This window comes from Nocardia sp. NPDC051911, from assembly GCF_040681035.1.
Lineage (GTDB): Bacteria > Actinomycetota > Actinomycetes > Mycobacteriales > Mycobacteriaceae > Nocardia > Nocardia sichangensis.
Window position 1 is genome coordinate 1 of record NZ_JBFAXY010000041.1, and the last position, 56,673, is coordinate 56,673.

The 56,673-nt window shown below is 68.0% G+C and carries 55 protein-coding genes and 1 pseudogene; 36 read left to right on the forward strand and 20 right to left on the reverse strand.

From position 1 onward, the window contains the following. Nucleotides 1-462: 462 nt before the first annotated feature. Together AB0L97_RS34025 and AB0L97_RS34030 are read right to left on the reverse strand one after the other, a co-directional pair. The gene (locus AB0L97_RS34025) at nt 463-864 is read right to left on the reverse strand and encodes a nuclear transport factor 2 family protein (protein WP_364437868.1); all 402 of its coding nucleotides are present in this window, start codon (nt 862-864) and stop codon (nt 463-465) included. Nucleotides 865-931: 67 nt separating this feature from the next. After that, nucleotides 932-1,900 carry a YafY family protein gene (locus AB0L97_RS34030; protein WP_364437871.1) on the reverse strand — a complete coding sequence of 323 codons (969 nt, stop codon included), beginning with the start codon at nt 1,898-1,900 and terminating at the stop codon, nt 932-934. 63 nt (nt 1,901-1,963) lie between these two features. On the opposite strand from AB0L97_RS34030, the gene AB0L97_RS34035 reads away from it, so the two are divergent. The 6 genes from AB0L97_RS34035 to AB0L97_RS34060 all read left to right on the forward strand — a co-directional run bounded on the left by AB0L97_RS34035 (nt 1,964) and on the right by AB0L97_RS34060 (nt 9,701). Continuing rightward, nucleotides 1,964-4,252, forward strand: a complete 2,289-nt coding sequence (locus tag AB0L97_RS34035; protein ID WP_364437874.1) for an excinuclease ABC subunit UvrA — start codon at nt 1,964-1,966, stop codon at nt 4,250-4,252. A gap of 38 nt (nt 4,253-4,290) precedes the next feature. Then, the gene (locus AB0L97_RS34040; RefSeq protein WP_364437877.1) at nt 4,291-5,169 is read left to right on the forward strand and encodes a family 43 glycosylhydrolase; all 879 of its coding nucleotides are present in this window, start codon (nt 4,291-4,293) and stop codon (nt 5,167-5,169) included. Nucleotides 5,170-5,288: 119 nt separating this feature from the next. Continuing rightward, on the forward strand, nt 5,289-6,701 hold the full coding sequence (locus AB0L97_RS34045; protein WP_356969569.1) for an L-fucose/L-arabinose isomerase family protein: 1,413 nt from the start codon (nt 5,289-5,291) through the stop codon (nt 6,699-6,701). Nucleotides 6,702-6,703: 2 nt separating this feature from the next. Continuing rightward, nucleotides 6,704-8,185: an FGGY-family carbohydrate kinase gene (locus tag AB0L97_RS34050; protein ID WP_356969647.1), complete on the forward strand. Its 1,482-nt coding sequence runs from the start codon at nt 6,704-6,706 to the stop codon at nt 8,183-8,185. Nucleotides 8,186-8,241: 56 nt separating this feature from the next. Then, on the forward strand, nt 8,242-8,694 hold the full coding sequence (locus AB0L97_RS34055) for a thioredoxin domain-containing protein (RefSeq protein WP_356969571.1): 453 nt from the start codon (nt 8,242-8,244) through the stop codon (nt 8,692-8,694). Further along, entirely contained in the window at nt 8,679-9,701 is a 1,023-nt protein-coding gene (locus AB0L97_RS34060; protein ID WP_364437882.1) for a glycoside hydrolase family 172 protein, read from the forward strand. Before AB0L97_RS34055 ends, AB0L97_RS34060 begins: the two co-directional genes overlap by 16 nt. Here the strand turns inward: AB0L97_RS34060 and AB0L97_RS34065 are convergent. Continuing rightward, nucleotides 9,692-10,183 (reverse strand): hypothetical protein, encoded by a 492-nt coding sequence (locus AB0L97_RS34065; RefSeq protein WP_364437885.1) that lies wholly within the window; start codon nt 10,181-10,183, stop codon nt 9,692-9,694. The two genes, AB0L97_RS34060 and AB0L97_RS34065, sit on opposite strands and share 10 nt — an antisense overlap. Before the next feature lie 235 nt (nt 10,184-10,418). Here AB0L97_RS34065 and xylB point away from each other — a divergent pair, with 235 nt between their 5' ends. Together xylB and AB0L97_RS34075 are read left to right on the forward strand one after the other, a co-directional pair. Beyond that, complete coding sequence (gene xylB, locus AB0L97_RS34070; protein WP_364437888.1) at nt 10,419-11,828, forward strand: xylulokinase; 1,410 nt, start codon at nt 10,419-10,421, stop codon at nt 11,826-11,828. 142 nt (nt 11,829-11,970) lie between these two features. Beyond that, nucleotides 11,971-12,600, forward strand: a complete 630-nt coding sequence (locus AB0L97_RS34075) for a maleylpyruvate isomerase family mycothiol-dependent enzyme (RefSeq protein ID WP_355078945.1) — start codon at nt 11,971-11,973, stop codon at nt 12,598-12,600. 15 nt (nt 12,601-12,615) lie between these two features. Here the strand turns inward: AB0L97_RS34075 and AB0L97_RS34080 are convergent, their stop codons facing one another. Next, a complete protein-coding gene (locus AB0L97_RS34080) occupies nt 12,616-13,401 on the reverse strand; it encodes a helix-turn-helix transcriptional regulator (protein WP_364437892.1) in 786 nt (261 codons plus the stop codon). A gap of 88 nt (nt 13,402-13,489) precedes the next feature. Here AB0L97_RS34080 and AB0L97_RS34085 point away from each other — a divergent pair, with 88 nt between their 5' ends. After that, on the forward strand, nt 13,490-13,873 hold the full coding sequence (locus tag AB0L97_RS34085) for a nuclear transport factor 2 family protein (protein ID WP_364437895.1): 384 nt from the start codon (nt 13,490-13,492) through the stop codon (nt 13,871-13,873). Nucleotides 13,874-14,067: 194 nt separating this feature from the next. On the opposite strand, the gene AB0L97_RS34090 is transcribed toward AB0L97_RS34085, so the two are convergent. Continuing rightward, nucleotides 14,068-15,738: a 2-isopropylmalate synthase gene (locus tag AB0L97_RS34090; protein WP_364438008.1), complete on the reverse strand. Its 1,671-nt coding sequence runs from the start codon at nt 15,736-15,738 to the stop codon at nt 14,068-14,070. A gap of 256 nt (nt 15,739-15,994) precedes the next feature. On the opposite strand from AB0L97_RS34090, the gene AB0L97_RS34095 reads away from it, so the two are divergent. From AB0L97_RS34095 to AB0L97_RS34115, 5 genes are all read left to right on the forward strand, one after another. After that, nucleotides 15,995-16,666, forward strand: a complete 672-nt coding sequence (locus tag AB0L97_RS34095; RefSeq protein ID WP_364437898.1) for an FCD domain-containing protein — start codon at nt 15,995-15,997, stop codon at nt 16,664-16,666. Beyond that, entirely contained in the window at nt 16,663-17,469 is an 807-nt protein-coding gene (locus AB0L97_RS34100) for an ATP-binding cassette domain-containing protein (RefSeq protein ID WP_364437901.1), read from the forward strand. The genes AB0L97_RS34095 and AB0L97_RS34100 overlap by 4 nt, the downstream gene beginning before the upstream one ends. Before the next feature lie 111 nt (nt 17,470-17,580). Then, nucleotides 17,581-17,931 carry a YciI family protein gene (locus AB0L97_RS34105; RefSeq protein WP_364437904.1) on the forward strand — a complete coding sequence of 117 codons (351 nt, stop codon included), beginning with the start codon at nt 17,581-17,583 and terminating at the stop codon, nt 17,929-17,931. A gap of 13 nt (nt 17,932-17,944) precedes the next feature. Continuing rightward, nucleotides 17,945-19,222, forward strand: a complete 1,278-nt coding sequence (locus AB0L97_RS34110) for an RNA polymerase sigma factor (RefSeq protein WP_364437907.1) — start codon at nt 17,945-17,947, stop codon at nt 19,220-19,222. Between the two features lie 94 nt (nt 19,223-19,316). After that, nucleotides 19,317-19,814, forward strand: a complete 498-nt coding sequence (locus tag AB0L97_RS34115; protein WP_364437910.1) for a hypothetical protein — start codon at nt 19,317-19,319, stop codon at nt 19,812-19,814. 95 nt (nt 19,815-19,909) lie between these two features. Here AB0L97_RS34115 and AB0L97_RS34120 read toward each other — a convergent pair whose 3' ends face one another. Both AB0L97_RS34120 and AB0L97_RS34125 read right to left on the reverse strand, forming a co-directional pair. Further along, nucleotides 19,910-20,431 (reverse strand): hypothetical protein, encoded by a 522-nt coding sequence (locus AB0L97_RS34120; protein ID WP_364437913.1) that lies wholly within the window; start codon nt 20,429-20,431, stop codon nt 19,910-19,912. Next, nucleotides 20,428-20,721, reverse strand: coding sequence for a hypothetical protein (locus AB0L97_RS34125; RefSeq protein ID WP_355078929.1), 294 nt, complete (start codon nt 20,719-20,721; stop codon nt 20,428-20,430). The genes AB0L97_RS34120 and AB0L97_RS34125 overlap by 4 nt, the downstream gene beginning before the upstream one ends. Before the next feature lie 93 nt (nt 20,722-20,814). Here AB0L97_RS34125 and AB0L97_RS34130 point away from each other — a divergent pair, with 93 nt between their 5' ends. Beyond that, nucleotides 20,815-21,408: a TetR family transcriptional regulator gene (locus tag AB0L97_RS34130; RefSeq protein ID WP_355078927.1), complete on the forward strand. Its 594-nt coding sequence runs from the start codon at nt 20,815-20,817 to the stop codon at nt 21,406-21,408. Nucleotides 21,409-21,420: 12 nt separating this feature from the next. Here AB0L97_RS34130 and AB0L97_RS34135 read toward each other — a convergent pair whose 3' ends face one another. Continuing rightward, on the reverse strand, nt 21,421-22,071 hold the full coding sequence (locus AB0L97_RS34135) for an HAD family phosphatase (RefSeq protein WP_356969599.1): 651 nt from the start codon (nt 22,069-22,071) through the stop codon (nt 21,421-21,423). 198 nt (nt 22,072-22,269) lie between these two features. Between AB0L97_RS34135 and AB0L97_RS34140 the strand changes: the two genes are divergently transcribed. Continuing rightward, nucleotides 22,270-22,947, forward strand: coding sequence for a PaaI family thioesterase (locus AB0L97_RS34140; RefSeq protein WP_364437918.1), 678 nt, complete (start codon nt 22,270-22,272; stop codon nt 22,945-22,947). A 490-nt stretch (nt 22,948-23,437) separates the two neighbouring features. Here AB0L97_RS34140 and AB0L97_RS34145 read toward each other — a convergent pair whose 3' ends face one another. From AB0L97_RS34145 to AB0L97_RS34155, 3 genes are read right to left on the reverse strand one after another with little or no spacing between them, the layout of a single operon-like run. After that, complete coding sequence (locus AB0L97_RS34145) at nt 23,438-24,601, reverse strand: sulfotransferase (protein WP_364437921.1); 1,164 nt, start codon at nt 24,599-24,601, stop codon at nt 23,438-23,440. A 9-nt stretch (nt 24,602-24,610) separates the two neighbouring features. After that, the gene (locus AB0L97_RS34150; RefSeq protein WP_364437923.1) at nt 24,611-25,387 is read right to left on the reverse strand and encodes an SDR family oxidoreductase; all 777 of its coding nucleotides are present in this window, start codon (nt 25,385-25,387) and stop codon (nt 24,611-24,613) included. Next, a complete protein-coding gene (locus AB0L97_RS34155; RefSeq protein WP_364437925.1) occupies nt 25,387-26,550 on the reverse strand; it encodes a hypothetical protein in 1,164 nt (387 codons plus the stop codon). Before AB0L97_RS34155 ends, AB0L97_RS34150 begins: the two co-directional genes overlap by 1 nt. Nucleotides 26,551-26,634: 84 nt before the next feature. Between AB0L97_RS34155 and AB0L97_RS34160 the strand changes: the two genes are divergently transcribed. The 3 genes from AB0L97_RS34160 to cysC are packed head-to-tail and all read left to right on the forward strand — an operon-like array spanning nt 26,635 to nt 30,311. Beyond that, a complete protein-coding gene (locus AB0L97_RS34160; RefSeq protein ID WP_364437928.1) occupies nt 26,635-27,534 on the forward strand; it encodes a helix-turn-helix domain-containing protein in 900 nt (299 codons plus the stop codon). Between the two features lie 9 nt (nt 27,535-27,543). Beyond that, complete coding sequence (gene cysD / locus AB0L97_RS34165) at nt 27,544-28,476, forward strand: sulfate adenylyltransferase subunit CysD (RefSeq protein ID WP_364437931.1); 933 nt, start codon at nt 27,544-27,546, stop codon at nt 28,474-28,476. Further along, complete coding sequence (cysC, locus tag AB0L97_RS34170) at nt 28,476-30,311, forward strand: adenylyl-sulfate kinase (protein WP_364437934.1); 1,836 nt, start codon at nt 28,476-28,478, stop codon at nt 30,309-30,311. The genes cysD and cysC overlap by 1 nt, the downstream gene beginning before the upstream one ends. Nucleotides 30,312-30,407: 96 nt before the next feature. Here cysC and AB0L97_RS34175 read toward each other — a convergent pair whose 3' ends face one another. Continuing rightward, nucleotides 30,408-30,749, reverse strand: coding sequence for a hypothetical protein (locus AB0L97_RS34175; RefSeq protein ID WP_364437937.1), 342 nt, complete (start codon nt 30,747-30,749; stop codon nt 30,408-30,410). A 143-nt stretch (nt 30,750-30,892) separates the two neighbouring features. Here AB0L97_RS34175 and AB0L97_RS34180 point away from each other — a divergent pair, with 143 nt between their 5' ends. The 4 genes from AB0L97_RS34180 (at nt 30,893) to AB0L97_RS34195 (ending at nt 34,713) form a co-directional block, all read left to right on the forward strand. Further along, nucleotides 30,893-31,633 carry an ATP-binding cassette domain-containing protein gene (locus AB0L97_RS34180; RefSeq protein WP_364437940.1) on the forward strand — a complete coding sequence of 247 codons (741 nt, stop codon included), beginning with the start codon at nt 30,893-30,895 and terminating at the stop codon, nt 31,631-31,633. Then, on the forward strand, nt 31,630-32,961 hold the full coding sequence (locus AB0L97_RS34185; protein WP_364437943.1) for a hypothetical protein: 1,332 nt from the start codon (nt 31,630-31,632) through the stop codon (nt 32,959-32,961). The genes AB0L97_RS34180 and AB0L97_RS34185 overlap by 4 nt, the downstream gene beginning before the upstream one ends. After that, entirely contained in the window at nt 32,961-33,584 is a 624-nt protein-coding gene (locus tag AB0L97_RS34190) for a hypothetical protein (protein WP_364437946.1), read from the forward strand. Before AB0L97_RS34185 ends, AB0L97_RS34190 begins: the two co-directional genes overlap by 1 nt. A gap of 694 nt (nt 33,585-34,278) precedes the next feature. Then, nucleotides 34,279-34,713, forward strand: coding sequence for a hypothetical protein (locus AB0L97_RS34195; protein WP_364437949.1), 435 nt, complete (start codon nt 34,279-34,281; stop codon nt 34,711-34,713). 489 nt (nt 34,714-35,202) lie between these two features. Here AB0L97_RS34195 and AB0L97_RS34200 read toward each other — a convergent pair whose 3' ends face one another. The 3 genes and pseudogenes from AB0L97_RS34200 to AB0L97_RS34210 form a co-directional block, all read right to left on the reverse strand. Beyond that, nucleotides 35,203-35,643 carry a hypothetical protein gene (locus AB0L97_RS34200; protein ID WP_364437952.1) on the reverse strand — a complete coding sequence of 147 codons (441 nt, stop codon included), beginning with the start codon at nt 35,641-35,643 and terminating at the stop codon, nt 35,203-35,205. Nucleotides 35,644-35,719: 76 nt separating this feature from the next. Then, nucleotides 35,720-35,911, reverse strand: a pseudogene (locus AB0L97_RS34205) (short-chain dehydrogenase); the annotation flags it as partial. Nucleotides 35,912-35,972: 61 nt separating this feature from the next. Beyond that, entirely contained in the window at nt 35,973-36,191 is a 219-nt protein-coding gene (locus tag AB0L97_RS34210; protein WP_364437955.1) for a hypothetical protein, read from the reverse strand. Nucleotides 36,192-36,547: 356 nt separating this feature from the next. On the opposite strand from AB0L97_RS34210, the gene AB0L97_RS34215 reads away from it, so the two are divergent. Next, a complete protein-coding gene (locus AB0L97_RS34215; RefSeq protein WP_364437958.1) occupies nt 36,548-36,721 on the forward strand; it encodes a hypothetical protein in 174 nt (57 codons plus the stop codon). 216 nt (nt 36,722-36,937) lie between these two features. Here AB0L97_RS34215 and AB0L97_RS34220 read toward each other — a convergent pair whose 3' ends face one another. Further along, nucleotides 36,938-37,702 carry a metalloregulator ArsR/SmtB family transcription factor gene (locus tag AB0L97_RS34220; protein ID WP_364437961.1) on the reverse strand — a complete coding sequence of 255 codons (765 nt, stop codon included), beginning with the start codon at nt 37,700-37,702 and terminating at the stop codon, nt 36,938-36,940. 63 nt (nt 37,703-37,765) lie between these two features. On the opposite strand from AB0L97_RS34220, the gene AB0L97_RS34225 reads away from it, so the two are divergent. Beyond that, nucleotides 37,766-38,239, forward strand: a complete 474-nt coding sequence (locus AB0L97_RS34225; RefSeq protein WP_355158435.1) for an SRPBCC domain-containing protein — start codon at nt 37,766-37,768, stop codon at nt 38,237-38,239. A 384-nt stretch (nt 38,240-38,623) separates the two neighbouring features. Here AB0L97_RS34225 and AB0L97_RS34230 read toward each other — a convergent pair whose 3' ends face one another. Together AB0L97_RS34230 and AB0L97_RS34235 are read right to left on the reverse strand one after the other, a co-directional pair. Further along, entirely contained in the window at nt 38,624-38,992 is a 369-nt protein-coding gene (locus AB0L97_RS34230; protein WP_364437965.1) for a hypothetical protein, read from the reverse strand. Beyond that, on the reverse strand, nt 38,992-39,333 hold the full coding sequence (locus AB0L97_RS34235; RefSeq protein ID WP_364437968.1) for a hypothetical protein: 342 nt from the start codon (nt 39,331-39,333) through the stop codon (nt 38,992-38,994). Before AB0L97_RS34235 ends, AB0L97_RS34230 begins: the two co-directional genes overlap by 1 nt. Nucleotides 39,334-39,689: 356 nt before the next feature. Between AB0L97_RS34235 and AB0L97_RS34240 the strand changes: the two genes are divergently transcribed. Beyond that, the gene (locus tag AB0L97_RS34240; protein WP_364437971.1) at nt 39,690-40,946 is read left to right on the forward strand and encodes a hypothetical protein; all 1,257 of its coding nucleotides are present in this window, start codon (nt 39,690-39,692) and stop codon (nt 40,944-40,946) included. Here AB0L97_RS34240 and AB0L97_RS34245 read toward each other — a convergent pair. Both AB0L97_RS34245 and AB0L97_RS34250 read right to left on the reverse strand, forming a co-directional pair. Then, nucleotides 40,930-41,427 (reverse strand): NUDIX hydrolase, encoded by a 498-nt coding sequence (locus AB0L97_RS34245; protein WP_364437974.1) that lies wholly within the window; start codon nt 41,425-41,427, stop codon nt 40,930-40,932. The two genes, AB0L97_RS34240 and AB0L97_RS34245, sit on opposite strands and share 17 nt — an antisense overlap. A 144-nt stretch (nt 41,428-41,571) precedes the next feature. Beyond that, nucleotides 41,572-42,717, reverse strand: a complete 1,146-nt coding sequence (locus AB0L97_RS34250; protein ID WP_364437977.1) for an epoxide hydrolase family protein — start codon at nt 42,715-42,717, stop codon at nt 41,572-41,574. A 265-nt stretch (nt 42,718-42,982) separates the two neighbouring features. Between AB0L97_RS34250 and AB0L97_RS34255 the strand changes: the two genes are divergently transcribed. The 10 genes from AB0L97_RS34255 to AB0L97_RS34300 all read left to right on the forward strand — a co-directional run bounded on the left by AB0L97_RS34255 (nt 42,983) and on the right by AB0L97_RS34300 (nt 56,570). Continuing rightward, complete coding sequence (locus AB0L97_RS34255; RefSeq protein WP_364437980.1) at nt 42,983-45,979, forward strand: AAA family ATPase; 2,997 nt, start codon at nt 42,983-42,985, stop codon at nt 45,977-45,979. A gap of 185 nt (nt 45,980-46,164) precedes the next feature. Next, nucleotides 46,165-47,958 carry an acyl-CoA dehydrogenase gene (locus AB0L97_RS34260; RefSeq protein ID WP_364437983.1) on the forward strand — a complete coding sequence of 598 codons (1,794 nt, stop codon included), beginning with the start codon at nt 46,165-46,167 and terminating at the stop codon, nt 47,956-47,958. Between the two features lie 46 nt (nt 47,959-48,004). Then, nucleotides 48,005-48,616: a QsdR family transcriptional regulator gene (locus AB0L97_RS34265; RefSeq protein ID WP_356969632.1), complete on the forward strand. Its 612-nt coding sequence runs from the start codon at nt 48,005-48,007 to the stop codon at nt 48,614-48,616. Then, nucleotides 48,613-49,608, forward strand: a complete 996-nt coding sequence (locus tag AB0L97_RS34270) for a pyridoxal-phosphate dependent enzyme (protein WP_364437987.1) — start codon at nt 48,613-48,615, stop codon at nt 49,606-49,608. Before AB0L97_RS34265 ends, AB0L97_RS34270 begins: the two co-directional genes overlap by 4 nt. A 206-nt stretch (nt 49,609-49,814) precedes the next feature. Further along, nucleotides 49,815-50,600 (forward strand): GntR family transcriptional regulator, encoded by a 786-nt coding sequence (locus tag AB0L97_RS34275; RefSeq protein WP_355078884.1) that lies wholly within the window; start codon nt 49,815-49,817, stop codon nt 50,598-50,600. Continuing rightward, a complete protein-coding gene (locus tag AB0L97_RS34280) occupies nt 50,601-50,828 on the forward strand; it encodes a ferredoxin family protein (protein WP_039797742.1) in 228 nt (75 codons plus the stop codon). A gap of 12 nt (nt 50,829-50,840) precedes the next feature. Continuing rightward, nucleotides 50,841-52,268 carry an ABC transporter substrate-binding protein gene (locus AB0L97_RS34285; protein ID WP_364437992.1) on the forward strand — a complete coding sequence of 476 codons (1,428 nt, stop codon included), beginning with the start codon at nt 50,841-50,843 and terminating at the stop codon, nt 52,266-52,268. Next, a complete protein-coding gene (locus AB0L97_RS34290; RefSeq protein WP_356969639.1) occupies nt 52,265-53,125 on the forward strand; it encodes an ABC transporter permease in 861 nt (286 codons plus the stop codon). The genes AB0L97_RS34285 and AB0L97_RS34290 overlap by 4 nt, the downstream gene beginning before the upstream one ends. Further along, a complete protein-coding gene (locus AB0L97_RS34295; protein ID WP_355078881.1) occupies nt 53,122-53,862 on the forward strand; it encodes an ABC transporter ATP-binding protein in 741 nt (246 codons plus the stop codon). The genes AB0L97_RS34290 and AB0L97_RS34295 overlap by 4 nt, the downstream gene beginning before the upstream one ends. Further along, a complete protein-coding gene (locus AB0L97_RS34300; RefSeq protein WP_364437997.1) occupies nt 53,859-56,570 on the forward strand; it encodes a fumarate reductase/succinate dehydrogenase flavoprotein subunit in 2,712 nt (903 codons plus the stop codon). Before AB0L97_RS34295 ends, AB0L97_RS34300 begins: the two co-directional genes overlap by 4 nt. The last annotated feature ends 103 nt before the right edge of the window (nt 56,571-56,673 follow it).

Sequence of the window (56,673 nt, forward strand, 5' to 3'; positions counted from 1 at the left end):
CCACACGGGGGGTGAAAAGGCCGGAACCAAAAAATATTTGGCACTGACATTCATCGACACACTATTGAGTTCTCAAAGAACACACGCACACACATTCAATCCGAATTACTTCGGACCTTCAGTGAGGCAACTTTTCCAGCTTAGCTCATTCGCTCACCCGATCAAAATCGGGCTCCCGATCGAGCCAGTGTGATCGCCAGGCGCTCCTCGTCCTACCTCGTTTCCCGGTCCTTCCGCTCAGCGTTTCCGCTCAGCTTCTCGGCTCCGGGTCGGTGTCCGTGTCGCTCTGACTTGGAATAAGTTACGCGGCGGATAACGCTTCGTCAAATCGCCTGCCCAGCGCGCTTTTTCGCAGGTCAGCGGCGTGCGCGCGGCGAAACTCCGGCGCGAATGACACAAGTGTGATTCAGACCACGACAAGATCGATTGGCAGCGCTTCTACGACAATGCGCCCGTCGGCGATCAGCCACCCAGCGGAGCGCGGCGCGGAATGACTTTGCGATACGTGATCCGCCAGCCGACGGGTTCTCGCACCACCACGTCCTCATACGTAACGCTTCCGCAGCGACCATCGGCGGCGATCCCGATTCCCTTCGACAACACCTGTGCGCGGTCGGCCTCACTTTCGGTGACGATCACATTCGTGACGTGATGGCCGACCGGATTCGCGTCGCCGAGCGCGAGGGCCGCGTCACGCACAGCGGCGATGCCGCGCAATTCGCCGTATCCCATGGCGGTCAGGTCGTAGACGACCTCCGCGCTGAACAGCTCGTCCATGCGATCCAGTTCGCCCGCATCGATGATGTGGCCGTGCCGGGCGATGAGGTCGGTGATATCGAGGCGGTCTTCCACTGAGAGCGTCATGCGCAGCACCGTAGTGCCGCTTCCCGCATCGGGCAGCCGAGTATCCGCACGCCGCGGCGGCCTTCGCTCAGCCAGGCTCGTCCGCCGCACGAAGCAGTTTGGCGCCGAGCCGGGCGAGCAGGTCTTTCATCTCGACGGGTTCGACGACCTCGAAGTCCAGGTCGAGGTGCGCGATGCGGAGGGCGGTCCACTCCAGCGAATCCGCGGAGGTGCGCAAGAGACAGGTCCGCTCGTCCAGCGGTTCGACTTCCTCCGCGCGAACGCGGAACGTCTCGGCCAGCACGGCGGCGCGGGCATGCACCCGCAGCACCACGGGACGAACCGGTCTGGAGCGCGCCAACTGGCTGGTCACGAAACTCGCCGCGTCGGCGGTGGGCAGCGCGCGAGGTGCGCAGCGTATTCCGATCGGCCGCGGTGACGTCACACGGTCCACGCGGAAAGTGCGCCAATCGGCGCGGTCGACATCCCAGGCGACCAGGTACCAGCGCCGACCCGCCGAGACCAGACTGTGCGGTTCGGCGAGGCGGCTGCTTTCCGTATCGGTCTTGTCGCGGTATCGGAAGCGGATCCGCTCGCTGTCGCGCGCGGCGGCGGCCAGGACGACCAACACCTCGGGATCGATCATCGGACCCGCGGCGGGCCCGCCGAGCGAGACGGTGGTGGCGTCTATCGCGTCGACTCGGCGGCGCAAGCGCGACGGCAGGACCTGCTGCAGCTTCACCAAGGCGCGAGCAGCCGATTCCTCGATACCCGCGACCGCGCCCTGCGCCGCGCCGCGCAGTCCGAGCGTGATCGCGACCGCTTCCTCGTCGTCGAGCAGCAGCGGCGGCAGTGCCGCGCCCGCTTCCAGGCGGTAGCCGCCGATCGCGCCGAGGCTCGCGACCACCGGATACTCCAGCTCGCGCAGACGCTCCACGTCCCGGCGCACCGTCCGCACCGTGACGCCGAGCCGCGCGGCCAGTTCGGGACCGCTCCATTCGCGGCGGGTCTGCAACAGCGACAGCAGCTGGAGCAGTCGCTCGGCGGTCCGGGTCACGTACTCGAGTATGGCCGCGAAGGAGGACAGAAACCGACCTCATCGCTGCCTAGCGTGAGGTCCGTGCATGCAGATCGAGACACCATCAGGATCGTCGGGGCTCGCGAGAACAATCTGCGCGATGTCTCGCTGACGATTCCCAAAGGCAAGATCGTGGTCTTCACCGGCGTCTCCGGTTCGGGCAAGTCGTCGATCGTCTTCGGGACCGTGGCGGTCGAATCGCAGCGGCAGCTCAACGAGACCTTCACCTGGTTCATCCGCAATCGGCTGCCCAAATACGAGCGTCCGGAGGCGGACGCGATCGACAACCTGGCGCCCGCCGTCGTCGTCGATCAGAAGCCGATCGGCGGCAATTCCCGTTCCACGGTCGGGACCATGACCGACATCCACTCCGTCATCCGCGTCCTGTTCTCCCGGCACAGCGCGCCGAGCGCGGGCGAGGCCACGCGCTATTCGTTCAACGATCCGCTGGGCATGTGTCCCGCGTGTGGCGGTCTCGGCAACGTGGTGCGGCCGGATCTGGGCAAGCTCATCGACCGCGGCAAATCGCTCAACGAGGGCGCCATCACCTTCGGGCCCTTCGCGGTCGGAACGTTCCAATGGCAGCTCTACGCCGAGTCGGGGCTCTTCGATCCGGACAAGCCGCTGCGGGACTTCACTACCGAGGAATGGCGATTGTTCCTGCATGGCAAAGGTTTCCGGGTGCCGCGCAAGAATCGGAACGGTTCGGCGGGAAACAACGCGTACGAAGGCCTGTTGGAGCGGTTCGACCGCCTCTACATCAAGCGTGATCTCACCGCGTTGTCGGACAAGAATCGCGAAGCCGCCCGCGCGGTGGTCACCGAGGAGGTCTGCCCGGACTGCGGGGGCGCACGGCTCAACGCCGCCGCGCTGGCGAGCCGGATCGATGGCCTCGGCATCGCCGACTACGGAAGGCTGGAGATCACCGACCTCATCGAGGTGCTCGACCGCCTGGACGATCCGGTGGCTCGGCCGATCGCCCAGGCCGCCGTCGCCCGGTTGCGCCGGATCGAGGAGGTCGGGCTCGGCTACCTGTCGCTCGATCGGGAAACCGCCACTTTGTCCGGCGGCGAGGCGCAGCGCCTGAAGGTCGTCCGGCATCTCGGCTCCAGCCTCACCGGCATGACCTATATCTTCGACGAGCCCAGCGTCGGCATGCATCCCCGGGATGTGGGCCGGCTGAACACTCTGCTGAGCCGGCTGCGGGACAAAGGGAACACGGTGCTGGTGGTGGAGCACTCCCCCGATGTCATCGCCGTCGCCGACCATGTGGTCGACATGGGGCCGGGCGCCGGTTCCCGCGGCGGGCAGGTGGTGTTCCAGGGCACCGTCGATCGCTTGCGGCGTGCGGAGACGCCGACCGGTGCGGGCCTGCGCCGGGTGCGGCGGGTGAAGGAGGACGTCCGCGAGCCGGCGGGATGGCTCACCGTCGCCGATGCCGACGCCTACAACCTGAAGAACCTCACCGTACGGTTTCCGACGGGTGTGCTCACTGCGGTGACCGGCGTGGCGGGCTCCGGGAAGAGCACGCTGGTGTCCGGCGCGTTCGTCGCGGCGCATCCGCAGGTCATCGCGGTGGACCAGGCCGCGATCGCCGCCTCCCGGCGCTCCAGCCCCGCCACCTATCTCGGCATCATGGATCCGCTGCGTCAGCTGTTCGCCAAGCGGCACGGTGTCCGACCGGGCTTGTTCAGCTTCAATTCCGACGGCGCCTGCGGCGAATGCGACGGCGCCGGAGTGATCTTCACCGATCTGGCGTACATGGATCCGGTCACCACGATCTGCCAGGCCTGCCACGGACGCCGATACCGTCCGGAGGCGCTCGCTTACGAGATTCGCGGGGCGTCCATCGCCGACGTGCTGGAGATGCCCGCGGCGGAAGCGCTGGACTTCTGGGCCGCGGACGGGGACCGGCGGATCGGCACGCCGTTGCGGTCGCTGCTCGACGTCGGTCTCGGGTATCTCACCCTCGGCCGGTCGTTGTCCTCGCTGTCCGGTGGCGAACGCCAGCGCGTCAAGCTGGCCGATCACCTCCAGCGTCGCGCCGAAGCCGCTGTCTACGTGCTGGACGAGCCGACCACGGGGCTGCACATGGCCGATGTCGACGCGCTGGTCGGGCTGCTGGACCGGCTGGTCGACGCGGGCAACACGGTGATCGTCATCGAGCACGACCTGGACGTCGTCGCTCGGGCCGACTGGGTGATCGACCTCGGACCCGACGGCGGAAAGCACGGGGGCGAACTCGTTTTCGCCGGGACACCGGCGGACTTGCTGGCGGACGACCGGTCGCTGACCGCGGAATACCTGCGGCGCAGTGTCGTTGCCCGATGATTCCGCCACCGGGGACGTGATCGCGGCATCATGAATCCATGGCGACACGGGAGGTGGTCCGGGCGGGAGCTTTCGCGCGGATCTACGATCCGAGCGCCGGGGAGTCGGAGGCCTGGTACATCAACGATCACACATTCGTTCGCGACGCTGCCGGAAGGTGGCACCTTTTCGGGATCACCCACCTCGAGCCGGCGGATCCGTTCGACGAGATCGAGTTCGCTCACGCCACCGCCGACCGGCTGCACGGTGCGTGGACCAAGCATGCCTCCGCGTTGCGGGTGGACCGGGACTACGGGGAGACGCATCTGTGGGCGCCTTATGTGCTCGGCGCTCACGGCCGGTACTACATGTTCTACGCCGCGGGCGGCGCCGACCGCACCGCCGCGGCGATGAATCTGGCGACCTCGCCCGACCTCTTCCACTGGACCAGATCGGCGGAGGGCCCGCTGTTCCGCGACGGCTACGACGCTCGCGATCCCATGGTGGTGCGCGTCGGCGAACAATGGGTGATGTACTACTGCGCGACCAGCGCCCCGGCGGGTGGTCACCATGTCGTCGCCTACCGCACCAGCGCCGACCTCCTGCACTGGGGCGATCGGCACATCGCGTACACGGACCCGGCCAAAGGCACCGAGGCGGGCAACACCGAATCGCCTTACGTCCTCCGGTACGGGGGATGGTGGTACTTGTTCATCGGTCCGCGCCCGCATTACGTCGGCACCGACGTCTTCCGCAGTGACAATCCTTTCCATTTCCGCATCGGCGACAAGGTCGGACACATCGCGGCGCACGCCGCCGAGGTGGTCGACGAGGACGGCCGCTGGTGGATCACCAGTGCGGGGTGGGGACAGGGCGGGGTACATCTGGCGCCGCTCGGCTTCCCGCAGTCGCGGGTCGTCAAAACGGTTCCGCGCTAAGCGGTCCGAAGCACCGGGCCGAGCGCTATTTCGGCGAAACGCGTCTCCGAGCGCGGTCGCGGCTGGTATCTCTTGAGCGAGTCGAACTCTCCGATCACCCACCTACGGGAGGGACCGGCATGGCCCGTATCGGCATCATCAGCATCTCCGATGGCCGCGACTATGTGCATGCGGGCATCGCCGATTTCATCGCCTCCACCGAGGACCGGCTGGTGGCCGCGCTCGCGGACGCGGGCCACGATGTGGTCCGTGGCGCGGCGCCGATCAGCGACAACGCGTCGGCCGGTGCGGTGGCGCGCGCGGTCGCCGCGGCGGGCGTCGATCTCACCGTCCTGCATTACGCGGTCTGGGCGTTCCCGCATTTCACCATGCTGGCGGCGGGCGCGATTCCGGGGCCGCTGCTGTTGCTGTCGAATATCGACCCGGTCCAGCCGGGAATGGTGGGCATGCTCGCCGCCGGAGGTGCGCTGGATCAGATCGGACGTCGGCACAGCAGGCTGTGGGGCGATCCGTCCGATCCCGAACTCATCGACGCGATCGGCGTGCGCGCGCGGGCCGCGGCAGCCGTGGCGAGCCTGCGCGGTTCGACGTTCGGGCGCTTCGGTGGGCGGCCGATGGGCATGAACACCGCGGTCGCCAACACCGATCAGTGGCAGCGCCTGTTCGGCATCGACGTCGAGGAAATCGATCAGTGGGAGATCGTGCGGCGCGCGGAACTGGCCGACGCGGGCGAGGCGAAGGCCGCGCGCGAGTGGCTGGAGCGCAACACCGCGGGCGTGTACTACGACGGCGCCAAGCTCACCCCGCAACTGCTGGAACGTCAGATCCGCTCGTATCTGGCGGTGCGCGAGCTGATCGACGAGTGGCGCCTGGATTTCTCGGGGATCAAGGGGCAGCCCGAACTCACCCAGTATTTCGCCACCATGGACGTCACCGAGGCCTTCCTCAACGATCCCTACGACTGGAACGGACCGAAGGAGCCGCACGTCTGCGCGACCGAGGCGGACATGGACGGCGCGCTGACCATGCAGCTGCTCAAAGGGATCGCGGGCACCCCGGTGCTGTTCGCCGACGTCCGGCACTATCACGCCGATCGGGACATCTGGGATCTCTGCAATTCCGGCCAGCACGCCACCTGGTTCGCCGCCCGTAGCGACGATCCGGCGGAGAACCTGGCGAAGGTGCACCTGTACCCGGAGGTGTTCTTCTTTCCCGCGGGCGGCGCCTCGGTGCATCATCTGGCCGCACCGGGCCGGATGACTCTCGCCCGGCTCACCCGGCTCGACGGCGACTACCGCATGCAGCTGATGCTCGGCGAATTCGAGGAATACGACGAGCAGACCAACGAAGCCCTGATGAAGCAGTCTACCCGGGAATGGCCGCACGCGTTCGCCCGGCTGGACGCGCGCGCCGAGGATTTCCTGAACCGCTTCGGCGCCAACCACATTCACGCGGTGCCCGGCGACCACCGAGAAGCCGTGCGCGCGACGTGCGAATTGCTCGACGTCACGGTGGACGAGTTCACGCGGTGACGATGTTTCTCGGTATCGACATCGGGACCTCGAGTTCGAAGGGCGTGCTCACCGACGCGCGCGGCACGGTCATCGCCAGGGCCGAGCGGGCGCATGAGGTATCCATGCCGCACCCCGGCTGGGTCGAGCACGACGCGGAGAAGGTGTGGTGGGCGGATTTTCTCGCACTCGCCCGTGAGCTGGTGGCGGCGGCCGGCGGCGCCGCGCTCGAGGGACTCGCGGTGTCCGGCATCGGCCCGTGCCTGTTGCCCGCCGACGCGAAGGGCAGGCCGTTGCGACCGGCCATCCTCTACGGCGTCGACACCAGGGCGAGCGTCGAGATAGCGGAATTGAACGACGAATTCGGCGCGCGGGCCGTGCTCGACCGCGCCGGATCGCCGCTGACCAGCCAGGCTGTCGGCCCGAAAGCCCGGTGGCTGGCCCGGCACGAGCCGGATGTCGCCGCACGCACCGCGATGCTGCTGATGGCGAGTTCTTTCCTGGTGCACCGGCTCACCGGCCGGTACGTGCTGGACCACCAATCGGCCAGTCAGTGCGTGCCCCTCTACGACCTGCGCGAACGTGCCTGGGCGAGCGACTGGGCCGAGCGGATCGTGCCGGGCTGGCGGCTGCCGGAGCTGGCCTGGCCCACCGAGATCGTGGGCCGGGTGAGCGCGGACGCGGCGGCCGCGACCGGACTTCCGTCGGGGCTGCCCGTCACCACCGGGACCATCGATGCCTGGGCCGAGGCGGCCAGCGTCGGCGTCCGCGCTCCGGGCGACGCGATGATCATGTACGGCACCACCATGTTCCTGGTGCAGGTGCTCACCGACCCGCGCCCACATCCCGGCCTCTGGGGCACCTGCGGCACCTGGCCGGGCACGTATACCCTCGCCGCGGGCATGGCCACCTCCGGCGCGGTCACCGACTGGCTGCGCAAGCTCGTGGGTGGCGAGTTCACCGACTTGGTCGCCGCGGCAGCGGAGGTGCCCGCGGGGAGCAGGGGGTTGCTCGCGCTGCCCTATTTCGCCGGGGAACGCACGCCCTTGTTCGATCCGGACGCGCGCGGCATCGTCGCGGGATTGACCCTCGGGCACGGACGGACCGAGCTCTACCGCGCGGTTCTGGAAGGCATCGCCTACGGAGTGCGCCACAACCTCGAGGCCATGACCGAAGCAGGCGGGCAGGCGGGACGTCTGGTCGCGGTGGGCGGCGGCACCAGAGGCGGGCTGTGGACCCGAATCGTCTCCGATGTCACCGGGCTGCCGCAGCAATTGCCCGCCGACACCGTCGGGGCGAGTCTCGGCGACGCCCTGCTCGCGGCCGAGGCCGCCGGGATCGACACCTCCGGGTGGAATCCCGTCGTCGACACCGTGCGACCGCAGCCCGAAAGTGTCGCGATCTACGACGAGTACTACCGGCACTACCGCGATCTGTACGATCGGACGACGAATATCGCGCATTTCCTCGCGGCCGAACAGCACCGCGCCGGGGCGGCTTCCTGATCGCGAATATCCGTGCGACGATGCACAGTTGCTCCGCGGAACGATACGAGGATGTCATGCCCACGATCACCTTGACCCAGGACAATTTCGACTCCGTCGTCACGTCGCATCCGATCGTGCTGGTGGACTGGTGGGCCGGTTGGTGTGGGCCGTGCCAGTATTTCGCTCCGGTGTACGAAGCGTCGTCGCAGCGGCATCCGCAGATCGTGCACGGCAAGGTCGACACCGAAGCCGAGGTCGCGTTGACCGCTGCCGCCCAGGTGACGCAGTACCCGACGGTGATGGCGTTCCGGGACGGCCTGCTCGTCTACTCCGCCGCGGGCGCCCTCGCCTCGGACGCGCTGGAAGACCTTGTGCAGCAGATCCTCTGGCTGGACATGGACCAGTTCCGCCGGGAACTCGCCCAGCAGACCGACACCCGGCAGTTGGCCGCGACCGGCGGGGCCGCCACGGCGCACCGGGCCGGGCTCGCGCCGACCGCACCCCGTTACGGGTGGCCGGGACTGTGACCGCGCCGGGCGGTGAACTGTGGCGGCTGGACGGCACGCGAACGCGGTCGGTCAGCGCCGAGAATCCGACGGGGGCGCCCGGCGCGGGCGCGCGGGCGACCGACGGCACCGGAGCGCACGCGGCACGGCTGCTCGGGGCGGGATGGAAGATTTCCCCCTCGATCGCGCTCGCCCACGGCGAAACCGCCACGCTGGCCGACGTATCCGGTCCCGGCGTTTTCCGGCACTTCTGGTTGACCACCGAGCGTTCCGTCCTTCGCGGGCTGACGCTGCGGATAACCTGGGACGACGCGGCACGGCCCGCGATCTCCTCGCCCCTCGGCGACTTCTTCTGCAACGGATGGGGCGAGACCGCCCTGCTGAGTTCGGAGATGGTGGTCGTCGCGCCCGCTGGGGGATTGAACAGCTACTGGCCCATGCCGTTTCGGCACCGCGCTCGCATCACGCTCGAAAACCACTGCGGACGCGAGGTTCCGGTGTACTACCAGGCGACTTACACCGAAGAGGACGTACCGGACGAAGCGGGGTATCTGCACACCCGGTGGACGCGGACCACCGGCCTGGGGAACCCTGCCGTCCACACCGTGCTCGACACGGTGCCGGGGCCGGGCCGCTACGTCGGCACCTACCTCGCCATCCGCCCGGGCGCGCCGGGATGGTGGGGCGAGGGCGAGGTCAAGTTCTTCCTCGACGGGGACACCGAGCATCCGACCATTTGCGGGACGGGCACCGAAGACTATTTCGGCGGCGCCTGGAATTTCGATCTCGACGGGACATACCGGACATATTCCACGCCTTATCTCGGGCTGCATCAAGTGCTGCCGCCGGAGGAAATCTATCGAGCGGATCAGCGCTTCGGCATGTATCGCTGGCATGTGCGCGATCCGATCTGTTTCGACCGCGAACTGCGCGTCACCGTCCAAGCCCTCGGATGGCAGGACGCCGAGACCTATCTCCCGCTGGAGGACGCCGACGTGGCGACCACCGCCTGGTGGTATCAGGCTTGAGCGGAGTCGTCCGCATCCGGTGGGAGCTCCGACGCCAGCAGTTCGTCGGCGCGCGCCAGCGCCGCGTCCATGCCCGCGGTGAGATCGTCCATCACGGTCAGGCCGTCCAGCAGTCCGGTGAGTTCGTCCTGCACGGCGCGCAGCTCGGCGATCGCCGGGTCGACGGGGAACCACGCGACCGAGTCGCGCCACCACGGATCGTCGCAGAGCCATGCCCACAGCACAGCACGCACCAGCACCGGGTCGGAGGTGTACATCTGGAACGACTCGGTCGCCGACCCGGCCCGGTGCTCCAACTCGTAGACGCCGTCGGGCAGCAGCCTGGCCCGGATCTCGTGCAGGTCGGCACGGCTGAGTTCGAGCACGGCGTCTTCCGGCCCGGCCGGTTCGCCGAGCAGGTCGCCGAGCGCTTCCTCGGTCAGCTCCGGCAGCTGCGTCCCGTCTCCCGTGCGGATGCGCACGTCGGTGGGGTCGATGCTCATCGCGACAGTCTGCCCGATACGGCGGCGGAATACCCGAAAGGCTCCGGTGCCGGGCGGCGAGGGGCAAGGTGGTCGGTATGGGTGTGCTCCAGACGATCGGACGATTCGCCGGATCGCGCGACGGGCTCGTCCTCGAAATGCGACCGGTTTCCGCCGAGGTGTCGATCCGCCCGCGTCCGCTGTGCGACGGGGGCGGTGTCGGCGACGCGAGCGGGCTTCGATCGGGGCAGGCGCCATGACGACCGTGGCGGGAGTCGACAGTTCCACCCAGGCGTGCAAGGTCGTGGTCTGCGACGCCGACAGCGGTGAGGTTCTCGCTCAGGGGCGGGCCACGCACCCCGAGGGGACCGAGGTCGCCCCGGCCGCGTGGTGGGACGCGCTACAGACGGCGAGTGCGGGATTGCTCGACGACGTCGACGCGGTAGCCGTCGCGGGGCAGCAACAGGGCTTGGTCCCATTGGACGCGGCGGGTGTCCCGGTGCGGGACGCGCTGCTGTGGAACGACGTCCGCTCCGCCGACGCGGCGAAGGAACTGATCGCCGACCTGGGCGGCCCGCGGGCGTGGGCCGATGCGGTCGGCAACGTACCGGTGGCAGGCCTGACCGTCGCCAAACTGCGCTGGCTGGCCGACCACGAGCCGGAACTCGCCGACAACACCGCCCACGTCGTGCTGCCACACGACTACTTGACCTGGCGGCTACGGGGCGGCGGACCGGGACACATGCTCGAGCCGACCACCGATCGGGGCGATGCTTCCGGCACCGGCTATTGGTCACCAGCCGACGGAGACTATCGCGAAGATCTGCTCGCCATGGCTTTTCGTGGGCGCCACCCGGGCCTGCCCCGGGTCCTCGGCCCGGACCAGTCCGCCGGGCACACACCTTCGGGCGCACTGGTCGCCGCCGGAACGGGAGACAACGCCGGGGCCGCGCTCGGCTTGGGCATCACTGATGGCGATGTGGTGGTCTCCCTCGGCACCAGCGGAACGGCATACGCTCGCACCGACCGTCCGGCCGCCGACGAGACCGGCGCGGTGTCCGGTTTCGCGGACGCCACCGGCGCGTTCCTGCCGCTGGTCTGCACGCTCAACGCCGCCCGCATCCTCACTTCGACCGCCGATCTGCTCGGCGTGGATCTGCCGACGCTGGAATCGCTGGCCGCGCAGGAGCCGCCGGGCGCGGACGGCGTGGTCATGCTGCCCTACCTCGCCGGTGAACGCACGCCCAACCTGCCGCACGCCGCGGGCAGCCTGCACGGGTTGCGGCCGGAGGCGATGCGCGCAGGCACAGTGGCCCGCGCCGCCTTCGAGGCTCTGCTGTGTCATCTCGCCGACGCGCTCGACCACCTCACCGAGATCGGCGGGGTCTCGCCGCGGCGCGTGCTGCTCATCGGCGGCGCGGCGCGCTCCCGGCTGGTGGCGGCCATCGCCGCGCAGGTCTTCGGCGTCACGGTGACGGTGCCGGAACCGGCCGAGTACGTGGCACTCGGCGCTGCCAGGCAAGCGGCATGGGCGCTCAGCGGCACGTCCCGGCCGCCGTCCTGGCCCGCATGCTCGGTCGCGGAGATTCCGCCACCGGCCGACACCGCGACCGGACGGGACATCCGGGCCGCGTATCGGAGGACCCGCCAGGCGCTGTACGGCTGACCACTGTCTTCACCGCAGTCCCTGCGTGCGCAGCGAATCCGGAAGCGCCCTGTTTCCGCTCTGCGGGTAGCCGATTTTCGTCGCCGGGTGGCGCCTCGACGGCCGGAGGGGTTGGATCACCTCGTCGAAGAGAGGTGGACGAATGACCGATACCCAGGTGCGAAGGGCGGTGACGGCGGAACGAGCCGAACTCGCCGAACTCCTGGCCGGACTGGACGCCGAGGGCTGGGACTCGCCGACCCTCTGCGCGGGCTGGCGGGTACGCGAAGTGGTCGCGCACATCACCATGCCGTATCGCCTGTCGAGCGCGCGCCTGGCGGTGGGGATGGTCGCGGCGTTCGGGAACTTCAACCGCTTGGCCGACCGCACCGCCCGGATGGACGCCGCCACGCTGAGCACCTCGGATCTGCTGAAATCACTGTGGGACAACGTCGATCACCCCTGGCGCCCGCCGGGCGGCGGGCTCTCCAACGCGTTGAGCCACGATGTGATCCACGGGCTGGACATCACCGTTGCCCTGGGCCTGGACCGCTTGGTGCCCGAGGACCGGATGCGCTTGGTGCTGGACACGATCGACCCCAGGACCGTCAAGCTGTTCGGCGCCGAACTCGGCGGCATCGAACTGCGCGCCGACGACCTGGACTTCAGCTACGGGTCCGGGACGGTGCTGTCGGGGCGCGCCCAGGACCTGCTGCTCGTCCTCTGCGGCCGCAAGCTGCCCGCCGGGCACCTCACCGGCGAGCCCGCGGAGCGATTCACCGCACGCGACTGACCCGACGCCCGTCGCTCACCGGCCGGTTTCGGCGCACGCACGCAGGTAGGCAGCCGTTTCGTCGTCGGCGGGGAAGTACGCTTCGACCGCGACCTCGTCGAGCGTGATGTCGAATGCCGCGCCGAAGGTCGTGATCGCGCTGAAGAACGCGAGTTCCGTGTCGCGGTGGCGCAGTCGGATCGGCAGCAGGATGTCCGCGATGTCACTGTCCGCGCCGCCCGGCGAGCCGTAGGAGCGCAGTTCCTCGTGCAGCGCGGCCAGTTCGGGATCTCCGGTCGCCATCACCTGGCGCGCCAGGCGGGGCAGCAGGAAAGCGCGGACCTGCTCGAGGTTGCGCAGCCGGGAGGCGAAGCCCGCCGGGTGCAGGCCGAGCCGCATCATGTTGATCGGCGGTTCGAGCAGTCGCGGATCCACACCGTCGAAGAACACGCCCACACAATCGTTGGCCTGCACCAGATTCCAGCGCCGGTCCACCGCCAGCGCCGGATACGGTTCGTGCAGCCGCAGTACCCGCTGCACCGCGTCGCGGGCGCGCCGCAGCGCGGGGTCGTTCCAGTCACTGCGCCGGAACTCGGGAGCGTGTCCGGCGGCGATCAGCGCGCGATTGCGTTCGCGAAGCGGAATGTCGAGCTGTTCGGCCAGGTGCAGCACCATGGCTCGGCTGGGCGTCGTGCGGCCGGTCTCGACGAAACTGACATGCCGGGCGGACACGTCGGCCTGGATGGCCAGGTCCAGCTGGCTCAGCTTCCGCCGGTGCCGCCACTCTCGCAGCAGCTCGCCGACCGGTCGATCACCGTTCATCGGCCCAGTATCACGACGCCCGGGTCACGCCCGCCATTACATGGCGGGTAATCGACACCCCGGTTCGCGCGCTGCCAGTCTCGTCGGCATGACGAACGACAGCGCGGCAGCGCGCAACAGGGAACTGCTCCTGAACGGCTTCACGGAGTTCGCGGCGGGCAACGTCGACGTGCTGGGCACTCTGCTGCACGACGACTTCCTCGAGCACAGCCCCGGAAATCCCTCCGGGAAGGACGCTTTCATCGAGTTCATCGCCCAGGCACCGGTGGCCGGGTCGAAGCTGGAGCTGGCGCGGGTGATCGCCGACGACGAATACGTGGTCATGCACTACCGCATGATCCCGCCGGGCGACGAAGAGCCCGACCTGGCTGTGGTCGACATCTGGCGGGTGGCCGACGGAAAGATCGTGGAGCACTGGGATGTCGTGCAATCGGTGCCCGAGCCCGCGCAGATACCGCACGGCATGTTCTGACCGGGAAAATTCGGTTCTCCGGCGACCGTTTCGCCGGAGCCTGACCGTCACCTGCCGTGCAGCGCCCGCATCCGATCGGGTACCGGGGCTCGAGTACCCGATCGGATCGTCGGTGGTACGCGCGTGATACGCGCACCAGCCGCGACCTGCCATCGCGCCACGAGTCGGTCAGCGCGAGAGCGGGTGCCAGATGGTCACCGCCGGGCCGAGCGTCCGGCAGCGCGCAGGATCGCGGCGAATGCCGCCGCCTGCGCGGAATCGGCTCGGCCGCAGGACCAACCGAGGTGTTCGCCGCTGCGGTATTCCAGGTAAGCGATGGCGCCCTCGTCTCGGTCCGTCGCCTGCTGGGTCAGGCCGAGCACCTCGATGCGATACCCCGCCTCGGCCAGTGCCTCGGTGAGCGCCGCGACCGGGCCGCCGCCGCGCCGCGTACGGTGGGTGACGCCGTCGACGATCAGCGTGATCTCGGTGTCCGCTTCGGCGCCGGCGCCGCTGGTGCGCCAGTCCTTCACGGCCAGCCCCGACGGGTCGTCGCAGTAGATCGCCTCGAACAGGTCACGCAGTTCGGCGGCGCCGATCTCGACGCCGGTGTCGTCGGCGAGCGCTTGCACGTGCCCGGCGAAATCGATCTGCAGGCGTCGTGGCAGGTCCATGCCGTATTCGGTGTGCAGCAGGTAGGCGATGCCACCCTTGCCGGATTGGGAATTGACCCGGATCACCGCGTCGTAGCTGCGGCCGAGGTCGGCGGGATCGATGGGCAGATACGGCACGTGCCAGTCGGCCGCGCGCTCGGGAATGCCCGTCGTGGCGGCCCGGGTGCGATGCTCGGCCATGCCCTTCTTGATCGCGTCCTGATGAGTCCCGGAGAACGCGGTGTGCACCAGATCGCCCACATACGGGTGTCTTTCGTGGATCGGCATACGCGTGCAATATTCGACGGTTCGCCGGATCTCGTCGATGTCGGAGAAGTCGATCATCGGATCGACGCCCTGCGCGTGCAGATTCAGCGCCAGCGTGGCGATGTCGACGTTGCCGGTACGCTCACCGTTGCCGAAGACGCAGCCCTCGACGCGTTGCGCGCCCGCGAGTACCGCCAGTTCGGCACACGCGACGCCGGTGCCGCGATCGTTGTGCGGGTGCACCGACAGGATGACGCTGTCGCGGCGAGCCAGATTGCGGTGCATGTATTCGATCTGGTCGGCGTAGACGTTCGGGGTGGCGACTTCGACGGTGGCGGGCAGGTTCAGGATGACCGGCCGCCGCGGTGTGGCGTCCCACAATGTCGTCATCCGGTCGCAGATCTCGAGGACGTAGTCGGGCTCGGTCAGGTTGAACACCTCGGGCGAGAACTCGAACCGCACGTTCGGCAGGTCCCCGGCGCAGTCCAGCACTGCGCGCCCGCCGTCGAGGATCAGCTCGCGCAGCGCCGTGCGGTCCTTGCCGAGCACGATGTCCCGCCACGCGGGAGCCGTCGCGGTGTACATGTGGATCACGACGTCGTTGGGGATGCCGCGGACCGATGCGACGGTGCGCTCGATGAGATCGCGCCGCGCCGGGGTGAAGACGGCGATCGTCACGTCCTCGGGCGCGAGATTCTCCTCGGCGATGAGGCGAACGAAGTCGAAGTCGGTCTGGGACGCCGACGGGTAGCCGACCTCGATCTCCTTGTAGCCCAAGGCGACCAGGAGCTCGAAGAAGCGTCGTTTGCGCGCCGGGTCCATCGGCTCGGCGAGTGCCTGATTGCCGTCGCGCAGATCGACCGGCACCCACAGAGGCGCCTGCGTGAGCCGGGCGTCGGGCCATTTTCGTTGCGTGAGCGGTACTTCCACGCGTCGGTGGATGTCACGATAGCGGTGCGACGGCATTTGCGAGCGCCGCTGGCGATTCCACGCCGGAGCCTGATCGGGCACCTGCCCCGCAGGCGTGTGGATGGTGGGGAATGCGGTGGTCATGGGTCTGCTTCCTGGCCATTGCGGCCGTCACGACAAGGGTGACCGGCCACGACGAAGCCCCACGGCGGGCGGCCGGTCGTTCAGGCCCCGCCGTGGCGGCTAAGCAGAAGCATGGTGCGCATGATGGCTAGACTGTACACGACTCCTCAGACAAGTAGAGAGGTAGTGAATGATCTACCAGGTACGGCGCCATCCACTGGCCGCGCAGGCGGCCGAAGTGCTGCTCGTCCGCATCCAGGCGGGCGAATGGCCGCTGGGTCACCGCCTGCCCGGTGAGACCACCCTGGCCGCACAGCTCGGCGTCGGACGCTCGACGCTGCGGGAGGCGATCCGCGAGCTGGCCGGTAAAGGCGTCCTGGACAGCAGGCAGGGCGCGGGCGTTTTCGTGACCGCGCTCGAGGCGACCGAGGAATGGGACGCCGTGTTGCGCCGCGCCACCATCGCCTCGGTGATCGAGGCGCGCATCGCCATCGAGGCCGAGGCCGCCGCACTGGCCGCCCAGCGGCGCACCCCCGCCGACCTGCGCATGATCCGCCGGGCCCTGGCCGCGCGCGAAGCACACGGCGAGCCGGTGGCCGAGCACGTAGACGCCGATATGGCGTTCCACCGGGCGGTCATCGTGGCCGCCCACAACGACGTACTGACCCAGTTGTTCGACACCTTCCTGCCCCGGTTGCGGCTGGCGATGATCGACATGTTGAAGATCCGCCCGGTGCCGTCGGAGCCCGTGGATCACGCCGCGCATCAGCGGCTGGCCGACGCCATCGCCGCCCGCGACCCGGCCGCCGCGGCGGAGTACAGCCGCGCCCACCTGACCACTCTGAAAGAGGCTTTCACGTGACCGAACCGGTGCTGGAACTGACCGACGTGACCTTCCGCCGCGAGGGCAAGAAGATCATCGGCGGGATTTCGCTGACCGTGCGCGCCGGCGAACGCTGGGCGCTGCTCGGTCCGAACGGCGCGGGAAAGAGCACCCTGCTCGGCTTCTGCGGCGCGGTCACCTTCCCCACGTCGGGTTCGGTCCGTGTGCTCGGCGCTGAACTCGGCCGCGTCGAATTGCAGCAGCTGCGCCGCGGCATCGGCCAGGTGAACCCACGCCACCCGTTGCGGTCTCCGCTGACCATCCGCGAGGTCGTGTTGACCGGCCTGACCGCGACGATCGACACCCCCATGCGCTGGACACCGACAGCCGACCAGCTCGACCGAGCCGACGCGATGATCGACACCGTGGGCCTGACCGGGAAGGCGACGGAGATCTGGCCCACGCTGAGCCAGGGCGAGCGCGGCCGCACGCTCATCGCCCGAGCGCTGATCGCCGAGCCACGGCTACTGCTGTTCGACGAACCGTCCACCGGCCTGGACGTCGCCGCGCGCGAGCAGTTGCTGGACACTCTCGACACCCTGGACCGTACCCACCCCGACGTCGCCTCCATCCTGGTCACCCACCACTTGGAAGAGCTGCCCAGCACGACGACCCACGCGTTGCTCATCGCGGACGGTCACTCCGTCGCGGCGGGCCCCGCGCTGGAGACGATCACCACCGAGAACGTCACCGCCGCCTTCGCACACCCGGTGGAGGTCCGCCATGACGACGGCCGTTGGACCGCGCGAGCGGCCCGCAAAACCATCGCGTGGCCGCGGTAGGCGCTTCGGCCGGAGAAATTTCCGCCGACATGTCGATTCGGGCGGGGGTCGTTCGATGCAGTGATGTGAGGATCGACCGATCCTGACGCCACATCGACCGAGGATGCCGAGATGCGATACATGATGCTCATCCGCCTTGACCCCGACACTTCCCCGGAGCCGGACGACGCGCTGGTCGAACAGGTGGGCAAGGTGATCGAGGAGATGACCAAGGCGGGCGTGCTGCTGGACACCAACGGTCTGCACTCGATCACCGAAGCCACCAGGGTCACCCAGTCCGGCGGCAAGCAGACCGTGCTGGACGGACCGTTCACCGAATCCAAGGAGATCGTCGGCGGATACTGCATTCTGCAGGTCAAGTCGAAGGAAGAGGCGGTGGAATGGACTTCTCGTTTCCTCGCCGTACACGGACCCGAATGGGACATCGAGGGCGAGGTCCGGCAGATCGCCGAACCCGCCTGAGCGGGCACGGCGGATGAGCGGGCAGCCGTCCGCGGATTCGGCGCGACGCGCCGCCGAAGCCGTGACCCGGATGGAGTGGCCCCGGTTGGTCGCCGGGCTCACCCGGATGGTCGGCGATATCGGCGCCGCCGAGGAACTGGCGCAGGACGCGTTGGTCGCGGCGTTGGAGCAGTGGCCGCGCGACGGCGTGCCGCCGAACCCGGGCGGCTGGCTCATGCTCACCGCCAAGCACCGGGCGATCGATCGGGTGCGGCGCAACCGCACCTTCGCCCGCAAGCTGGAGCTGCTCGGTCGCGATCTCGTGACCGAGCAGCCGCCGCCCGATACGAACGACGACCTGGTCGAGGACGACCTGCTGCGAATGATGTTCACCGCCTGTCACCCGGTGCTCACCGAACCGGCCCGGGTCGCGCTCACCCTGCGGCTGCTCGGCGGACTGACCACCGAGGAGATCGCCCGGGCGTTCGTCGTGCCGGAATCGACCGTGGCGCAACGGATCGTGCGCGCGAAACGCACCATCGCCGACAAGCGGGTCCCCTACACGGTGCCACGCGGTGCCCAGCTGGCCGATCGGTTGGCCTCGGTGCTGGCCGTGGTCTACCTGATCTTCAACGAGGGCTACGCGGCGACGGCGGGCGAGGACTGGGTCCGCGAGGAGCTGTGCCAGGACGCGCTGCGCCTGGCCCGCATGCTCGGCGAATTGCTGCCCGCCGAGCCGGAGACGCACGGCCTGGTCGCGCTGCTGGAGCTACAGGCTTCCCGGCTGCCCGCGCGCACCGGAACCGGCGAAGAGGTGGTGCTGCTCGACGACCAGGACCGCGCACGGTGGGATCGCCTGCTGATCCGGCGCGGGCTGGCCGCCCTCGGGCGGGCGAACAGCACGGCACGTGAGCGCGCCTTGCCGCCGGGACGGTACGCGCTGCAAGCCGCGATCGCCGCGGTGCACGCGATGGCGGCGACGCCGGAAGAGACCGATTGGCGGCGCATCGCCGGACTGTACGCCGTTCTGGCGCAACGCTTTCCCTCCCCCGTCGTGGAGCTGAATCGCGCAGTCGCGGTGAGCAAGGTGCACGGCCCCGCAGCGGGGCTGGAGCTGGTGGACGCGCTCGTCGCCGCGGGCGCCCTCACCGACTACCACCTGCGCTACGCCGTGCGCGGCGACCTGCTCGCCCAGCTGGGCCGGTATGCGCAGGCCCGCGCCGAATTCACGCGCGCGGCGGAACTGACGGGCAATACTTCCGAGCAGGCCCTCCTGCTCGACCGGGCGGTCGCCTGCGCGCAGGCCGATTGACCGCACCACGGTGGTAACGCCGCTGTAATCGCCACACCGCAAACGCGTGTGAGCATGCAACGAAATCGATTACCACCGAAGGGAATACGACTACGTGTGGCAGCTCTATCGAGCAGTACTCCGCACCGGCGACCACCGCCTGCTCGGCTACGTGGACGCGGGCCCGCGGCTCATGGAACACGCCAGGATCGGCCACCACCTCGTCCAAGGGATCGAGCGACTGCTCACCGAACCCGCTCGGGTCACCTGGGCGGGCCGGGATGCGCAACGACCACGACTAGGCGAAAACCTTTATCGCACAGCAGGTTCGGTCGCCGCACTGCGGCCGCCGGAACACGGCGCGGTCGGCCGCTATCTCCTCAATCACGACCTGCGGATCTTCGTGGACAAAGCGACCGTACTGGAGAACGAGGCCCGTCACCGCATCCACCCACTCCCCTTGCTCACCGCCGAACCCACACCGGATCCCGGCCGCACGGTGGGCGACCGCACTCTCCTCGGCTCTTGGGCACACGCCCTGATCTCGGTCCGCGACACCGTGCCGAAAGGCTATGAACAACGCAAGTTCGATTTGGTCGAACGCCTTTCGTAAACCTCACCCTTCGCTCGTGCGGATGACCTCCGGTCTCCCCCACCGCCCGGATCGCTCTACCGTCGCCGGTCGGGCACCTCGCGGCCGATGCGGCGCTACCGTTCCGGTGGTCCCGGAGAATCCGCGGGGGCCGCGCGGTATTCGGCTTCGGCGAGTTTCTTCAGCGTCAGCAGTTGCTTACGCATCATGAGCAGGTCGCCGAGGGCCAATGTCACCGCGACGAGTCTGGGCGCGCCGCAGCGTATCCGGACCAGGAGGCGGGTTCCCGTGCCTTCTGGTCGCACCGCATAGGTGACGCACACCTTGCCCGAGACCAGCGTGATGTGCCTGCCCAAGGCGAAGGAGACCAGCTCGAATTGGGACATGAACCGTTGCCCCACCGCCAGTTCGGTGAGCATCGGGTCGCGCCGGCTCGGGCTGCGTTTGCCGAAGTTGTCCAGCAGGTCGTAGCTGTAGGGCGCGACGCGCAACTGGCACAGCCAGGCGTAGACGAGAGTGGGCGGCGCGTCGACGCTGATCGCTCGATCGGCCTGGAGACCGCCCGGTTGCCGGTCGTCGCACGGCAAGGGAGCCTCGCGTTCGGCTTCGGTGGCGCCCCACACCGTCCCCGGGATCATGCCGCCGCCGCGATCCTGCGCAGCATCTGACGCACCGCCAATCGGTGACCCCCCGTCCCCACGACCAGCGCACGATAGATCCGGCCGTGCAGACCGGGAAAGTCGCCGTAACTACGCGCGCGGACGCGAGTCCGGCCAGGGCCTTCCTCGTCCAATTCGAAGATCAGCGCGTATTTCGAGAACCAGTGCTGGCCGCGCAGCGCCAAACGGTGCGGTTCCGCGACGGAATCGACGACGAACCCGGTGGGCGGCGACGGCTTGTGCGGGTCGCGGCAGACGACTCTCAGCATCGCTTGCCACGCCCGGTCGCGATTCGCGTCGACCGATCTGGCATGCTCATCAATATAGGACAATCGCTCCATATAGAAGGAACGTACTAGTACATGGCGCCGCCCCGCAAGCACGACAGCGACGTGATCCTCGACGCAGCACGCGCGCTGGTCCTCGCCGAAGGGCCCCGCGCGGCCAGCGTGTCGGCCATCGCCGAGGCCAGTGGCGCTCCGGTCGGCACCCTGTATCACCGCTTCGGCAACCGCAACGGTGTGCTCACCGCGGCGTGGCTGCGCGCGCTGCGCCGTTTCCAGGACGGCACCCTCGCCGCCGCCGACCAGCCGGATCCGGTGGAGGCGGGCGTCGGGATGGTGCGCGCCGCCTTGCGGTTCGGCCGCGAACTCCCCCAGGACGCCAAGCTCCTGCTGGAGCTGCGTCCCAGCGATCTGCTCGACGGCGAGCCGGACGCCGAGTTCCGCGCGACCCTGGCCGAGATGAACGCGCCGCTGATCGAGCATCTGCGCCGCATCGCGCTCGCCTTGTTCGGGAGGGACGAGGAGCGAGAGATCGATGCGGTCAGCCGCGCGATCGTCGACCTGCCCTATGCGGCGCTGCGCCGCCACGCCCACGCCGCGCAGCTGCCCGCCTGGCTGGAAGAGGACCTGGCTGCCGCCGCCCGCACCCTGCTGACTTCTTATCGGCCCTGACCTGGCGACGGCTCAGCCGGTGATCAGCCCGGGAGTGAGTTCGTCGAGGCCGGAGATGACCTTGGCGGCCAGGCCGAGCGCATCGGAAGCGGGCGGGTACTCCGGGCGCGGCGCCGCGATCACCCGCATCCCGGCCGCGTGGGCAGAGCGTAGGCCGTTGCTCGAGTCCTCGACGGCCGCACAGTCACTCGGCCGCTGACGCAGGAACGTCGCGACCGTCAGGTAGACGTCAGGCGCCGGTTTGCCGCGATCGACCTCCTCGGTGGAGAAGGTGACGGAGAAGTACTCGATCAGACCCGTCCGGCCCAGCACCGTGTCGATGAGCGCGCGCGGCGACGAACTGGCCAGCCCCAGCGGCCAGTGCTCACAGATCCGCTGCACGGCCTCGACCGCACCCGGCAGCACCGGCACGCCCTCGGCGTAGCGCTCGGACATCCGCTCTATCACCTCCCGCGCGACGGTCTCCGGGGGCTCGCCGACCCCGAGTTCGCCGCTCAGATAGGTCGACCATTCCCCGGTGCTCATCCCCATCAGCCGCTGCTGGGTGTCGGGCAGCCATCGCCCACCCTTCTCCGCGACGTAGCCACGCCGCACCAGTTCCCAGACCGGCTCGGAGTCGATCAATACGCCGTCCATGTCGAACACGACCGCGGTGATACCCATGCGCACAGAGCCTTTCGCCAGCCGAAGCGGTCAGGGATCCAGCGCGGCCGCGACGCGTATCCGGCCGCCGGAACCAGGCCGATACCACCCGGGAAAGGCGATATGCGGTCGCGCACCAGCCTAGGCGGTGACGGCTCGTGACGACGGACACAGCACCCGCGCGGCGAGCATTCACCGGGCAACCGATAACTTGTTCTCATGAACGAACCGCAGGACGGCGACTCGCTGCCGAGTCAGGAGCACCACGAGGGCGGGTTCCGGCCGATGACCCAGCTGATCGCCGCCCACGAGGCAGCCAAGGACGACATCTCCCGCGGCGGGCCGCACTACGGCCAGTTCATCGAGCAGGTGCGCGGCCTGATGGACCGCGTCCGGCTGGCCTCGCCCTCCGACGAGCTGGCGGTGGAGGCGATCGGCATTCTCAAGGAGCTGAACGACAAGCTCGACGCCGCACGGGTGGACGAGTGGTCGACGCCCAACTGGACCCGCTTCGACCTGCCCGCCCGCGGCAACATCACCCTGCCGCCGTTCTTCATCGACCATGTCGACCCGCAGAACGGCGTCGACGCGCGCCTCACCTTCCGCACCTTCCACCTCGGCGGCAACAGCGCCGCCCACGGCGGTCAGATCGCCATCGCCTTCGACGACCTGCTCGGCATGGCGGCCGCGGTGCGCTCCGGCGCGGTGACCAGAACGGCGTCGCTCACCGTCGACTACCGCTCCATCACGCCGCTGAACACCGAACTCAAGGTGCGCGCGTGGGCCGAACGGCAGGAGGGGCGCAAGGTCTATGTGCGGGCCACCCTGCACGACGGCGACCGGCTGTGCGCGGAGGCGAACGGCTTGTTCATCGTGCTCGAGCCCGGACAGCCCTGAAGCTCGGCGCCTGCGCGGCGAGGATCGGCCGGTTCGAGCCTCGGCCCCGCACCTGCCGGAGTCCGCTGAGCGGCGTCGACTTCTCGCACGGACGGTGAACGGCCCGGCCACCGCATGCCGGGGACGAGCGCCGCTTTCCTGTCCTCTCCGCTCTCGCGCCGCATTCATAGCGCCCGCGCTCGTCGCCCCCCGGGACACGCTGTCGCGTCGACGGATCGCGAGTCCGCCGACGCGCAATGGTCGCCCTCGATAAGCGATTCACCTGCCGACGAGCCGGACCCCGAGCACCCGCGCGCATGGCGCACTGTGCACGACTGCACGGAATGCCCTGTCGGTCAGATCGATTCGCGTCGACCCCGAAGGCGCAGGCAGGCGAGCCACCCGCGAATCCGGCGCGACCACACCTGCACACGATGCAGACTCGCGTGAAATGCCTTCGCCGCGTTCCGGCGCTCGCCGGTCGGACCTGCCACCGGCGAGCGCCGACCGCTCACCGCCCCGGGAAGTGCGCTTCCCGGTACGCGCCGAACCGCGCGTCCACCTGCTCGGCGGTCAGCCCGAAATCGGCGAGGGTGTAGCGGTGCGCCGGGCGTGCCGCCCCAGACGTGCTCTCCGCGTGCAACGCGGTCATCGCCGCCTCGGCCTCGGCGGTCAGTGGCAGCCCGAAGTGCCGGTAGATCGACGTCACCGTGCCGATCGGGTCGGCGACGAACTCGTCGTAGTCGACATCGCAGAACTGCGCCGCGTCGTGGCGTTTGCGGTCGGCGAGGAACCGCTCCGCGCCGCGCGCCCACAGATCCAGCTGCGTCGCGCCGACCACCGGGCCGCGGAACTTTTCCGACCAGCCCGCCGACGCCTGCTCGTTCAAACTGCACACCGACGCGATGATGGTGCGTGGATCGCGGTGCATCTGGATGACCAGCGCGTCCGGATAGACCTCGAAGATCGCGTCCAGCGCGAACAGGTGACTCGGGTTCTTCAGCACCCATCGCTTGCCCGCGTCCGGCAGTCCGATCAGTTGCAGGTTGCGCCGGTGCCTGCGATAGGCGGATGTCCAATCCCGCTCGCGCAACCACTCGGAGTAGGTGGGCAGGTAGGCCAGGCACTCGTAGGACACCGACATGGCCGACTGCCGCAGCAACTGCCAGCACTCCTCGACCTGGTCGGCCGAGATGTGGTGCACTCCCATGAACTCCGGATGTTCGACGTGGTGCTTGTCGTAGGCGGCGGCGAGGCGCTGGTAGACCGGGTTGCTCGCCCACGTCTCGCGCGGCGGGCGCGGCTGCGGCATCTCGGTCAGCCACATCTCCAGCCCTTGGTGCGCCGGGTCGGCGTTGAGCAGGCGGTGCACCGCCGTGGTGCCCGAGCGCGGCAGACCGGTCACGAAGATCGGGCGCTCGATCGCCACGTCGGCGTGTTCCGGATGCTGCCGCCAAGCCGCCTCGCTGAGCAGCCGGGCGATCAGCGCGCCGCGCAGGAACGCGCGGTTCACCTTATTGCCGAAGGGCGTGAGTTCGGCGTCCTTCGCATAGGACTCGAGCAGCACCTCGAGCCCTTCGCGGTAGTCGTCGGTGCCGAAGGCGTCCAGCCCGACCACCTTGGTCGCCGAGGCGTGCAGATCGTCGACGGTCCCGACGTCGTCCCTACCGATCACGGTCATCTCCTAGTGGTGGAATTCGCCGGCGTTGACGTCCAGGCACGCGCCGGTGATCGCGCGCGCCAAGGCGGACGCGAAGAACACAACCGCGTCGGCGATCTCGTCGGGTTCGGGCAGTTTGCGCAGGTCGGTGGTCTTCGCGGTCTCGGCGTAGACCTCCTCGGGGGTGATCCCCCGCTGCTGCGCCAGGTAGTTGAAGTACCACTTCAGGTTGTCGGCCCAGATGTAGCCCGGCGCGACGGAATTGACCCGGATGCCCTTCGGACCGAGTTCGGTGGCCAGGCTCTGCGCCAGCGCGAGCAGGCTGGCCTTGGCCATCTTGTACGGCCCGAAGGTGCGCCGCGAGTGGTGCAGCACGGCCGAGTTGATCATCACCACCGAGCCCTTGGTCTCGGTGAGGGCGGGCACGAACAACCTGGTCAGGCGCAGCGCGGCCAGCACGTTGGTCTCGAAGCCCGCGCGGACCTGATCCAGGTCGACGTCGGCGAGGTCGACGATCGGCGGGATCGCGAAGGCGTTGTTCACCAGCGTGTCGACCTTGCCGAAGGCGCTGTGCGCGGTCTCGACCAGATTCACGACCGCGGCCTCGTCGTTGATGTCGGTCGGCACGACCACCGCGCGCCTGCCCAGTTCGGTGATCTCCTTGGCCACCTCGGTCAGTCGCGATTCGGTCCGGGAAGCCAGCACTACGTCCGCGCCCGCCTTCGCGCTCTGCACCGCGATCGCACGCCCCAGTCCCGGCCCCACGCCGGAGACGACGACCACTTTGTCCCGCAGCAACATCAGCCGAGCATCCTCTCCGCGACGGCGACCTGACGCGCCGCGATCCGGTCGCGCCACTGCTCCGGCGTGACCCGCGCCTGTTCGTGGAACGGCAGGCGATTGGGCAGGTCCGCGACGGAAACGATCTCCACGGTCGGCCCGTCGTCGGGTTTCATCTCCCGCGACAGCCGCTGCCAGCGGAACTGGAGGTAGCCGCGGGAATGACCGGTGCGCTCGATCCAGTTGGCCAGGCCAGGATCACGCTCGCTGACCACCAGCCGGATCATCCCGTCCGGGTCCACGTGTGCCTGGTCGGCGGTGAGGCTGGTCTGATGGTTGATGTAATCCAGCGACAGGTACCACATGCTGCCGAGCTGGAAGCCCTGGTAGGGGGCGTCGGATCTGGGCACCGTGATGATCATGGCCTGGTCGTCGTCCAGGTCGTAGTGACCCACCGAGGAGAACTGGGTGCTCAGCCCGCCCGGCGTCGGCCTCGGCTCGGTCAGCGTGTTCACCGGCAGGTTCAGATAGAACCACTCCGGAAAGGCCAGGAAGGTCTTCAACCGCGACACCAGCATCTTGCCCGCCACGCCGTATCGCTTGGTGAGCACGTCCTTGGTCAGCGGCGGCGGCGCGTCACCGATCCGGTCGACGCGCTGGATGCGGATCGTGCCCGCCTTCTCCGTCACCCAGTCACTGTGCACCTCGCGGACCACGAGCATCGCCGCGTCGGCGCCGAGGTGCACATAGCCGGGGCCCGCTTCGCCGGGTCCGAAGCGGATCTCGTAGGTCCCGTCCGCGCGGATGTCGAGCTTTCGGTCGTCGAAAGCGGTGAGGCTGTCGGGCACGTCGACGGGCGAATAGTTGCCGTTGAGCACCTGGAAGCTCAGGTCACGGGTGGTGCCGCGGGTGCCGGTCACCACATATTCGGCGTCCGGGCGCAGGTAGGAGTGGTAGTAGAGGGTGTCGGGGTTGTCCAGCCCCATCTTGGTGTACGGGCCGGTGGACATGACGAAGAACGGGAAGTCCAGCTCGTAGGCCCAGGCCATCTGCAACGACGCGCGGATGCTGCCCGCCAGATAGTCGTAGCCCTCGACGAGGTCCTGTTCGGTGCGAATGTGCGCGGCTCCGGTGATGATCTGCTCGGCGGCGGCGATGGCGTCCGCGAACGGCTGTGTCAGCAAGAGGCTCTCTCCGGTGTTCCAAATATGTACCACTCTGGTACATTTCGATAGAAGAAAGATTAGAACGTGTTCTAGGAGTGGTCAATGGTCGGTCGTCGGTCCGCGCCCACCGCACGCGTGGTGCAGGTCCTGGATTTCTTCGTCGAACAGCGCGGGAAACGCTTCGGGCTCTCCGAGCTCGCCCGCGAACTCGACCTGGCCAAGCCGACCTGCCTGGGCATCCTCACCGAGCTGACCGCGGGCGGCTACCTGATGCGCGACGCCGACACCCGCACCTACGGGCTCGGGCCCGCACTGATCGCGGCGGGCCGGGTGGCGCAGGACAGCTTCGCCATCTCCGCGCTCGCCCGCGTCGAGCTGGACAAACTCTCCGCGCGCTACCACACCACCTGCACCGCGTCCGCGGTCGTCGGCGAGCAGATCATGGTGCTGGAGAGCACCGGACCCGGCCTGGTGAAGGTGGGCGCGGCCTACCATTTCGCACCTCCGGTCGGCCTGATGTACGTGCTCTGGGACACCGACGCGGCGTTCGACGCCTGGCTGGCCAAGCCGCCCGCGGTGCCGTTGCGACAGGACGAGACGCGCCTGCGTCAAGTGGTCGCCGAATGCCGCGAGCGGGGATTCCTGGTGGAGAGCATGACCACCGCGGGACGTCGGCTGTACTCACTGCTGGCCGGGGTCGCCGATCGGGACCTACCCCCTGAGCTGCGCGAACTGGTCGGCGAACTGGTGACGAGCCTCGGCGAGCGGGTGTATCTGGGCGCGGATCTACGGCCGCGCAAGGAGCACGCGGTGAGCCTGCTCGCCGCACCGACCTACGACGGCGACGGCAGGCAGAACATGGTGCTCACGATGTACGTCGGCCGCTCGATCACCGGGGCGGAGATCGCCCGCCGCGGCGCGGCGCTGGTGGACGCCGCTGACGCGGTCACGGCGAACTCGGGCGGACGCAGACCATTGACCGAAGACCGAAACGTGTTCTAGTTTTGCGGTGTGAGCCAGTACGCGAAGTCGACGGCGAGCACCTACGAGCTGCCCCATCTGGACGCGCTCGAGGCCGAGTCGGCGCACATATTCCGTGAAGTGGCAGCGACATTCGAGCGCCCGGTGTTGCTGTTCTCCGGCGGCAAGGATTCGGTGGTGATGCTGCACCTGGCGGCAAAGGCCTTCTGGCCCGCGCCGCTACCGTTCCCGGTGCTGCACATCGACACCGGGCACAATTTCGACGAGGTGATCGCCTATCGCGACGAGACGGTGGCCCGCCTGGGCCTGCGCCTGGTGGTCGGACGGGTGCAGGACGACATCGATGCAGGACGGGTCGTCGAGGAGACCGGGCCGCGCACCTCCCGCAACCGGTTGCAGACGACGACGCTGCTGCGGTCGATCCAGGAGGGCGCGTTCGACGCGGTCTTCGGCGGCGCGCGCCGCGACGAGGAGAAGGCCCGCGCCAAGGAGCGGGTGTTCAGCTTCCGTGACGAGTACGGCCAGTGGGACCCGCGCAGGCAGCGCCCCGAACTGTGGAACCTCTACAACGGCAGGCACCGCGCGGGCGAGCATATTCGCGTCTTCCCGCTGTCGAACTGGACCGAACTGGACATCTGGAGCTACATCGCCGCCGAGGGCATCGAGCTGCCGCCGCTGTACTACGCGCACCGCAGGCCGGTGGTGCAGCGCGACGGAATGCTCTTGGCGCACACCCGCTTTCTCCAGCTGCTCGACGGCGAGGAGCCGTATGAGGCCACCGTCCGTTTCCGCACCGTCGGCGACGCGACCTGCACCGGCTGTGTCGAGTCCACCGCGGCCACACCCGCGGACGTGGTCGCCGAAGTCGCCGCGGCGCGGGTGACCGAGCGCGGCGCCACCCGTGCCGACGACCGCATCTCCGAGGCGGGGATGGAAGACCGCAAACGCGAAGGCTACTTCTGATGACGACCACACTGTTGCGCCTGGCCACCGCGGGCAGCGTCGACGACGGCAAATCGACGCTGATCGGCAGACTGCTGTTCGACTCCAAGACGCTGTTCACCGATCAGCTCGCCGCCGTGGAGCGCACCAGCCGCGACCGCGGCGACGACTACCCTAACCTCGCGCTGCTCACCGACGGCCTGCGCGCCGAACGCGAACAGGGCATCACCATCGACGTGGCGCATCGCTATTTCGCCACGCCCAGAAGAAAGTTCATCATCGCCGACACCCCCGGGCATGTTCAGTACACCCGCAACATGGTGACCGGCGCGTCCACCGCGGACCTGGCGCTGATCCTGGTGGACGCCCGCAAAGGCGTGGTCGAGCAGACCCGCAGGCACGCGTTCCTCGCCAGTTTGCTCGGCATCCCGCACCTGGTGTTGTGCGTGAACAAGATGGACCTGGTCGACTGGTCGCAGGAACGGTTCGAAGAGATTCGCGAGGAGTTCGCGCGGTTCGCCTCCAAACTCGACGTCTCCGACCTGACCTTCGTGCCCGTGTCGGCGCTGCACGGCGACAACATCGTGCACCGGGGCGCGAGCATGCCGTGGTACGAGGGCACTCCCCTGCTGCATCACCTCGAAGAGGTGCACATCGCCTCCGACCGCAACCTGATCGATTCCCGCTTCCCGGTGCAGTACGTCACCCGCAACCATGCCCAGGACTTCCGCGGCTACGCGGGCACGGTGGCGGGCGGGGTGTTCAAACCGGGCGACGAAGTGGCGGTGCTGCCGTCGGGTTTCACCACGACGGTGCAGGCGATCTGGGGGCCGGGTGGCACGCCTGTCGCGGAAGCGTTTCCGCCGCAGGCGGTCACCATCCAGCTCGCCGACGAGCTGGACATCTCCCGCGGCGACCTGATCTGCCGCCCGAACAACCGCCCGAACACCGGGCGCGATTTGGACGCGATGGTGTGCTGGTTCGCCGAGGAAACCCAGCTCACGCCCGGCGCGACCTACACCATCCGGCACACCACCCGCGCGGCCACCGCCGAGGTGCGCTCCCTGGACTACCGGCTGGATGTCAACACCCTGCACCGCGACGAGCACGCGGAGACGTTGTCGCTCAACGAGATCGGCCGCGTCCAGCTGCGCACCCGCCAGCCCTTGCTGTTCGACCCGTACCGGCGCAACCGCGCCACCGGCAGCTTCATCCTGGTCGACGACACCACGAACAACACCGTCGCGGCGGGCATGATCACCGGTCCGAGCCTGCCGTCCTCCCGGGTGGTCTGGCACTCCACCGCTGTCGAGCGCGACGAGCGCGCCACCCGTGGCCTGACGGTCTGGCTCACCGGGCTGTCGGGCTCCGGAAAGTCCACCGTCGCTGTGGAACTGGAGCGCAGGTTGGTGGCGGCGGGCCGCCCGGCGTTCCTCCTCGACGGCGACAACCTGCGCCACGGCCTCAACTCCGATCTCGGATTCAGCGCGGCCGATCGGGAAGAGAACGTCCGCCGGGTCGGCGAAGTAGCGAAACTGTTCGCCGAAGCCGGTGTGGTAGCGGTCGTTTCGCTGATCAGCCCCTACCGCGCCGACCGCGACCGCGCCCGTGCCGCCCACGAAGCGGCGGGCATCCCGTTCCTGGAGGTGTTCGTCGACACGCCGCTGTCGGAGTGCGAAGCGCGCGACCCGAAAGGCATGTACGCCAAAGCCCGTGCGGGTGAGATCCGCGGCTTCACCGGCATCGACGCCCCTTACGAAGCGCCGACCGAAGCCGAGATCGTCCTGCGGCCCGACCACGGCGACCCGGCGGCGATGGCCGCGACGATCATCGCGCGGTTGAGCCGATTGGATTGATCCCGCATCGGCGCCTACTATCCGGAGATAAGCGGCGGTGCAGGCGCCCATCTCCGGATATACCGCGTCAGCCTGATCGGCACGGCGCCATCGCAGTCAGCGGACGATGTGCGCGCTCGGAACGATGTACCGGATGCGGTCGGTGTTGTGTGGCTCAGCTTTGAGATCGACCACCGTCGAGTCGCCGACCTGTTCGACGAGGTCCACGCCGATCTCGACGGGCACCGGGTAGGCCGAGTCCGACCCCAAGTCGTCGGGTGCGCCAAAGATCCACACTTTGTCGATCAAGCTGTGCGTCACCCCCTCAGCGTCGGTGAACTCTACCTCGATGACGCCCGGCTGAGTATCCGACACCCATCGAACGGCGTTCCCCCATATCATGGCCATTTGATCAGTATGCCAGCGATCCCCTGCGGCACGAAACGCGAACGCTTCCACCGACCGGCACCAGCAGCCTGCCAGCGGATCCCCGATCACAGCTACCTAGGGCAATATTGTCGTCTCGGCTGTTCATCCGTAATTCGTTGCGCTATTGTGCCTTCAGCGATACGTGGGGTTGGCATGGGGGATAGTGTGCAATCATGAGCTTGTTGATCAACGATGTGAGCTTCTCCTATGGAGCGCGATCGGTGCTACGCGGCGTGACGTGGGAGCTCGAGCAAGGTGTGGCGATGCTCCTCGGCTCCAACGGCGCAGGCAAGTCAACTTTGCTCGGACTGGTCGCAACCAAGTTCGCTCTGACGGACGGCGACATCACCGCCGACGGACGTTCTTGGTCCGACCCACGCGATCTGGGAGCCATCCGGCGTCGCATCGGGTGGGTGCCACAGGCATTGGACGTGGATCGCGCGATGCGTGTGCGGGATTTCGTGTCCTACTGCGGATGGTTACGCGGCATGTCCAGTCGGGAATCAGTCGCGGCAGCAAGCCGAGCGTTGGAGCGGATGGATCTCGGAGCGCGCGCGAACGACCGGATTCGGCACCTGTCCGGGGGCATGCAACGCCGGGCGCTGATTGCTGCGGGGATCGTGCATTCACCGTCGCTTCTGATCCTCGATGAACCGACAGCTGGGCTGGATCCGAAACATCGCCATTCCCTGAACACGATGATCCGTGCCTACGGCCGCGAGGGGGCCGTCGTATTGGTATCCACCCACATTTCCGAGGACACCGAAGCAGCGGACCAGGTTGGCATCATCAGCGACGGACTATTGGTTGCCAACGACACACCGGCTGGTCTCCAAGCAACATACGGTTCAGTCTCGCAGGCATACATGGAACTGGCATCCGACGAGGAAGATGCTGGAGCGGTGTCCGCGTGAGAAATTTCGTGACTTACCTCGCAGGTGGACGCCCGATTACCGCATCGGCGACCCTTGCGGTGTTTGCGCTGTCTCTCGCCTTCATGCAAATCGCAGATCCCATGGAACAATTTAGTGGATACTGGCCCGGGATCGATGTCTCAGCCGCGAGCCGCACCCTGATGGTCGGCGTGGGAGTCGCCGCTATTTCGGCGTGGGTGTCGCAACGATGGCCGCTCCCACTTCGCATGGATACGTCGGCACGAAGTGGATTGCAAATCGCGCTGCGCGACCTGATCCGCCTGTATGCGGTGGTCATCGCGCTGTTCTTCATCGACTACGCGATTCTCGTCGTCTACCGATTCACCGGTGATGGCGCCGGATCTCCAAAGATTCCGGTCGTGATAGATGGTGCCGTGTGGCTTTTGTTCTGCGTCACGGTGGGATGGGCAATCGGCACCGTGGTGCGGAAGGCTGCCGCGGTCTTCATTGCGACGGCTGCCATGCTGTTACTGTCGGTAGGGTCGGTCATGGCGAATGACGGGCATATCGGATTTCCGTTGCTCGCCGGTCGGCAACTGGCCTCGCTGCCATCGTATGCCGTCGAGCTGTCGCCTGATTCCACGGTGACAATCGCCGGTGTAGTCACCACTTTGCTCGTCGTGGTATCGATCCTCGCCGCAACGACCCTGCGCCGACGTTCGCGGGCGACCACCGGTGCAACACTCGCCGTCGCGGTCGTGATCCCGATCGCAGCCTCGGTAGTCACAGGCGGGAATGCCTGGCTCCAACCTCGGGCCGCCGCGGCCGAACCCATCTGTGTCGGCACAGAATTGCAAGTGTGCTCTTGGGCAGAGGACACTCAGCGGCTGGCCGCATTGGAACACGCGCTACCCCGACTTACCTCGGCCATGCGAAACACGGGCTACCCACCCCCTCGACGACTCAGCGTATCCGGCGCGACCACCGACGCGACGGCGAAGATCTGCCCCTTCCGCACGGTGCAAGAAGGTATCGTCAACATATTGGGCCGGGTACCGGTGGAAAGCACGTCATGTATCGGCTCGGAGCAGCCGAAACAATGCCCCGGCGATGCCACACTGCGGGCGGACTTCCTGGCCCTGAACCAAATATACATGCGATGGCTCACCAATTTCCCACTCGAGGGGGACCGCCTGGTCTCGCGCTACAGCGATGGAAGTCCAACGGATGAGTACGTTGCCGCTGAGCGTGTGCGCGATTGGCCGCTGGAAAACCAGTTCGCTTATATGTCGAAAGCATATCGAGCTATCGTGGACTGCGACACCATATCGGTGGCCAGTCTGCTTGAGAGCGCCGGGCATCGGTGATGCCGCTCGGCCAGTACCTCCGTATGCGAACAACGATAGATGCTGCGCCCTTCGTCATCGCGTGTTTCCCGCTGATCGCGCTTGCAAATCAGCAGATACCGAGGCTCTACGGGCTAGAACACGGCGTCGGCATCAGCCCTGCTCGCCTTGTCCCGATCATCCTGGCCGGAGCATTAGTCGTCGCCACAGGCTCACGCCTCGGCGAATCGCATGAGCACACGATATCCAGCAAACGTTTTGTGCGAGAACGTGCACAAGTACTGTCTCTAGCAGTCACTTCGGCGGCATCGATAATCTGCGCGATCCGTCTGCAAGACATCCCGCTGGGAGGCGTCATACGCGCAGGCTTCGACACCTCACTCTTCTTCGGAATCGGCCTGTTGGCTTGCTTATATCTACCCAGGATGGTGGCACTGACGTTATGCATGATCACAGCGTGGTCGATCCAGACGCTGCCGTGGTGGTGGACTTTTTCCCCCGGAACGTGGACTGATATGAGGGGGTTCACCACTCCCCTCGCCCTCGGATCGATATCGTTGCTCACATTCGGTCTCGGCTCGATCATGTGGCTCACCCAGGTGCCGCGAGCCCACTCCACGCTCTGGGAGCGTTGGGCACACTAGGCAATACCTTCAGTGTCTTCGAGCGGCTGAGCGACTGGAATACTCCAGAAACCTCCGCCTCGCACGTGACGGCAACTCGTAACCTGGTCGGCGCGCGGACATGCCGGCTTCCGGCTTTGATCGAGCAGGCAATTTTTCGAAGAGGTTGGCACGCAGTACATTTCGATTGACAGTCGACCAGCCCTGCGATACCTTCAGTTCGGCGCTCTCGTCGGAGCGCCTCAACTGGGAGGGTTTACGGGGGGTTCGCCGATGATCGACCTTTACGTAAACGTCACACGTGAAGGCGGACATTGATGAAGGTCATCAGTACTATTGCGGTTTTCTGCAGTATCGCCACACTGGCATTCGGGGGCGAAACAGCTACGGCAACTGAGGCTGTTGCACAGCCGGTGCCATCACCGTTCGAGTGTAAGTCGGATCGCAAGAGTGACACCGACATAGAGGTGCGGTGCTATAACCTCAGTTCCGAAAGAACCTACCGCATTCGGGTTTCGATCGACTGCTCGTATCAGCCCGACCCGAGCCATGTATTCACTATTTCGAGGAATGACGACGCTCGGGTCACGCTGTCATGCAAGAAGCCAGGCAGCGCACGTGGCACATTCAAATACGAGGTCATCCAATGAACAGTGAATATCAACGAATGCGTAGCCACGGAAAACACCGCGCGGCCGAGGATCGGTTGGATTAGATGATTCGGAAAATACTCTCCACGATCCTCCTTTTCGTCGCCTTAGTCGCCACCGGTTCGACAGAAGGCCCCGCGCTGGCGACACCAGGTGTCGACGGACCACCCTTCGTTGCGGCTGGCGGGTACTACCCCGTCGGTCTGGGTTACTACCGTGGCGGGTCCAGCTTAGAGCCCAGAGACGTCGACGTGAAGATACGGGACGGCCTGGTGCAAGTGACCCATGGTGTATCGATTCACCGGGACGCCTCGAAGGTCGAACGCTTCGGTGGAGCTTACGCGGTGATGAGCATCCCCTCGACGCTGAGGATCACCCAACGTGAAAATGGGCGGGACAAAGAACACTTCGAGATCGCTCCCGCTGAACCGATGACCTTCGAGAATTACAAGGCCGAACTCCGACGTGTCGAGCTCAAGCTCGCCCAGCGCGTGGGTTGATATCGGGTCGGGTCGGGTCGGTTCCGTTCAGGGGTACCGACCCGACCAGATCGGATGCGTTGTACACGCTCGCTCATCCAGGTGCACTCGAATCCGGCGGTTAGAAACATTATGGGAGCAACCGCGGCGGACGGTGGGGAAGCTTTCGGCGACTAAGCGATCCGCTGCGGTGTGAGAGTCGCAGATCGTCGGTCGAGACACGCGGGGCCGATCCGGGTCGGTTGGTCGCTTGCGCTATCGGGCGGCGAACCGCCGTTTAGGACGCCAGTGCCGCGGCAAGAAGTTCGCGTCGCGCAGCGTCTGAGCCAACATGATCGCATCCTCGAGGGCGGTCACGACTCACTCACCATGGTCGGTGAGGCGCTGCAGCAGGAGGTGCACTGCGTCGATGTCGCTGAGCACGAGCTCCACCGCGCCCGGCCACTCCACGGCTGGGCACGCTGCACCGACGGCAGCTGGGTCGGCTCGGTCGAGCTCCTGGCCGCATGGTCACGCCGACCGCCACGGCAGGAGCCGACGAACCGCCTTTCGTCCCGAGGTGATGTGCGGGGGTTTCGACATCAGGGAATCCTTGCCCCGAATACACCACCCGAACGCCACCCACCGGTCGTCGTCATCGGTGATCACATACTCTTCGGCGCCCCCGAGAATGATCGCCTCGACCGCCGCGGCCGCCTGGGACGGCTTGTCCTCGAATTGGACTTCGTAGTCGGCGATGGCGCGGACGCACCAGCCCGTTTCGATGCGCACCGCGGCGTCACCCATATCCACCAGCTTGATGTGTGGGTTGGCCCCGCACACTTCGGCTTCCGTCGACGAGGATCCGCTGGATAGCACCAGAGTGCCGGGATTCGAAAACGTCTGGATGGCGTAACGCTCGGCGATGGCAAACACCTCCGAGCAGAACATCTCCCATTCCGTCCCACTCACCCCGGCCTCCCAGCCCATTCGCGATCTTGCCCCGCCTCGACACTACTTACCGCACGAATTCACCACCGTGTCCTTTTCATCCGCCTTCCGCCATCGCCCGACCCCGCCCCAGCACATCGGGATACCGCCGCAGATGCGTACCCCCGTTGAGATTGATTGCCGCCCCACTCATCCAGGCTGCCTTGTCCAACGACAGGAACACCGCGACATCCGCGATCTCCGCCGCGCGCCTGCTACGCCCCAGCGGAGTGTTCTCGAGCTACTCCTCCTCGTCGCCACGCATGGCGTAGGCAGGCGGTGACAACCGCCTGCCTATGACTTCCAGCCGATCAACCGAGCGCGCTGAAGAACTCGCGGATGTCGCCGATCAGTAGGTCCGGCACCTCGAGGGCCGGGAAATGGCCGCTGGAGTAGAACTCCGACCAGTGGGTGATGTTGTGGGTTCGTTCGGCGAAGCGGCGGATGGCGTAGTCGCCGTCCTTGAACACCACGACGCCGGTCGGCCGTGCGATCACCGGAGTCGGCGCCGCCGCCGTGCTGCCCAACACCCTTTCGGTCCTGCTGCACGCCGTCCCCGACCGAACGCAAGGGGGCAAGGGTTTCGGCGTGCTGCGCACCGGGCTGGGCATCGTGCCGCTGACCGTCCCGATCATCCTCGGCGCACGACACGCCGGACGCGTCTCGGGACGCATCGGCCTCGACGCGACCATCGCGCTGGCCTTCGCGTTCGTCGGCTGCGGACTGCTCGGACTGTCCACCAGCGGCACACAGACGTCCTACATCGCGTACGCGGCATGGCTCGTAGTCACCGGAACCGGTGTGGCACTGGCACTTCCGACGCTGTCCGGCGCCATCGCCGGTGCGCTGCCGCCGGACATCCGCGCCCGGCCATTCTCCGCACACCGTGGCCGAAGCCCTCGCCTCGACTGCCCCCGATCGCGCCACCGAAGTGATAACGGCGTTCGTCTCGGGCGCGGACGCCGGACTCCGCGCGATCGGCGTGACCGTAGTCGTCCTCGGCGGGCTGGTGGTGCTGCAGTCTGCGCTGTCCCGGCGGAGGGGGCCCGTCGCCGGTTGATCAGCGGACGATATCGACATATCGGGTGCGGTAGTCCGACAACCATCGAACAGCTTTCCCCCAAATAGCCGCCATCAGCTCAATATGCGGGCCGATTCAGCGCTCTGCCCAGTGCGCTGCGCAACCACCGGTCGCCGTGTCAGCACCGGCAGCCGACCAGCGGATACCTCTGCACGGGTTACGGGCGTCCGCCTACAGCATCACTCGGTAGCCCAATCAGCTTGTGGCCGGGTTGATGACGTGAGCGAGGTTGTCCAGCAGCTGATTCCAGCCGAAGCGGATGCCGGCCACGGCCGGTTCCGAGCCCGGGGTCGGGTCGGACACGTCGATCTGTAGGTCGACGCGGGTGCCGCCGGTGACGCTGGTCAACTCGAGGAGATGGTCGGCCCGGAACAACGGGGTCCCGTTGCCGTCCAGCGGTGACAACTCGAACCGGAGCCGTTCGAGTGGAACGACTTCGAGGTAGCGCCCGGCGCTGGAATACAGCGCACCGTCGCCCTCGCGGAGCACGATCGACAGGGCGCCCCCGACGACCGGCCGCAGGACGCAGTCGGCGACCTCGAAATGCGCTGGGTGCCACCACCGGCGCGCCAGATCGGGCGAGGTCCACCACTCCCACACCGTCGCCGGCGGCGCCGACAGCGTCCGATGGAATTCGTGCGCCGACAACAGCTCGGCGGCGATTGCCACCCGGTATTCCGCGAGCACCGACTCCGATGGATGGTCGGCCTCGAATCCCGCCAGCCACTGTCGCAGCTCGCGCAGCGGACCCCGGCGCAGGGCGTAGATGCGGCGCTGCCCGAGCGGTTCCATTACTACCAGGCCCGCGCGCTGGAGCGCCTGGAGATGTTTGGTCGTCTGCGGTTGTCTCAGGCCGAGTGCGGTAGCGATCTCGCCGACCGGACGCGGCGCGGCGTTCAGCAACTCCACGATCCGCATACGGTTCGGTTCGGCCAGAGCGGCGAATAGTGCGGGGTCCATTGACCAAGCATGCCTCCTCAGATATATTCCTTTCAAGGAATACTTCTGAATCAGGAGCACGACATGTCCGAGCAGATCCGCATCGAACGCGACTACCCCGCCACCGCCCAGGCGATCTGGGAACTGTGGACCACCCCGGCGGGCATCGAGAAGTGGTGGGCGCCCGACGGTTTCACCGTCCGCGTCGACCAGCTCGACCTGCGCCCTGGCGGCGAACTGGTCTACACGATGACCGCGACCGCCCCCGAGCAGATCGAATTCATGCGATCCGCGGGCATGCCACTGTCGACCGAGTCCCGCAAGACGTTCACCGAGATCGACGGCCCCGACCGGCTCGCCTACACCTCCCTGGCCGACTTCATCCCCGGCGTCGAGCCGTACGAATTCCTCACCACCGTCGAGCTCGAGCCGACCGACGCGGGCGTCCGCGTGGTCATGACCGTCGACGCCATGCACGACGACGTCTGGACTCAGCGCCTCACCCAGGGACGGGAGAACGAGCTCGCCAACCTCGCCGCCATCGTCTCCGGCGGCTAGTTGCGGACCGGACAACCGAACCGGGACCAGCAGCGCGGGCAGCTTCGACGCGGCCTTCAACGCACCACGTCGACTGATCAGTGGGCTCACAAGAACGTATCGGGCGCGGGCGGTGTGATGGGCTCGGACTGACGTCGATCACCGTCGCCTCGAGCCATACCGCAGTCCACCCCTGCCTCGGGCAGCATGAACCTATGGTGCGAGCACTACGGGATGCGGAGATCACCGAACTGCTGGACGCGGATGTCGTCGCGCGGTTGGTGACCATCGACCCGGATGGCTATCCGCTTCGTGCTGTTGCTCCGCGATGCCGAGGCAATTTACGGCCCGTCGTGACGACGGGCCGGTAGTTCGCGGAGCACGCGACGGTTGCCGATCGGCGGGTCAATGGCGGTCCGGTGGACGCGGATACTTGGAAGGGCGCATCCGGCCCGTGAGCCGAAGGGCCTCGACCGCCGCGCATTTCCACGAGCATTCGTTGGCATCGCATTCCAAATGCACCTGCATGAGCGCGTGCGCATCGCCGGGAGCGAATTCCGGGCCGTCTCTCGGCTCTACCGCAGGCCAACCCAATGGCGGCCAGCCCAGCAGGCACAGTTGCTCATGGCCCACACGTTCGGCGATGTGATAGACGCTCGGACCACGCAACGGCTTCCGCCACCATCGGCTCGCCGCCAAGAAGACCGTCAGCAGCACCGCGACCGCAGCCGCCCCCACCATCAGGGCTACGCCGAACTCGGACCAGCCGGACATCAAACGCCCACCCCGCTCCCCGACGATCCGAACGGCGGCCACCGGTGCCCACGTTCCCACATCTGTTCGGGCGCAACGACAATCAGCGCCACCTCCTCCGTGAGCGCACGCCTGGCAGTCCAGATGTGCTCCCGGGTCGGAGCGATGACGGCGGAAGCGCCCACCCGGCGGATCGCCTGTACGAGCAGCAGCGTCGGCATCAGCGCATCGCGATCCACGACCAGCACTTCCGGTTCGGGATAGCCCTTTCGTTCGGCTAGCGCCCGAATTGCGCGCTCCTCAGCTGTGTGATCACTGCCGGACCGATCCAGCCTGATGTAGCCGAGCGCGATTTCCGCCATGTCCACCCCTCGATTGGTTGGTTGGTATGGCACCCGGCGCCGGGGACTGCGAACCTCCCGCGGAGTCATAGCGGCCCAGAAGGTACCCGGCTTAGGAACCGGCTCACCCGGCGCCGAGGCCGGATCAAGAAGACCCCGCGGAGACGAGCCCGCGAAAGGCGTGCGTCTACGGGGAATGTGTGCAAAGGGGGTGTGCGTAGTTGCCCGATCCTGGCGCCGCTCGTTCAGCCCGTGTCACACTCGAGGACATGGGGCGGAATCCTAAGCTGCCGAATCGCCAGCTGGCAGAATTACTCGAGGAAACCCGAATTAGCCGAAAAGGCCTGGCTCGTAGAGTTGTGGAGCGTGGACACAGTGTGGGCGTCGAACTCTTTTATGACCACACATCGGTAGGCAGATGGCTGGCTGGCGAGCAACCGAATACACCAGTTCCTGAATTGATCGCGGAAGTCCTGACGGAACTCATTGGTCGTCGGCTCGTTCCGTCAGACTGTGGCATGTCGCGTGGCCAGGAGTCAGCCGATCTGGGCCTGGAGTTTTCATTGAGTCTTGCCGAGGCGACGGCCGCTGCGACCGCGTTATGGAGGAGTGATGTGGAGCGCCGCCGATTCCTAACCGGTGCTTCGTATGCCGTGGCCGTCTACCCGGCTGCGTCAATGCGATGGCTGACCATGCGGGAAGCGGAGCATCCGATGTCCGGCAGCGGTGGCCGACTGATCGGACAATCCGACGTCGCTGCGGTCCGAACGATGACGGCAGCGTTCCGAGACCTCGACAATCGTGTCGGTGGCGGCAAGGTCCGCTCGACAATCGTGCACTATCTGCACAGCTCAGTTGCACCGCTGCTGCACGGGAGTTACACGGAACCGATCGGCCGGCAGTTGTTCGCCGTCACTGCCGAACTGACCAAGCTCGCAGGCTGGGCAGCTTATGATCTCGAACAGCACGGTCTCGCTCAGCGGTATCTGATCCAAGCACTGAGAATGTCCCGGGCAGCAGGCGATGCGGGCCTAGGTGCCGAAATCCTCGCCGCGATGAGCCACCAAGCAACCTACGTCGGGCGCGCAGGCGACGCTATCGACCTGGCCCGCGCAGCCCAGATCACCGCGCGCACAGCTGGGCTTCCGGCGCTCGAATCCGAATGCCATCTGGTCGAAGCGCATGGGCATGCCGCGCGCGCGGACGGATCCTCTTGCGCGGCTTCGCTCAATGCAGCCGAGGCCGCCTTCGGGCGAGCGGACGGCGCGCGGCCACCGTGGCTCGACTATTTCGATCATGCATATATGTCGGCGAAGATCGCTCACTGTTTTCGCGACCTCGGTGACCACGCGCGGACGGCTCAGTTTGCGAAACAATCCTTGAAGATGTCGGAAGGGTATACCCGCGGACGTGCGTTCAATCTTTGCCTGCTGGCATCCGCCCTCGTCGATGGCGATCCACACGAAGCTGTCCGACTCGGTACTGAAGCGCTCGAACTCGTCAGTGGGTTGCGATCCCAACGCACAATTGCTTACCTGCGTGATTTGTGCAGTCGCCTTTCTACACACGCGGCGCTGCCCGATGTCGCAGAGTTCCGACAGCAGGTCAGGACGATCGCTAGGCGGGCAGGCTGAGTGCTCGGTACACCGCGACCACCGTTGCGGCGCCAACGATCTCGCCCCGCCCGATCATCCGTTCCGCTTCCTCGAGTGCAATCCAGCGGATCTCCTCGGCCTCGTTGATGTCCGGCTGGGTGTCGGTCAAGCACGCCCCACGGGCCAGGTAGATCTCCTGCGGTTGATCCAGCGTGCCGATGGCCGGTTGATAGGTGACCAGATGCTCCATGGTGTTCGGACGCCAGCCGGTCTCCTCTTCGACCTCCCGTGCCGCGGCGGTCGCTACGTCCTCGGCACCGTCGACATAACCGCCCGGGAGTTCCCATACCCAACGATCGATGATGAAGCGATGCCGGTACATCAGTAGCGCCTCGCGCTTGTCGTTCAGTACCAACGTCATTGCGCATCGCGGCATCCGCGCAACGTATTGCGTGAACTTCACTCCGTCAGGTAGCTCCACATCCACGGTCGACAATCTGATATGGCGATTCTCGTCCACGAGACGCTCGCCGTGGATAGTCCACTGAGTGCGGTTCACCTGCTCGACGTTATCTCAGTCCGGCGGGCCGCCGACGAGCATCGGTAGTCGTGGCATGACCTCAGGCAGGCGGCGACGACCGCCTGCCCAACGACTCCATTCGAATCAGCCGAGCGACCGGAAGAACTCGCGGATTTCGCCGATCAGCAGCTCCGGCACCTCGAGGGCCGGGAAATGCCCGCCGGAGTAGAACTCCGACCAGTGGGTGATGTTGTGGGTTCGTTCGGCGAAGCGGCGGATGGCGTAGTCGCCGTCCTTGAAGACCGCGACGCCGGTGGGCACGGTGCCCTTCGGTTTCGGGGCGAACATGGTGGCGTCGTGGAAGCGTTCGTAGTACAGGTTCGCGACGCTGCGGGCGGTGTCGGTGAACCAGTAGATGCTCACGGTGGTGAGCAGGCGGTCGATATCGACGGCTTGTTCGGGCAGGTCGTTGGCGCTGTCGGTCCACTCGCAGTATTTCTCCGCGATCCAGCCGAGCAGCCCGGCCGGGGAGTCGGCGAGTAACTGGGCGATGGTGTCGGGGCGGGAACCTTGCAGGTTCATGTAGGCCGAGCCGTCATCCTGGAATTTTTTCATCGCGGCGAGCCGCGCCTGTTCCGCGTCGGTGAGGGCAGCCAGGTCGGCGGGGTCGCCGGTCGGGAAGGTGACCAGTGCGTTGACGTGCACACCGAGCACGTGGTCGGTGTCGATCCGCGCCAGGGCCGGGGCGATGAACGCGCCATGGTCGCCGCCCTGCACGCCGTAGCGGTCGTAGCCGAGGCGAGCCATGAGTTCGGCGAGCGCCGCCGCGATCCGGCCGTCGTTCCAGCCCGTCTCGGTGAGCGGGCCGGAGAAACCGTGGCCGGGCAGCGACGGAATGACCAGGTGGAACGCGGGCGCGTTCGAGTCCGGGTCGGTGAGCGGGCCGATCACGTCGCGGAAGTCGGCCACCGAACTGGGCCAGCCGTGCAGCAACAGCAACGGTGTTGCGTCCTCCCGCGCCGAGCGCACGTGCAGGAAGTGCACGTTCTGGCCGTCGATGGTGGTGGTGAACTGCGGGTAGGCGTTCAGCTCCGACTCGGCCGCACGCCAGTCGAATTTCTCGGCCCAGTACCCGGCCAGCTCCTTCAGGTACGCCGTCGGCACACCGCGCTCCCAGCCGGCGCCCGGCAGCTCATCGATCCAACGGGTACGCGCCAGCCGCAGCCGAAGCTCGTCCAGGTCGGCCTGCGGAATGTCGATACGGAAGGGGCCGATCTCGGTGTTCGTCATGCCGTTGATACTTCGCGTAACGAGGTGGCGGCCGAATCACGAGAAATCACTATTTCCGCGCTTGCCCAGCCCACCGACGAGTAACGCAGAACCCGGGCCGTACCACTATGGCCACGAACCCGCCGGCGCGCTGGTCGGGCCGAGGCCGCGCCCCCGGTCTCGAGTTCGCGAGTGGCACACCACTGCGGCATCGGCCGAGAAGACCTCTCGATGGTGTGCCACTCGCGAACTGGCGTCGAGCGCGCGGTGCGGGCATGATCGCGCCGTGGTCAGCCTTCCGGTGTGCGGCGCGTTTGTGGGGCGGGCCGCTGAGCTCGCGGCGTTGCAGGATGCCTATCGGGACCCGGCGGTGCATACCGTGCTGGTCGGGGGTGAGGCGGGTATCGGCAAGTCGCGGTTGGTCGCGGAGTTCCGGACGCGGCTCGGGGCTCGTACGGTAGTGGCGTACGGAAGGTGCCCGGAATTCGGCGCGAAAGGGGTGCCGTTCACGCCGTTCGTCGCGGTCATGCGCACACTGCTGCGTGACCAGGGCGTGGAGGCGCTCGCGACGCTGCTCCCAGTGCGACCGGCGCTGGCGCGCTGGCTTCCGGAACTGGCGGCGCGGTCGGGCGCGGCGGAGGCCGACACCGACAGGATCCGGTTGTTCGGCGAGATCCTCACCGTGCTGGAACAATTCTCGATGACCAAGCCGCTGTTGGTGGTGCTGGAAGATCTGCACTGGGCCGACGACGCCAGCCTGGAATTGCTCGCCTTCCTGGTGGCCAACATCGCCGAAGGCGATCTGTTCTTGGTCGGCACCCACCGGCCTGCCGATTCCGAGCCGTTGCGCAAGCTGATCGCGAGCCTGCGCCGAGACCCGAGTGTCCGCTTGCTGAATTCAGCACCGCTGACCAGGCACGAGGTCGGCAGGCAATTGGCCGCGCTGCGCGGCAGGGAGCCCGAGCCAGGGACCATCGGGCGGATCTTCGAGCGCAGCAGGGGAATTCCGCTGTACGTCGAGGCACTCGATCCCGCACCGGAGGACACGCCCGCCGAGCTGTCGGAGCTGTTGCTCGATCACCTGTCCGACCTGTCCGATCAGGCCGCGTCGGTGCTGCGGCTCGCGGCGGTGGCCGGGTCACCGGTCCGGCACACCCTGCTGGCGGCCGCCTCCGATCTCCCCGAGGGCGCGCTCGCCACAGCACTGCGTCAGCTGGTCGACCAGCGGCTCCTGGTTTCCACCGACACCGGCTACCAGTTCCGGCACGTTCTCATCCGCGACGCCGTCTACGAAGACCTCCTGCCGGCTGAGCGGCAAGCGATGCACAGCAGACTTTCCCAAGCCCTGGCTACCCGGCGAAGGAAGCCGGGCGCGGACCGATGCCCGGCCGCCGAACTGGCCTACCACGCGCATGCCGCCGGAGAGCTGCCGCTGGCGTTCGAAGCCGCGTGGGACGCCGCAGCGGAGGCGGAAAGGGTGAGCGCGCATCGCGATCAGGTGCACCACCTGGACCGGGTGCTCGGTTTGTGGGACCGCGTACCGGAAGCGGCACATCGGTTGGACGCCGATCGGCTCGACGTCTTGGCAGCGGTCGTGGCCGCGTGTCATCGCGGCGGTGTAGTCGAGCGCGGCATCGCGGCGGCCGACGAGGCGCTGGCCGCCACCGATGCGCGGATCGCCCCGGAGCGTGCCGCGCGCCTGCATTACTACCGCGCCGGACTGCGCAATCAGAGCAGCGGCGGCGGCGAAGACGACCTGCTCGCGGCGCTGACCTATCTTCCTTCGGACCGGCCGACCCTACTGCGCGGTGAAATCCTCGCCGAACTCGCGGCGGTGCGGGTGTTCAGCGGTGCGACAGCGGCCGAGAACGACGCGCGCGCCGCCGTCGAGGTAGCCGAACAGTTACGTGGTGACCCGCCCGTCGACGACACCTCGCCGGTCACGGCATCGTCGCTCCGCGCGCCGGGCGCGGTCGCAACGAACCCGGGCGGGGGCGTCGAAGCAGAGGACACGGCTGGTGCGGACGCCGCGAGGCACCGGCGGCATTCGAGCGTCCTTCGCGAGGACCGGAGCGCCGCGTCGCTGGCCGCGCGTGCCCACGCCTATCTCGGGCTGGCCGCCGCGAGCCGTCCCGACGTCGCCATGACCCATTTCGAGCAGGCGCATGCCGCCGCTGATGCTGCGGGAAATCCGGGCACCTTGCTGACCGTGGTGCTGTGGGAGACGGCGCTGCTGGTGTCGGCGGGCGCCGACGAGGCGGCCATCGCGGCGATCCAGCAGGGGTTGCGCGCCGCGCACGAGAGCTACCGGTTCGCCGAGGCCGCGCCGATCCTGCTGGTCAAGTGGGCGCAAGCGCTCACCGCGCTGGGTCGTTGGAACGAGGCTCTCGATCTGATCGATGAGTCGCTCACCGAGCAGTTGCCCCCGTTGAGCACCGCCGCGCTGCTGCTGTGTCACGCGCGGATCGTGCTGGCGCGTGGAGACGACCAGGCCGCGGCGGCGAGCGCGGCGAGCGCACAGCCGTTGCTCGGGAATCGGCGCTGGGCCAGGCAATATCAAATCCAGCTGCACACCGTGCAGACCGAGATCGCGCACGCGGCGGGGAATCCGCAGCGTGCCGCCGAGATCGGCGCCGCGACGCTGACCGCGGACGATCTGCTCGCGCACCCGCACGAGGCATGGGCACTGGCCGAGGCGATCGCCCGAACCCGCTGCGCGCCGATGGTTCTCGACTCCGCTCTCGCGAGGCTGCCGGTGACCACCGCGGTCGACGCCGCGTACCGGACTTCCTGCCACGCGGTGCGCAGCGGCCGTCCCGCCGACTGGGCCGCGGCGGTTTCCTCCTGGCAAGCCCTGGGTCGGCCGTACGAGCTGGCGCGCGCCCTGCTCGAAACCGGGCGAGCGGAATTGGCCGCGGGTGATCGCGCGGCGGCACGCGACGCACTGCGGTCGGTCCTCGGGCTTGCGGACGAGTTGGCGGCGGCGCCGCTTGCCGAGCAAGCCAGACAGCTGGCCGACCGCGCCGGCATCGAGCTCGCCGAAGCCGGGAACCGGCCCGCCACGGCCCGGCCAGCGAGCATCTCGGGCCTGACCCCGCGCGAACTCGACGTCCTACGCCTGGTGGCTACGGGCGCGAGCAACCGGCAGATCGCGGCCGAGTTGTTCATCAGCGCCAATACCGCGGGTGTGCATGTCTCGCGGATCCTCACCAAGCTCGGAGCGTCCAGCCGCACCGAGGCGGCCGCGATCGCGCGAGAACGCGGATTGCTCGGCTGCGGATGATGACCACCGGCGGACGACCGAACTGGAGGACGACCAGCCTGGTGGGAGCGTCGGGGAGGACATCGTCCACGACAGCCGGTCCGGCGGCGCACCCGGATACGCATTCGGCAGGGACTACCGGTCCCGCACCCGCACACTGGCCCGTAAGATACAATAAGTCGAACATGTCTCGAAAGGACTGGCTGATGCGGTCGACCTTGTTGTCCCGGCGCGATCTCGAGTTCCTGCTCTACGAGTGGCTGGACGTCGAAGCGCTCACCAAACGCGAGCGGTACGCCGAGCACTCGCGGGAGACCTTCGACGCCGTGCTCGAGCTCAGCGAGCAGCTGGCCACCAAGTATTTCGCGCCGCACAACAAGCTCAACGACGCCAACGAACCCACCTTCGACGGCGAGCGCGTGACCATCATCCCGGAGGTCGGCCAGGCGCTGGCCGCCTTCGCGAAGGCCGGTCTGCCTTCGGCCGCAATGGATTACGAACTGGGCGGCGCCCAGCTGCCCGCGACCGTCGCGCAGGCGAGTTACGCCTGGTTCCAGGCGGCCAACCCGGGTACCGCGGGCTACCCGTTCCTCACGGTGGCCAACGCGAATCTGCTTCTCGCCCACGGCCCGGAACACGTCGAGAAGTTCGTGAAGCCCATGCTCGCGGGCCGCTTCTTCGGCACCATGTGCCTGTCGGAGCCGCAGGCCGGTTCCTCGCTCGCCGACATCGTCACCCGCGCCGAACCGCAGGGCGACGGCACGTATCGCCTGTTCGGCACCAAGATGTGGATCTCGGGCGGCGATCACGAACTCGGCGAGAACATCGTGCACCTGGTGCTGGCCAAGATCCCCGGCGGCCCCGCGGGCACGAAGGGCATCTCGCTGTTCGTGGTGCCCCGGTTCCTGGTCGGCGACGACGGCGCGATCGGTGAGCGCAACGACGTCGCTCTGGCCGGGCTCAACCACAAGATGGGCTACCGCGGCACGGTCAACACCGTGCTGAACTTCGGCGAGGGCCGCTGGACGCCCGGTGGCGCGCCCGGCGCGATCGGCTACCTGGTCGGCGAGCCGCAACGCGGACTGACCTACATGTTCCACATGATGAACGAGGCGCGCATCGGCGTCGGCCTGGTCGCCACCGCCCTCGGCTACACCGGATACCTCGAGTCGCTCGACTACGCCCGCACGCGCACCCAGGGCCGGGCCAAGCTCCCCGCCGACCCGTCCGCGCCGCAGCGGCCGATCATCGAGCACGCCGACGTGAAGCGGATGCTGCTGGCCCAGAAGTCCTATGCCGAAGGCGCGTTGGCGCTGGTGCTCTACTGCGCGCAGTTGGTCGACGAGCAGCGCACCGCCGAATCCGAGGACGAACGCCGCGCGGTCACCCTGCTGCTGGACATCCTGACCCCGATCGCCAAGAGCTGGCCTTCGCAGTGGTGCCTCGAGGCCAACAGCCTCGCCATCCAGGTACTCGGCGGCTACGGCTATACCCGCGAATACAACGTCGAGCAGCACTACCGGGACAACCGGCTCAACCCGATCCACGAGGGCACGCACGGCATCCAAGGCCTGGACCTGCTGGGACGCAAGGTGACCCAGCAGGGTGGCGCGAGCCTGCTCGCGCTCGGGGCCCGGGTGGACGCGACCATCACCGCCGCGCGCGCGGCCGGCGGCGAGGCCGCCGAGCTTGCCGCTCAACTCGATTCGGCGTGGCGGCGTCTGGTCGAGGTGACCGCGGGACTGTTCGCCTCCGGCGACATCGAAGCCGCGCTGGCCAACAGCTCGGTGTACCTGGAAGCGTTCGGGCACACCGTACTGGCCTGGATCTGGCTGGAGCAGTTCCTCGCCACCGCGGACCGATCCGGTGATTTCTACGATGGCAAGCGGCACGCGGCCCGGTTCTTCTATCGTTTCGAATTACCCAAGACCGCACCGGCGCTGGATCTGCTCGCCACCTTGGATACGACCACCTTGCAGATGCGGGACGAGTGGTTCTGAGCACGGCGCGTTTCGATACATGTTCTAAAAGATGTACCATTCCGCGGTGATCGATTCCAGTCAGCGGACCACCCGTCCTCCCGGCCGCCCGGCCTCCGCGACCAGGGAACAGGTCATCGAGCATGCTCGCAGGGCGTTCCTGTCCGGCGAGCGCGTGGACATCCAGGCGATCGCCGGGCAGCTCGGACTCAGCCGCGCCTCGGTCTACCGCTGGTTCGGCTCCCGCGACGGAGTGCTCGGTGCCGTTCTGGCCGGCGAGTTCGAGGCGCTGCTCACCCGCGCCGACGCCCGTCGCCGCTCCACCGGCGCGCGGCGCATCTTGGACGTGCTCTACCGGGTCAACCGCTGGATGACCGACAACGAGCCGTTCCGGCGCTACTTCGAGAACGAGCCGCTGTCCGGCCTGCGCATCCTCACCGCGAGCGACGGGCCGGTACAGCCGCTGGTCGTGGGCACCGTCCAGGAGTTGATCGCGCGCGCCGCCGAAGAGGACGGATACGATCCGCCGCTGGAACCCGCGCTGCTGGCCTACGCGCTCGTCCGGCTCGGTGAGGCGTTCCTGTACAACGACAACGTCGCGGGCATTCGCGGCGACATCGACCGGCTGCACGAGGTCCAGGCGGCGCTGCTGGGCATCCCCGACGCGATCACACCGTGACCGGGGCACTGCTGCACCAGCGTTTTCCCGAGGTGGCCGACACCTTGCCGTTCGTCCGCCTCGGCACCGCTCCGACGCCCGTCCGCCGGTGCGACCTCGGCACCACGGCCCAGCTGTGGTGCAAGGACGAAAGCGGATACGGCGACGGCGAATGGGGCGGCAACAAGGTCCGCAAGCTGGAGTGGCTGCTGCCGGAGGCACGGCGACGGGGCGCGCGCACCATCCTCACCGTTGGCGGCACCGGAACAAACTGGGGGCTCGCCACCGCCCTGTACGGCCGTGCCCAGGGCATCGATACCGAGCTCGCCTTGGTGGACCAGCCGGTCGACGACCACGTGCGCGCGCAACTGCGGCGGCTGGAGAAATCAGGCGCCGCTCTGCATTTCACGCACACCAAACTGCGCACGATCCTCGCGGCGCCCTGGCTGTATCTGCGACGCGTGCGGGGCGGCACGCGTCCGTACTTCCTGCCTGCGGGCGGATCGTCGCCGGTCGGAGCCTTGGGTTACGTCGAGGTGGCGTGCGAACTCGCGGCACAGATCGCGGCGGGTGAGCTGCCCGAGCCGGGGCACATCGTCACCGCGGTCGGATCCGGCGGCACCGCCGCGGGCCTCGCACTCGGCCTGCGCCTGGCCGGACTGCGCACGCGCGTGGTCGGAGTCGTCGTCAACGACACGCTCCCCCTCGACGCGAAGCACATCGTCCGGCTCGCCGGACGGACCGAGCGTCTGCTCCGCGCCCGCGGAGCGCGCTTCGCGCCGACCGGGCTGCGGCCGGAGGACCTCACGCTGACCATCGAATGGCTCGGCCCCGGCTACGGCCACACCACGCCCGCCGCCGTGGATGCCGCACAGCGCGCCGAACGCGCCGGGCTGCACCTGGAGACCGTCTACACCGCCAAAGCGCTCGCGGCCCTGCTCGCTCTGGATCGCGCGGGCTTCTTCGGCGCCGGGCCGGCGCTGTTCCTCAATACCTACGGTCCGCGACCGTAGATTCGCGCGACGCGGCCCGCGGGACCTCGCTTTCGAATCGCTGTGATCCGAATTCGGCCGCCGTAACCCGACGTGGCGTATTAGCCGTACGGCCGCGCATATCGCCAGGTCGGGCCGCGAGGCTCCCGGCGCAATAACATCCTCTGATTTCTCCCGGCGGCGACGCGGGAAAGCGCGCGACCACAACCACACTATCGTCGCTATTCGTGCAGGTCAGCGATAGAAAGGCGGAGACGGTGGCAGCGGAACCCACGCCGGTGCGGCAGTTGCGCGCCGATCAAGCGCGGCGGGTGGCCGACATCTTGCGCCACCAGTTGCACGCGGGCGCGTTCGAGAACGCGCTGCCGAGCGAACAGGAACTCGCCGCCGAGTACGGCGCCTCCCGCAACACCGTGCGCGACGCCTTGGCGCTGTTGAAGGACGAGGGCTTGATCGACCGGGCGCCGAAAGTGGGCACCCGGGTGGCCACCCGCAAGTACGACCACGGGCTCGACGCTCTGCTCGGGCTGCAGGAGACCTTCAAGGGCCACGGCACCGTGCGCAACGAGGTGCGCGCGGCGATGCACGTCGCCGCGCCGCCCGCCGTCGCGCGCAGGCTCGGTCTCGCGCCCGGCGAGCGCGTGGTCTATCTGGAGCGCCTGCGCTACCTGGCGGATCTGCCGCTGAGCCTCGACCTCACCTACCTCGTGCCCGACATCGGCACCGAGGTGCTCGGCCACGACCTCGAGCACACCGACGTCTTCGTGCTGCTGGAACGCATCAGCGGCCAGTCGCTCGGCTCGGCCGACCTCGCCCTGGAAGCGGTGCCCGCCGACCCGCACACCGCCTCCACCCTCGACGTCCCCGGCGGCGCGCCGCTGCTGATGCTGGAACGACTGACCCGGCTCGACGACGGCCGTCCGGTCGATCTGGAGTACATCCGCATGCGCGGTGACCGCATCACCATGCGCGGCAGCCTGACCCGCAGCACACCCGAATGGAAGGTCCTCTAGATGGCACTCGTCAACCAGCGCGCCGACATCCCCGTCACCATCGACGAGTCGCTGTGCATCCAGGGGTGCACGCTGTGCGTCGAGATCTGCCCGCTCGACTCGCTGGCCATCAACCCCGAGAACGGCAAAGCCTTCATGCACGTGGACGAGTGCTGGTACTGCGGTCCCTGCGCGGCCCGCTGCCCCACCGGCGCCGTCACCGTCAACATGCCCTACCTGCTCCGCTGATCTGGAAGACCGATGAAAGTGAAACTCGCCCCCGTCCTGCTCGCCGCCGCGCTCGCGTTGACCGGGTGCTCGCTGGAGCAGTCCGACGACACCCCCGCCGGCACCGTCAAGGTGGTCGTCGGCTACCAGTCCAAGACCATCAACACCGTCACCGCGGGCACCTTGCTGCGCGCGCAGGGCTACCTCGAGCAGCGGCTACAGAAGATCACCGACAACGGTGGGACGAAGTACCAGGTCGAGTGGCAGGACTACGACACCGGCGCGCCGATCACCGCGCAGATGGTGGCCGAGAAGATCGACATCGGCTCCATGGGCGACTACCCGTTGCTGATCAACGGCTCTCGCACCCAGGTCAACGAGCGCGCGCGGACCGAACTGGTGTCGGTCACCGGGTACAACCCCAAGGGCGCGCTGAACATGGTCGTCGTACCGAACGATTCGGCGGCCACCGGCATCGGCGACCTGGCGGGCCAGAAGATCTCGGCCAGCGTGGGCTCGGCCGGGCACGGTACGCTGGTGCAGGCGCTGTCCCGGGCGGGCATCGATCCGGCCAAGGGCGTTGAAGTGCTCAACCAGCAGCCGCAGGTCGGCGCGACCGCCCTGGAATCCCACCAAGTGGGCGCGCTGTCCCAATTCGTCGCGTGGCCCGGTCTGGTCGTCTTCCAGAACAAGGCCAAGCTGCTCTACGACGGCGCAGAACTCGGCGTGCCGACCTTCCACGGCGTGGTGGCCCGACGCGCGTACGCCGCCGATCACCCTGAGGTCCTGCAGGCGTTCCTGGCCGCGCAGTTGGATGCCACCCAATTCCTGCAGGAGAAGCCGTTCGAAGCCGCCGAGATCGTCGCCGACGGGTCCGGGCTGCCGCAGGAGGTGGTGTACCTCTACAACGGTCCCGGCGGAACGAGTTTCGACACCACGCTCAAGTCGAGCCTGGTCAACGCGCTCAAAGGTGATGTGGCCTACCTGAAGTCGATCGGCGACTTCGCCGACCTCGACATCGATCGGTTCGTCGACGACGGGCCGCTGCGCAAGGCGTACACGGAGACCGGACGCGGCGACTACGACCGCGACCTGGCCGCCACCGCCAACCCGACCCGGGTCACCGGCGCCGACCCGATCTGCGGCAAAGCGGCGGAGAACCCCGCGCTGGCCGGCGAACTGTGGGTGGACGGCGCGGCGAAGCCGCAACCGGCCGCGGACCCGACCTGCCTGCTGCGCGCTGTCCAGGCCGCGAAAGCGCAGGGCCGGACGATCCGCGCCGCCTACGTCCCGGACACCGAACTCGGCACCCGCTGGTTCGCCGACAAGTCGATCTGGTTGCGCGACGGCGCCGCCTACCTGCCCTTCACCACCACCGCGGCCGCGCAGCGCTACCGGCAGGCGCACCCGTCCGCCACGCCGGTCGGCTACGACCAGGCCGTCACGGAAGTACGCGGATGACCAGCGAACTGGCCGCACCGGCAGTGCGGGCCGCGGCCGAACCCGCCGCCACCCGATCGGCGGCCACGCCGGCGTTGCGATCGGCCTGGCGCTCGCGCCTGCTGCGGGTGGGCTCGGTCGCCGCCGCGGTCGGACTGTGGCAGCTGCTCACGGTCAACAACGTGCGGGCGGCGGGCCTGCGGTTCGACACGCTGCCGACCGTCACCGAGATCGTCGCCGAATTCGGCACGCAGTTGCGCTCCGACCAGTACTACCTGGACATCGCGCAGTCGCTGATCCGGATCGTCACCGGCTTCGGGCTGGCCGCGGTCATCGGCGTGATCGCGGGCATCGGACTGGGCCGGTCGCGGCTGCTCGCCGACACCTTCGGCCCGCTGGCCGAACTCGTCCGCCCGATCCCGGCCATCGCCCTGGTGCCGGTCGCGATCCTGCTGTTCCCCAACGACGAGTCCGGCATCGTGTTCATCACGTTCACCGCGTCGCTGTTCCCGGTGCTGGTCAGCACCAGGCACGCGGTGCGCGCACTGCCCACGATCTGGGAGGACGCGGTGCGCACGCTGGGCGCGTCCCGGCTGGACGTGCTCACCCGCGTGGTGTTCCCCGGCATCCTGCCCGGCGTCTTCAGCGGGCTGTCCGTCGGCGTCGGCGTGGCGTGGATCTGTCTCATCTCCGCGGAGATGATCTCCGGACGCCTCGGCGTCGGCTACCGCACCTGGCAGGCCTACACCATCGTGGACTATCCGGCGGTGTTCGTCGGCATGATCACCATCGGCGTCCTCGGTTTCGCGACATCGGGGCTGGTCGAGCTGGCCGGCCGCCGCATAACCCGCTGGCTGCCCAGGGAGGTCGAAGCATGACCACAGTGATCGACGCACCGGCATCGACCGGAATGGCCTTGAGTCTCAGCGGTGTCCGCATCGCCTATAGCGGCGAGCCGGTGCTCGACGGGCTGAACCTGTCCATCGCGCCGGGCGAAATTCTCGTCGTGGTCGGCAAATCCGGCTGCGGCAAGTCGACGTTGCTGCGCGCGGTCGCCGGACTGCGGAGGCCGGAGGACGGAGCCATCCTGGCCGACGGCGACCACGTCACCGGGCCCGCGGCCGACCGTGCCTTGGTGTTCCAGGACGACGCCCTGCTGCCGTGGCGCACCGTGCGGCAGAACATCGAACTCGCCTTGCGCCTGCGCGGCACACCGCGAGCCCAGCGGCGGGCCACCGCCCTGCACTGGGTGGACGAGGTCGGGCTCACCGGCTACGCCGACTACCTGCCGCGCGACCTGTCCGGCGGCATGCGCCAGCGCGTCCAGCTCGCGCGCAGCCTGGCCGCCGCGCCGCGCGCCGTGCTGATGGACGAGCCCTTCGGCGCACTGGACACCCAGACCAGGGAAACCATGCAGCGCCTGCTGATCCAGACCTGGCGCGCCCACCCCACCACCATCGTCTTCGTCACCCACGACCTCGACGAGGCCCTGCTGCTCGGCGACCGCATCGCCGTGCTCGGCGGCGGCACGCTGCGGGCGCTGGTGCCGGTGCCCAGCCCGAGGGACGCGATCGACCGGGCCGCGACGAAGGCCGAGATCCTGGAGAAACTGTGAACATTCCGCCGCTATCGGAACGGATTCGGCTGGACTGCGACGTGCTCGTCATCGGCGGCGGCACGGCGGGCACGATGGCCGCGCTCACCGCCGCCGAGCAGGGCGCGAACGTGCTGCTGCTGGAGAAGGCGCACGTGCGGCACTCCGGCGCGCTGGCCATGGGCATGGACGGCGTGAACAACGCCGTGATCCCGGGCAAGGCCGAGCCGGAGGACTACGTCGCCGAGATCACCCGCGCCAACGACGGCATCGTCGACCAGCGCACGATCTACCAGACCGCGACGCGCGGCTTCGCCATGGTGCAGCGGCTGGAACGCTACGGCGTGAAGTTCGAGAAGGACGAGTACGGCGAGTACGCCGTGCGCCGAGTGCACCGGTCCGGCTCGTACGTGCTGCCGATGCCCGAGGGCAAGGATGTCAAGAAAGCGCTGTATCGCGTCCTGCGCCAGCGCAAGATGCGCGAGAAGATCCGCATCGAGAACCGGCTCATGCCGGTGCGCGTGCTCACCGACAACGGACGCGCCGTCGGCGCCGCCGCCCTGCACACCCGCACCGGCGAATTCGTTGCCGTCGGTGCGAAAGCCGTGATCCTGGCCACCGGGCCGTGCGGCAGGCTCGGGCTGCCCGCCAGCGGATACCTGTACGGCACCTACGAGAACCCGACCAACGCGGGCGACGGCTACTCGATGGCCTACCACGCCGGGGCCGAACTCAGCGGCATCGAATGCTTCCAGATCAACCCGCTGATCAAGGACTACAACGGCCCGGCCTGCGCCTACGTCGCCAATCCGTTCGGCGGCTACCAGGTCAACGCCGAAGGCGAACGCTTCGTCGACTCCGACTACTGGTCCGGCCAGATGATGGCCGAGGTCAAGCGCGAGATCGAATCCGCGCGCGGTCCCATCTACCTGAAGGTGTCGCACCTGCCCGACGAGACGCTGAGCACGCTCGAAGGAATCCTGCACACCACCGAGCGACCCACCCGAGGCACCTTCCACGCCAACCGCGGCCACGACTATCGCACCCACGACATCGAGATGCACATCTCCGAAATCGGTTTGTGCAGTGGCCATTCCGCCTCCGGCGTGTGGGTCGACGAGCACGCGCGCACCACGGTGCCCGGCTTGTACGCGGCGGGCGATCTGGCGTGCGTGCCGCACAACTACATGATCGGCGCGTTCGTCTTCGGCGATCTCGCCGGTGCGCACGCCGCGTCCACCCTGGACGAGGTCGCCGCGCCCGCCGAGTTGCCCGAGGACCAGCTGGCCGCCGCCCATGAGCTGATCTACCGGCCGCTGCGCCAGCCGGAGGGGCCGCCGCAACCGCAGGTGGAATACAAGCTGCGACGTTTCGTGAACGACTATGTCGCGCCGCCCAAGACGGCGACCAAGCTGGCCATCGCGGTGGAGACCTTCGACCGGATGCGCGGGGAGGTCGAGGGCATCGGCGCGCGCACCCCGCACGAGCTGATGCGCGCGGCGGAGGTGTCGTTCATCCGAGATTGCGCCGAGATGGCCGCCCGCAGCTCACTGACCAGGACCGAATCCCGTTGGGGCCTCTACCACGAGCGCGCCGACCTACCCGAACGCGACGATGTCGAATGGCGATACCACCTCAACCTGCGCAAGAACCCCGACGGAACCATGGCGTTCCTGAAGCGGCCGGTGGCGCCGTACCTGGTTCCGGTGCCCGGGCTCGACGACCTGCCCTCGGCCGATGCCGAGGTGGTGCCGGTGCACCAGCCGCACCAGGTCGTCGGCCGTGCGCCGCACACCGGCGGCGGCGCTGAGCACGATCGCACCGCGGCCGGTTCGCCGGCGCAGCCCGCCACTCCCCCGTCTCCCCGGATCGTCGCGCTGCTCGCGCTCGACGAGCCCACCGTGGAGCAATTGTCCAGCTATCTGACCGATGCCGACGCGGGCGTGCGGGCCGCGGCGATCTCGGTGCTGACCGAGCACACCCCGGAGGACTTCGCGACCGCCCTCGGCGACGCGCTGGACGACACGGCGGCCTCGGTCCGGCGCGCCGCCGCGGCCAGCCTGCGCGAACTCGTCGAGGTGTTGCCCTCGGCGGCAGGACTTTCCGACCGGCTCGGCTCGGCCGACCCCGTCGTGCGGTCCACGGTGATCGATCTGTTGCGCGCCCTGCGGGCAGGCGAACCCGCGCACTACCGCGCGGCGTTGGCGGACGAGGATCATCGCGTCCGCATCGAGGCGGTCCGCGCGCTGGTCTCGCTGAACGATCGGGACGGCGTCGCCACCCTGGCCGCCGACGGCAACCGGGAAGTGCGGATCGCGGTCGCCCAAGGCTTGGCCGCCATCGGCGACGGCGGGGCCGAGGTGATCCGCCGCCTCGCCGACGACCAAGACCCGCTGGTCCGCGCCGCGGCCCTGACCGCGTTCGCGCAGCTGGGCGCCGAGCCGGCCGACGTCACCGCGCTGGCGGGCGCCCTGCGTCACTCGGCCTGGCAGATCCGGGTGGGCGCGGCGCGCGGGCTCGCGGGTGCCGACCCGGACCTCGCGGTGCCGATCCTGGCTGCGGCACTGCACGATCCGCATCTCGACGTCCGCAAGGCGGCGGTGCTGTCGCTGTCGGCGTGGCCGGACCTGCCCGCCGCGCACGACGCGCTGCGCGCCGCGATCGATGACACCGATGCCGACGTGCGCGCGTATGCCCGGCGAGCGCTGGCCACCCAGCCGACGGCCTAGCGCGGCGTGGTTGCCGCAGCTCGAATCGCTGATTAGATTAGCGGCTCGACCGTTGCCGACTCGTCGGCCGTGACACAGCCGGATGGCGACGGGGCGGCCGACG

What these genes read in the sequence shown, in the direction of transcription:
- AB0L97_RS34285 (WP_364437992.1), top strand. Translation starts at nt 50,841, where the DNA reads ATGAAAGTGAAACTCGCCCCCGTCCTGCTCGCCGCCGCGCTCGCGTTG.
- AB0L97_RS34220 (WP_364437961.1), bottom strand. Translation starts at nt 37,702, where the DNA reads ATGGACCCCGCACTATTCGCCGCTCTGGCCGAACCGAACCGTATGCGG.
- AB0L97_RS34075 (WP_355078945.1), top strand. Translation starts at nt 11,971, where the DNA reads ATGACCGATACCCAGGTGCGAAGGGCGGTGACGGCGGAACGAGCCGAA.
- AB0L97_RS34160 (WP_364437928.1), top strand. Translation starts at nt 26,635, where the DNA reads ATGGTCGGTCGTCGGTCCGCGCCCACCGCACGCGTGGTGCAGGTCCTG.
- AB0L97_RS34105 (WP_364437904.1), top strand. Translation starts at nt 17,581, where the DNA reads ATGCGATACATGATGCTCATCCGCCTTGACCCCGACACTTCCCCGGAG.
- AB0L97_RS34235 (WP_364437968.1), bottom strand. Translation starts at nt 39,333, where the DNA reads ATGGCGGAAATCGCGCTCGGCTACATCAGGCTGGATCGGTCCGGCAGT.
- AB0L97_RS34150 (WP_364437923.1), bottom strand. Translation starts at nt 25,387, where the DNA reads ATGTTGCTGCGGGACAAAGTGGTCGTCGTCTCCGGCGTGGGGCCGGGA.
- AB0L97_RS34295 (WP_355078881.1), top strand. Translation starts at nt 53,122, where the DNA reads ATGACCACAGTGATCGACGCACCGGCATCGACCGGAATGGCCTTGAGT.
- AB0L97_RS34050 (WP_356969647.1), top strand. Translation starts at nt 6,704, where the DNA reads ATGTTTCTCGGTATCGACATCGGGACCTCGAGTTCGAAGGGCGTGCTC.
- AB0L97_RS34110 (WP_364437907.1), top strand. Translation starts at nt 17,945, where the DNA reads ATGAGCGGGCAGCCGTCCGCGGATTCGGCGCGACGCGCCGCCGAAGCC.
- AB0L97_RS34120 (WP_364437913.1), bottom strand. Translation starts at nt 20,431, where the DNA reads ATGATCCCGGGGACGGTGTGGGGCGCCACCGAAGCCGAACGCGAGGCT.
- AB0L97_RS34260 (WP_364437983.1), top strand. Translation starts at nt 46,165, where the DNA reads ATGCGGTCGACCTTGTTGTCCCGGCGCGATCTCGAGTTCCTGCTCTAC.
- AB0L97_RS34125 (WP_355078929.1), bottom strand. Translation starts at nt 20,721, where the DNA reads ATGCTGAGAGTCGTCTGCCGCGACCCGCACAAGCCGTCGCCGCCCACC.
- AB0L97_RS34090 (WP_364438008.1), bottom strand. Translation starts at nt 15,738, where the DNA reads ATGCCGTCGCACCGCTATCGTGACATCCACCGACGCGTGGAAGTACCG.
- AB0L97_RS34055 (WP_356969571.1), top strand. Translation starts at nt 8,242, where the DNA reads ATGCCCACGATCACCTTGACCCAGGACAATTTCGACTCCGTCGTCACG.
- AB0L97_RS34230 (WP_364437965.1), bottom strand. Translation starts at nt 38,992, where the DNA reads ATGTCCGGCTGGTCCGAGTTCGGCGTAGCCCTGATGGTGGGGGCGGCT.
- AB0L97_RS34250 (WP_364437977.1), bottom strand. Translation starts at nt 42,717, where the DNA reads ATGACGAACACCGAGATCGGCCCCTTCCGTATCGACATTCCGCAGGCC.
- AB0L97_RS34290 (WP_356969639.1), top strand. Translation starts at nt 52,265, where the DNA reads ATGACCAGCGAACTGGCCGCACCGGCAGTGCGGGCCGCGGCCGAACCC.
- AB0L97_RS34025 (WP_364437868.1), bottom strand. Translation starts at nt 864, where the DNA reads ATGACGCTCTCAGTGGAAGACCGCCTCGATATCACCGACCTCATCGCC.
- AB0L97_RS34040 (WP_364437877.1), top strand. Translation starts at nt 4,291, where the DNA reads ATGGCGACACGGGAGGTGGTCCGGGCGGGAGCTTTCGCGCGGATCTAC.
- AB0L97_RS34045 (WP_356969569.1), top strand. Translation starts at nt 5,289, where the DNA reads ATGGCCCGTATCGGCATCATCAGCATCTCCGATGGCCGCGACTATGTG.
- AB0L97_RS34280 (WP_039797742.1), top strand. Translation starts at nt 50,601, where the DNA reads ATGGCACTCGTCAACCAGCGCGCCGACATCCCCGTCACCATCGACGAG.
- AB0L97_RS34190 (WP_364437946.1), top strand. Translation starts at nt 32,961, where the DNA reads ATGCCGCTCGGCCAGTACCTCCGTATGCGAACAACGATAGATGCTGCG.
- AB0L97_RS34130 (WP_355078927.1), top strand. Translation starts at nt 20,815, where the DNA reads ATGGCGCCGCCCCGCAAGCACGACAGCGACGTGATCCTCGACGCAGCA.
- AB0L97_RS34135 (WP_356969599.1), bottom strand. Translation starts at nt 22,071, where the DNA reads ATGGGTATCACCGCGGTCGTGTTCGACATGGACGGCGTATTGATCGAC.
- AB0L97_RS34180 (WP_364437940.1), top strand. Translation starts at nt 30,893, where the DNA reads ATGAGCTTGTTGATCAACGATGTGAGCTTCTCCTATGGAGCGCGATCG.
- AB0L97_RS34195 (WP_364437949.1), top strand. Translation starts at nt 34,279, where the DNA reads ATGATTCGGAAAATACTCTCCACGATCCTCCTTTTCGTCGCCTTAGTC.
- cysC (WP_364437934.1), top strand. Translation starts at nt 28,476, where the DNA reads ATGACGACCACACTGTTGCGCCTGGCCACCGCGGGCAGCGTCGACGAC.
- AB0L97_RS34080 (WP_364437892.1), bottom strand. Translation starts at nt 13,401, where the DNA reads ATGAACGGTGATCGACCGGTCGGCGAGCTGCTGCGAGAGTGGCGGCAC.
- AB0L97_RS34140 (WP_364437918.1), top strand. Translation starts at nt 22,270, where the DNA reads ATGAACGAACCGCAGGACGGCGACTCGCTGCCGAGTCAGGAGCACCAC.
- AB0L97_RS34065 (WP_364437885.1), bottom strand. Translation starts at nt 10,183, where the DNA reads ATGAGCATCGACCCCACCGACGTGCGCATCCGCACGGGAGACGGGACG.
- xylB (WP_364437888.1), top strand. Translation starts at nt 10,419, where the DNA reads ATGACGACCGTGGCGGGAGTCGACAGTTCCACCCAGGCGTGCAAGGTC.
- AB0L97_RS34225 (WP_355158435.1), top strand. Translation starts at nt 37,766, where the DNA reads ATGTCCGAGCAGATCCGCATCGAACGCGACTACCCCGCCACCGCCCAG.
- AB0L97_RS34085 (WP_364437895.1), top strand. Translation starts at nt 13,490, where the DNA reads ATGACGAACGACAGCGCGGCAGCGCGCAACAGGGAACTGCTCCTGAAC.
- AB0L97_RS34095 (WP_364437898.1), top strand. Translation starts at nt 15,995, where the DNA reads ATGATCTACCAGGTACGGCGCCATCCACTGGCCGCGCAGGCGGCCGAA.